General features: G+C 62.2%; 48 protein-coding genes, 3 tRNA genes and 3 pseudogenes (1 of these 54 cut by a window edge). 20 read left to right on the top strand and 34 right to left on the bottom strand.

From position 1 onward, the window contains the following. Positions 1-53: 53 nt before the first annotated feature. The 18 genes and pseudogenes from PFEN_RS31620 (at position 54) to PFEN_RS23505 (ending at position 11,842) form a co-directional block, all read left to right on the top strand. Positions 54-642, top strand: a pseudogene (locus PFEN_RS31620) (hypothetical protein). Then, positions 639-1,514 (top strand): annotated as a pseudogene (dmpG, locus tag PFEN_RS23575) (4-hydroxy-2-oxovalerate aldolase); the annotation flags it as partial. The pseudogenes PFEN_RS31620 and dmpG, both read left to right, overlap by 4 nt. A gap of 61 nt (positions 1,515-1,575) precedes the next feature. Next, complete coding sequence (locus PFEN_RS31615; RefSeq protein ID WP_412071472.1) at positions 1,576-1,635, top strand: hypothetical protein; 60 nt, start codon at positions 1,576-1,578, stop codon at positions 1,633-1,635. A 22-nt stretch (positions 1,636-1,657) separates the two neighbouring features. Beyond that, a pseudogene (locus tag PFEN_RS31135) lies at positions 1,658-2,023 on the top strand (AMP-binding protein); the annotation flags it as partial. Further along, on the top strand, positions 1,909-2,307 hold the full coding sequence (locus tag PFEN_RS31610) for an AMP-binding protein (protein WP_412071471.1): 399 nt from the start codon (positions 1,909-1,911) through the stop codon (positions 2,305-2,307). The pseudogene PFEN_RS31135 and the gene PFEN_RS31610, both read left to right, overlap by 115 nt. After that, the gene (locus PFEN_RS31130; RefSeq protein ID WP_191489059.1) at positions 2,262-2,585 is read left to right on the top strand and encodes an AMP-binding protein; all 324 of its coding nucleotides are present in this window, start codon (positions 2,262-2,264) and stop codon (positions 2,583-2,585) included. The genes PFEN_RS31610 and PFEN_RS31130 overlap by 46 nt, the downstream gene beginning before the upstream one ends. Further along, entirely contained in the window at positions 2,560-2,907 is a 348-nt protein-coding gene (locus PFEN_RS31125) for an AMP-binding protein (RefSeq protein WP_191489058.1), read from the top strand. The genes PFEN_RS31130 and PFEN_RS31125 overlap by 26 nt, the downstream gene beginning before the upstream one ends. A gap of 19 nt (positions 2,908-2,926) precedes the next feature. Next, positions 2,927-3,160, top strand: coding sequence for a hypothetical protein (locus PFEN_RS23555; protein WP_191489057.1), 234 nt, complete (start codon positions 2,927-2,929; stop codon positions 3,158-3,160). Positions 3,161-3,245: 85 nt separating this feature from the next. Continuing rightward, positions 3,246-3,458, top strand: a complete 213-nt coding sequence (locus PFEN_RS30845; RefSeq protein WP_224771054.1) for a hypothetical protein — start codon at positions 3,246-3,248, stop codon at positions 3,456-3,458. Next, on the top strand, positions 3,395-4,441 hold the full coding sequence (locus PFEN_RS23550; protein ID WP_224771057.1) for a chlorinating enzyme: 1,047 nt from the start codon (positions 3,395-3,397) through the stop codon (positions 4,439-4,441). Before PFEN_RS30845 ends, PFEN_RS23550 begins: the two co-directional genes overlap by 64 nt. 68 nt (positions 4,442-4,509) lie before the next feature. Then, a complete protein-coding gene (locus PFEN_RS23540; RefSeq protein ID WP_191489056.1) occupies positions 4,510-5,931 on the top strand; it encodes a class I tRNA ligase family protein in 1,422 nt (473 codons plus the stop codon). A 14-nt stretch (positions 5,932-5,945) separates the two neighbouring features. Further along, the gene (locus tag PFEN_RS23535; RefSeq protein ID WP_191489055.1) at positions 5,946-6,560 is read left to right on the top strand and encodes a LysE family translocator; all 615 of its coding nucleotides are present in this window, start codon (positions 5,946-5,948) and stop codon (positions 6,558-6,560) included. Between the two features lies 1 nt (position 6,561). After that, complete coding sequence (locus tag PFEN_RS23530; RefSeq protein WP_191488332.1) at positions 6,562-6,954, top strand: cupin domain-containing protein; 393 nt, start codon at positions 6,562-6,564, stop codon at positions 6,952-6,954. Beyond that, positions 6,947-7,690 (top strand): thioesterase II family protein, encoded by a 744-nt coding sequence (locus tag PFEN_RS23525; protein WP_191489054.1) that lies wholly within the window; start codon positions 6,947-6,949, stop codon positions 7,688-7,690. The genes PFEN_RS23530 and PFEN_RS23525 overlap by 8 nt, the downstream gene beginning before the upstream one ends. Positions 7,691-7,712: 22 nt before the next feature. Further along, positions 7,713-8,309, top strand: a complete 597-nt coding sequence (locus PFEN_RS23520) for a LysE family translocator (RefSeq protein ID WP_191489053.1) — start codon at positions 7,713-7,715, stop codon at positions 8,307-8,309. Positions 8,310-8,681: 372 nt separating this feature from the next. Beyond that, the gene (locus PFEN_RS23515) at positions 8,682-9,500 is read left to right on the top strand and encodes an AraC family transcriptional regulator (protein WP_191489052.1); all 819 of its coding nucleotides are present in this window, start codon (positions 8,682-8,684) and stop codon (positions 9,498-9,500) included. Positions 9,501-9,665: 165 nt separating this feature from the next. Continuing rightward, positions 9,666-10,805: a nitrilase-related carbon-nitrogen hydrolase gene (locus tag PFEN_RS23510; RefSeq protein ID WP_191489051.1), complete on the top strand. Its 1,140-nt coding sequence runs from the start codon at positions 9,666-9,668 to the stop codon at positions 10,803-10,805. Beyond that, positions 10,802-11,842: an AraC family transcriptional regulator gene (locus tag PFEN_RS23505; RefSeq protein ID WP_191489050.1), complete on the top strand. Its 1,041-nt coding sequence runs from the start codon at positions 10,802-10,804 to the stop codon at positions 11,840-11,842. Before PFEN_RS23510 ends, PFEN_RS23505 begins: the two co-directional genes overlap by 4 nt. A gap of 466 nt (positions 11,843-12,308) precedes the next feature. On the opposite strand, the gene PFEN_RS23500 is transcribed toward PFEN_RS23505, so the two are convergent. From PFEN_RS23500 to leuC, 34 genes are all read right to left on the bottom strand, one after another. Then, positions 12,309-13,166: a DUF2242 domain-containing protein gene (locus PFEN_RS23500; protein WP_191489049.1), complete on the bottom strand. Its 858-nt coding sequence runs from the start codon at positions 13,164-13,166 to the stop codon at positions 12,309-12,311. A 103-nt stretch (positions 13,167-13,269) separates the two neighbouring features. After that, positions 13,270-13,965, bottom strand: coding sequence for a response regulator transcription factor (locus tag PFEN_RS23495; RefSeq protein ID WP_191489048.1), 696 nt, complete (start codon positions 13,963-13,965; stop codon positions 13,270-13,272). Between the two features lie 318 nt (positions 13,966-14,283). Further along, positions 14,284-17,556 carry an ImcF-related family protein gene (locus PFEN_RS23490; RefSeq protein WP_191489047.1) on the bottom strand — a complete coding sequence of 1,091 codons (3,273 nt, stop codon included), beginning with the start codon at positions 17,554-17,556 and terminating at the stop codon, positions 14,284-14,286. Between the two features lie 38 nt (positions 17,557-17,594). Further along, positions 17,595-18,785, bottom strand: coding sequence for a type IVB secretion system protein IcmH/DotU (gene icmH, locus PFEN_RS23485; protein WP_191489046.1), 1,191 nt, complete (start codon positions 18,783-18,785; stop codon positions 17,595-17,597). Next, the gene (tssK, locus tag PFEN_RS23480) at positions 18,785-20,122 is read right to left on the bottom strand and encodes a type VI secretion system baseplate subunit TssK (RefSeq protein ID WP_191489045.1); all 1,338 of its coding nucleotides are present in this window, start codon (positions 20,120-20,122) and stop codon (positions 18,785-18,787) included. Before tssK ends, icmH begins: the two co-directional genes overlap by 1 nt. Further along, on the bottom strand, positions 20,115-20,630 hold the full coding sequence (gene tssJ, locus PFEN_RS23475) for a type VI secretion system lipoprotein TssJ (RefSeq protein ID WP_191489044.1): 516 nt from the start codon (positions 20,628-20,630) through the stop codon (positions 20,115-20,117). The genes tssK and tssJ overlap by 8 nt, the downstream gene beginning before the upstream one ends. After that, positions 20,617-22,545 (bottom strand): type VI secretion system Vgr family protein, encoded by a 1,929-nt coding sequence (locus PFEN_RS23470; RefSeq protein ID WP_191489043.1) that lies wholly within the window; start codon positions 22,543-22,545, stop codon positions 20,617-20,619. The genes tssJ and PFEN_RS23470 overlap by 14 nt, the downstream gene beginning before the upstream one ends. Before the next feature lie 16 nt (positions 22,546-22,561). Further along, complete coding sequence (locus PFEN_RS23465; protein WP_191489042.1) at positions 22,562-22,951, bottom strand: DUF4280 domain-containing protein; 390 nt, start codon at positions 22,949-22,951, stop codon at positions 22,562-22,564. 229 nt (positions 22,952-23,180) lie between these two features. Continuing rightward, positions 23,181-24,197, bottom strand: a complete 1,017-nt coding sequence (gene tssG / locus PFEN_RS23460; protein ID WP_191489041.1) for a type VI secretion system baseplate subunit TssG — start codon at positions 24,195-24,197, stop codon at positions 23,181-23,183. Beyond that, positions 24,182-26,065: a type VI secretion system baseplate subunit TssF gene (gene tssF / locus PFEN_RS23455; RefSeq protein ID WP_224771053.1), complete on the bottom strand. Its 1,884-nt coding sequence runs from the start codon at positions 26,063-26,065 to the stop codon at positions 24,182-24,184. The genes tssG and tssF overlap by 16 nt, the downstream gene beginning before the upstream one ends. Then, positions 26,040-26,534, bottom strand: a complete 495-nt coding sequence (locus tag PFEN_RS23450) for a type VI secretion system baseplate subunit TssE (protein WP_191489040.1) — start codon at positions 26,532-26,534, stop codon at positions 26,040-26,042. The genes tssF and PFEN_RS23450 overlap by 26 nt, the downstream gene beginning before the upstream one ends. A 69-nt stretch (positions 26,535-26,603) precedes the next feature. After that, on the bottom strand, positions 26,604-27,077 hold the full coding sequence (locus PFEN_RS23445; protein ID WP_191489039.1) for a type VI secretion system tube protein Hcp: 474 nt from the start codon (positions 27,075-27,077) through the stop codon (positions 26,604-26,606). A 75-nt stretch (positions 27,078-27,152) separates the two neighbouring features. Further along, positions 27,153-28,643, bottom strand: a complete 1,491-nt coding sequence (gene tssC, locus PFEN_RS23440) for a type VI secretion system contractile sheath large subunit (RefSeq protein ID WP_191489038.1) — start codon at positions 28,641-28,643, stop codon at positions 27,153-27,155. Positions 28,644-28,681: 38 nt separating this feature from the next. Next, positions 28,682-29,197 (bottom strand): type VI secretion system contractile sheath small subunit, encoded by a 516-nt coding sequence (tssB, locus tag PFEN_RS23435; protein WP_191489037.1) that lies wholly within the window; start codon positions 29,195-29,197, stop codon positions 28,682-28,684. 29 nt (positions 29,198-29,226) lie between these two features. After that, positions 29,227-30,237: a type VI secretion system protein TssA gene (tssA, locus tag PFEN_RS23430; protein ID WP_191489036.1), complete on the bottom strand. Its 1,011-nt coding sequence runs from the start codon at positions 30,235-30,237 to the stop codon at positions 29,227-29,229. Positions 30,238-30,655: 418 nt separating this feature from the next. Further along, positions 30,656-30,732 (bottom strand) — tRNA-Asp (locus PFEN_RS23425). 99 nt (positions 30,733-30,831) lie between these two features. Further along, positions 30,832-30,908, bottom strand: a tRNA-Asp gene (locus PFEN_RS23420). Between the two features lie 57 nt (positions 30,909-30,965). After that, positions 30,966-31,041, bottom strand: a tRNA-Val gene (locus PFEN_RS23415). Positions 31,042-31,268: 227 nt separating this feature from the next. Next, complete coding sequence (locus PFEN_RS23410) at positions 31,269-32,030, bottom strand: SDR family oxidoreductase (RefSeq protein WP_412071470.1); 762 nt, start codon at positions 32,028-32,030, stop codon at positions 31,269-31,271. Positions 32,031-32,041: 11 nt separating this feature from the next. Next, positions 32,042-33,253 carry an O-succinylhomoserine sulfhydrylase gene (locus PFEN_RS23405; RefSeq protein WP_191489034.1) on the bottom strand — a complete coding sequence of 404 codons (1,212 nt, stop codon included), beginning with the start codon at positions 33,251-33,253 and terminating at the stop codon, positions 32,042-32,044. Between the two features lie 240 nt (positions 33,254-33,493). After that, positions 33,494-34,999 (bottom strand): amidophosphoribosyltransferase, encoded by a 1,506-nt coding sequence (purF, locus tag PFEN_RS23400; protein ID WP_191489033.1) that lies wholly within the window; start codon positions 34,997-34,999, stop codon positions 33,494-33,496. 41 nt (positions 35,000-35,040) lie between these two features. Next, positions 35,041-35,598, bottom strand: coding sequence for a CvpA family protein (locus tag PFEN_RS23395; protein ID WP_191489032.1), 558 nt, complete (start codon positions 35,596-35,598; stop codon positions 35,041-35,043). A 96-nt stretch (positions 35,599-35,694) separates the two neighbouring features. After that, positions 35,695-36,348 (bottom strand): SPOR domain-containing protein, encoded by a 654-nt coding sequence (locus tag PFEN_RS23390; RefSeq protein ID WP_191489031.1) that lies wholly within the window; start codon positions 36,346-36,348, stop codon positions 35,695-35,697. Further along, on the bottom strand, positions 36,332-37,639 hold the full coding sequence (gene folC / locus PFEN_RS23385; protein ID WP_191489030.1) for a bifunctional tetrahydrofolate synthase/dihydrofolate synthase: 1,308 nt from the start codon (positions 37,637-37,639) through the stop codon (positions 36,332-36,334). Before folC ends, PFEN_RS23390 begins: the two co-directional genes overlap by 17 nt. Then, positions 37,636-38,556: an acetyl-CoA carboxylase, carboxyltransferase subunit beta gene (gene accD / locus PFEN_RS23380; protein ID WP_191489029.1), complete on the bottom strand. Its 921-nt coding sequence runs from the start codon at positions 38,554-38,556 to the stop codon at positions 37,636-37,638. Before accD ends, folC begins: the two co-directional genes overlap by 4 nt. Positions 38,557-38,650: 94 nt before the next feature. Continuing rightward, entirely contained in the window at positions 38,651-39,283 is a 633-nt protein-coding gene (locus PFEN_RS23375) for a phosphoribosylanthranilate isomerase (RefSeq protein WP_191489028.1), read from the bottom strand. A gap of 65 nt (positions 39,284-39,348) precedes the next feature. After that, the gene (gene truA / locus PFEN_RS23370) at positions 39,349-40,173 is read right to left on the bottom strand and encodes a tRNA pseudouridine(38-40) synthase TruA (RefSeq protein WP_191489068.1); all 825 of its coding nucleotides are present in this window, start codon (positions 40,171-40,173) and stop codon (positions 39,349-39,351) included. Between the two features lie 219 nt (positions 40,174-40,392). After that, positions 40,393-42,960 carry a FimV family protein gene (locus PFEN_RS23365; protein WP_191489027.1) on the bottom strand — a complete coding sequence of 856 codons (2,568 nt, stop codon included), beginning with the start codon at positions 42,958-42,960 and terminating at the stop codon, positions 40,393-40,395. A 208-nt stretch (positions 42,961-43,168) separates the two neighbouring features. Then, positions 43,169-44,167 carry an aspartate-semialdehyde dehydrogenase gene (locus tag PFEN_RS23360; RefSeq protein WP_191489026.1) on the bottom strand — a complete coding sequence of 333 codons (999 nt, stop codon included), beginning with the start codon at positions 44,165-44,167 and terminating at the stop codon, positions 43,169-43,171. A 296-nt stretch (positions 44,168-44,463) separates the two neighbouring features. Continuing rightward, entirely contained in the window at positions 44,464-45,576 is a 1,113-nt protein-coding gene (gene asd, locus PFEN_RS23355; RefSeq protein WP_191489025.1) for an aspartate-semialdehyde dehydrogenase, read from the bottom strand. Positions 45,577-45,644: 68 nt separating this feature from the next. After that, complete coding sequence (gene leuB / locus PFEN_RS23350; RefSeq protein WP_191489024.1) at positions 45,645-46,727, bottom strand: 3-isopropylmalate dehydrogenase; 1,083 nt, start codon at positions 46,725-46,727, stop codon at positions 45,645-45,647. Between the two features lie 56 nt (positions 46,728-46,783). After that, entirely contained in the window at positions 46,784-47,548 is a 765-nt protein-coding gene (locus PFEN_RS23345) for a class I SAM-dependent methyltransferase (RefSeq protein WP_191489023.1), read from the bottom strand. A 162-nt stretch (positions 47,549-47,710) separates the two neighbouring features. Then, positions 47,711-48,355 carry a 3-isopropylmalate dehydratase small subunit gene (gene leuD, locus PFEN_RS23340; protein WP_191489022.1) on the bottom strand — a complete coding sequence of 215 codons (645 nt, stop codon included), beginning with the start codon at positions 48,353-48,355 and terminating at the stop codon, positions 47,711-47,713. A 10-nt stretch (positions 48,356-48,365) separates the two neighbouring features. Beyond that, the gene (leuC, locus tag PFEN_RS23335) at positions 48,366-49,784 is read right to left on the bottom strand and encodes a 3-isopropylmalate dehydratase large subunit (protein ID WP_191489021.1); all 1,419 of its coding nucleotides are present in this window, start codon (positions 49,782-49,784) and stop codon (positions 48,366-48,368) included. A 153-nt stretch (positions 49,785-49,937) separates the two neighbouring features. Here leuC and PFEN_RS23330 point away from each other — a divergent pair, with 153 nt between their 5' ends. Both PFEN_RS23330 and PFEN_RS23325 read left to right on the top strand, forming a co-directional pair. Next, positions 49,938-50,828, top strand: coding sequence for a LysR family transcriptional regulator (locus tag PFEN_RS23330; RefSeq protein WP_191489020.1), 891 nt, complete (start codon positions 49,938-49,940; stop codon positions 50,826-50,828). Between the two features lie 69 nt (positions 50,829-50,897). Next, positions 50,898-53,014, top strand: the 5' portion of a protein-coding gene (locus PFEN_RS23325; RefSeq protein ID WP_191489019.1) for an EAL domain-containing protein. It continues 1,189 nt past the right edge of the window; 2,117 of the gene's 3,306 nt are visible here — the first part of the coding sequence; the start codon lies at positions 50,898-50,900; its stop codon lies beyond the right edge, outside the window.

Here is a 53,014-nt window from a genome sequence, read left to right as displayed (position 1 = left end):
CTCACCGGATCAACGACCAGGTGTTTCGCAAGGCCAACCTGTTTGCGATAGACATGACGCCCGCGAAGATCGGGGCGATCTGCGTACCGTCGATCAATCTGGACAGCATGGCCAACGAGCGCAACGTGAATCTGATCACTTGTGGCGGCCAGGCAAGCATCCCATTGGCCTATGCGATCGCTCAGTCTTTCCAGTCCCTGGAATATATCGAAGTCGCCTCGACCATCGCGTCAAACAGCGCCGGTCTGGACCCGAGAAAACATCAATCAGTACATTTTGACCACCGAACAAGCCTTGCGGCATTTCAGCGGCGCTGGCATGACCAAGGCGGTTCTGAATATCAACCCGGCCAAACCTGGCATCGACATGCAGACGACAGTGTTCGCCAAGGGCAACTATGAATGCATCGAGAAAGTTCGGGCGAGTGTCAGGCAGATGGTTGCTCGCGTTCAACAATATGTTCCCGGCTACCAGATGGTCCTGGAGCCCATCGAATCGAAGGGCCACCTGACCATGAGCGTGACTGTGCGAGGTAGCGGTGATTACCTGCCGGCCTACGCTGGCAACCTGGACATTATCAATTGTGCCGCCATTGCTGTCGCCGAACTCCATTCTGCTTGCTGGGAGCGGACCGCCGCATGATTACCATTACTGACTGCACTTTGCGCGATGGCAACCATGCCGTGCGACACCAGCTTTCAATAGACCAGATCCGTCAATATGCCGAGCAGGCGGATGCCGCCGGCATCGACATCATTGAAGTGGGCCATGGCAACGGACTCGGCGGCTCTTCGGCGCTGTTGGGGATCAGCAGCGTTAATGACCAGAAAATGCTCGAGACAGCCAGATCAGCGATCCGGCATGGGCGGCTGGGTGTTCATTTCATTCCCGGCTTGGGCAAATCGACAGACCTCGAGCTTGCCATCGATATGGGTGTCGATGTCTTCCGGATCGCCTCTCATTGCACCGAAGCCAACATCACCGCGCCTTATATCGAGTCCGTCAAAAACCAGGGCAAGACCGTTTATGGCGTCCTGATGATGAGCCACATGGCCGAACCGGAAGTGCTCGCCGAACAAGCCTCGCTCATGGCGAGCTACGGCGCCGATGCAATCATTCTCATGGATAGCGCAGGTTACCTTACCCCTGACGATGTGCGCTGGCGGATCCAGGCGATTCAGCAGTTGACCGATACGAAACTGGGTTTTCATGCCCACAATAATCTGGGCATGGCTGTGGCGAACTCAATCGCCGCGGTTGAGGAAGGCGCCGAACTGCTGGACGCCTGCATCAAAGGCTTTGGCGCGGGCGCCGGTAATACTCAACTCGAGACCCTGATTGCAGTGCTCAATCGCCTGGGGTATCGGACGCAGTGTTCATTTGAAGCGGCCGCCAGCCTGGCGCGCTCCTCGGAACACTATCTGGATTGCCTGACTCCGCACATTGGGGCTGCCAATATCGCCAGTGGCATTCATGGCCTGTTCTCCGGTTTTGCACCGCATATAAAACGCGCGGCGGAGCAATTCAAAGTGGAACGAATTTCAACTCTATCAACTACTGGGTCAACGCAAGTTAGTGGCTGGACAGGAAGACATCATCATCGAGACCGCGGCCAGACTCTCCACCACCAACTGACTCCACTTCAGGAAGTAAATCGATGTCTTTTATTGATAAGCAGGGCATTCGCGCGCCCATGATTCATGAAAAAGTGGCTTATTGGGCGGACACAACGCCTGATGCTGTCGCCGTACGCAACGTATATGAAACATTGACCTACTCCCAACTTGATCGTGAATCCTCCGCTCTGGCAGCTTATCTGAGAGCCCAAGGTATTCAGGCGGGAGACCTGGTCGGGATTTTTTTCCAGCCGTCTGTGTCGACCCTGGTCTGCATCATCGGGATTCTCAAATGCGGCGCGGCTTATGTACCGCTGGATATTGCCAATCCAGCCTCTCGACTGATGCTGATGATTCAACAACTGGCGAATCTCAAACTCATCTTCGCCACCGCGCAGACCGCCGAGATCCTCAAGGAAGTACCGCTCGCGGTCGCCGAGATCGAATCCTTGCGCCGGCAACTGCGCAAGCCCCCATGGCTGAAGCATTTGTCTCGCCGGCCCGGGAGAACGACCTTTGCTACACCGTATTCACTTCGGGTACTACTGGCATTCCCAAGGCTGTCGCCATTACTCATCGCAGCTGGGCGAATCTGATCAACTGGCATGTCAATGAATATGGCCCGACCAGGAAGCCAACGGCATTTTGGTATCGGCATTCGGCTTCGACATTTCCCAGCGCAGCCTGGTAACACCACTGTATTGCGGCGCGGCAATTTCACTCACCAGCAGTAGCGTGTTTGATGGCTACGAGATTGTCGATCTCATTGAACGTCACCGAATCCGCAGCATTCACCTGGCACCCAGCTCCCTCTATCTGATCATCCAGGCCGGCCAGGCCGGGGACCGCCTGGGGACGCTACGGCATCTGTTTATCGGCGGTGAGGCACTGGCAACCGCCCGGGTGATGGGATTGGGCCCGGAAAAAAGGCTCCGCATGCAATTTGATCCACCAGTACGGCGTTGCTGAATGCACGGACGTGGCGACGTCTTACACCATGTCTGACTACCAGACCTATCTGGCCGAAGGCATTCCCATGGGCAACCCTGTTGGTAATTGCCGCGTGGACATTCTTGATGACGAGGATCGTCCGGTTGCCGTGGGAGACATTGGTCAGATCGTGATCTCCGGCATGGGTGTCGGCAGAGGCTATCTGAACAACCCTTCTCTGCAGGCGGAACGTTTCAGGCACGTATCCATCGATGACGTCGTGCGTCTCGTCTACTTCACCGGGGATTACGCCTCGGCGCGTGTCGGACGACAAGTCGATCTGCCTGGGGCGACGAGATAACCAGATCAAGATCCGCGGCATGCTCGTGAATCTGTCCGAGATCGAGAATGGGGTTCGCAATGCCTTGCCGGCGATTGAGGATGCCATTGTCTTGAACACCCAGGCCCTCCCTGACCAGGAACCGGAGCTCACCGCCTTCGTGACCACGGCGGACGAACTGCCTGCGCTTCGCGACATCGGTCATCGGCTCGGAACGCTCCTGCCCCGCCATATGCACCCGCGGCGTTACGTGGCTGCAAGCAGTTCCCACTGACCCAGAACGGCAAAATCGATCGCAAGGCCCTGTTGGGCATGGCCTGAAGAACGCGTACCGCATCATCCCAAAAAGGAAGTATCCAATGACACAGATGGACCAAAAAATTTCTGCCACGACCGGATTACCTGCAAACGCAGTAATCACTGATGACATTCAGAAGGATATCGAGTTCTTCGAGAAGAATGGTTTCATCGGTCCGATCAAACTTTATGAACCGATGAAGCGGCAGAAATCCTGCGTGCATTACGCGCCGCCAACCATGACCGCTCGCACATTCTGTATGACAACAACATGAACTATGACCGACATTTCGATATTCCCGAATTGTCCCGGCACATCATGCACCCGACCATTCTGAAATACCTTCGCGGTATTCTCGGCGCCGATCTGCTTTGCTGGCGCTCGGAGTGGTTCGCCAAGTTTCCAGGCGGCCGGGGTACTGAATGGCACCAGGTGCGTGACTACAGTTACACCGACGGCAATCCACTGATCGTGCCGACGCAGACCGATTGGAACGCTTACATCGACTTGACGGTGTGGACCGCGTTCACACCCGCGACCAAGGAAACCGCCTGCATGCGCTTTCTGCCGGGTTCGCACAAGAAGTATTACTACGACGAAAAGAAAAGCGTCTCTACTGGCCGCAATGGCGACTACCAGCACACTCAAACCGATACGGGCTTCTTCGGCTACGACTTTTCCGAGTTCAAGGTTGATCCTTCCTGGGATCCGGAAAGTGCAAACCCGGTGGACATGGAACTGCAGGCAGGTGAGTGCGTGATTTTCACCGCATCCTGTGCTCACGCTTCTCACAACAACTCCACCGAGCGGCAGACCCGACTGGCCATTTCCGGCCGTTACGTCCCCACTCACGTGCGAGTTTATCCGGATCTCGAGAAGTACAACGCGCACGGCGAAACATTCGACCTGACTAACTATGCGACGGTGCTGGTGTCCGGTACGGACACTTACGATCACAACAAGATCCGCACGACCAACAACCGCGACCAACTGTTCTCGTTCTCGCAGGCAGAGGAGAAAAAAACCATGCTGAACGCCATCCACAAAATCTGCGCCGACGTGCTGAATTACCCGGAACTGAAAATGGACGAGGATTTCTTCGACGTCGGTGGGCACTCACTGATGATGGCGGAGATCCAGCGTCAACTGCATGATGATTTGAAAGTTCACATCAACATGGAGTCGCTGTTCCGCAACTCTTCGGTGATCAAACTCAGTAAGGCTATTCAACCGACTTTGACCGCACAAATGGGCTAACCCCGGGCCGGCCCACGTCAACTGCGTGGGCCGGCCAAACTGGAGACAAGATCATGAAAACTTTCGCGTTGCTGGAGCAGCCGCAAACCGGTGAGGCTGTCGACCTGACCTTCAAACGAGGCTCGCTGTTTGCGGCTTTCATGAGCCGCGCCACCCAATGCGCGGCGGTCAGTGCCGACAAGATCGAGGCGGCCTTGCACCTGAATCGGCTCCTGGAAAATGGCCAGGTGCACTTCAATGCCCTCGAGGATGGTACGGCGTTTGAAGCGTTCTACGGCCCCTCTTGCGATGCCACGGCGCAGATATCGACCCAGATTCCGTTTTGGTCGGAAAAGATCGTCTCTAAAATCCGAAAGACCGTGCGCCAGTCCCAGGGGGCAATCTGTTCGTTGAAGCTGTTCGATTCGCAAGAGTCCATCGACGTTTTCGTTACGGACTGGAGTTCCTGTACGGCAGCCTGTGCCATCGCGGTGCACAAATACCACTGGTTCACACGGCGTCTGGCCGATCGTCCCGCCACTGACAATTACTTCACCGGTGCTTATGTCCGCAATCCGCTGACAGGCGACTTGATGTCCGTCTGGGTTGCGGACTGGGTCAAGCCCGACTTCGGCACGGGTGCCGTGCTGGTGAATCCGGCCCACAACAAGACCGATCTTGATTTCGCCAGAAAAGTCGGCCTGCCGATTCGCTTCAGCCTCTCCCTCGACGCACAGGTGGATGAGCACTCGATGCCGATCCCGCCAGTGCTCAAGACTGGCTATGCCATCCGCACCGGTTGGCTCGATGGCAAACCGGCATCGCAAGTCCACAACGATACGATCAACGCCTTGCTGCGCAAAGGCAGTGCCCGTCTGCATGAAGACAAGCGCATTCCCGGTGAAGCGATTGCGCGAATAGAACAGACCTCGCCAGACCGCGCGCAGCTGTATTGGAGTCCGCAATACGGGACATTCCATCAGGAAGCCAGCCAGGGCCTGCCGGTACGTGTCGACTTCAGTCCAAGCTTCCAGGCGGCCGTGACGACTGTCACGCATCGCCCGAATCATCTACAGGTCGATGCATCGATCCAGAAAAAGAACATCGGTGTGCTTGCCGGACTCATCTTCGACATGGGTGGCATGGAGGCGTTTGTCCCACTGACACTGCTCGAATCCGTCGAATATGCCGGCAGCCGCGGTGAAGGCGATCCAGCGGTGGACCTTGCGCTGCTGGTCGGCGAAGAGCCTGAAAAGGTGCTGGTGATCCGGAAGGCCTTGATTGATCAGATCGACAGTTTCCTCAACGGCTGCCAGAAACTTTCTGCACGCCTGGGGGAAAACGGGACGCTGCCACCGGCGCAAGTGACCGCTGCATTGGTCCAAGGAGATCCCGTCTCCGCCTTCCGTACCTTTTACCAATGGCAGAAGCAGATGGTCGCCAACGACGAAGTAATTGATCAGTCTGCCTACACCTCGATTCTTTCGACGTTTGGCCTGCAGTCGGCCTGAACAGGAGTTACAACATGGAAATTTTCCTCTACGCCTTCAGCGTTATGTACAGCCCCGGCCCGGTCAATGTGATGGGGTTGAACGCCGGACTCACCGGGCAGTTTCGCCGCACGGTCGGTTTCTTCATCGGGGTCGGTTGCGCGATGTTCGCGCTGTTCCTGATTTTTGGTTATACCGGCGAGGCGTTGATTTCGCGTTCCGTGCTGCCTTACCTGGCGCTCATCGGTGGGTTGTATACCCTTTACCTGGCCTTCAAGGTCTTTACCTCCAAAGTTGTCCTGCCCGGCAAGGTCGAGGCAAGTCAGCCGACGGACAAACCTCTGACATTCTGGAATGGCTTCCTCATCCAGGCATTGAATCCAAAAGGGATGATGGTGGTACTGCCCATCACGACCGTGATGTTCCCCGCCGCTCACGTCACGGGCACGAACATCGCGCTGGTTTCCATCATGATCGCCCTGGGCGGCGCCGGTGCTCCGGGTATCTATTCATTTCTCGGCGCGGCGCTCGGCAAGCGAATCACCAAGGAGTCGTACTTCAACTTCTTCAATCGGTTGATGGGCATCGCGCTGGCGGTCTGCGCCGCCTTCATGCTCTACGACTTCTACATTCACACTCAAGGACTCTGAGATGCTCAAGCAACAACAGGCGATTAATTGGGATACAGTCCCGCGAGAGCAGTTGGGCGACTCAATAGTGCGGCAGATCATCAGCGGCGATGAATTGATGATGGTGAAGCTGACCATGAAAGCCGGTTCCGTGGTCAAACATCACAGCCATCCCAACGAACAGATGACCTATATCCTCAAGGGCAAGATCCGCTTTACTCACGGCCTGGAGATGGAACAGAGCACAACACTGTGCGCCGGGGACGTTCTCCACTTTCCAGCCAATGTCCCGCATGCCGCCGAATGCCTGGAGGATACCGTCGACCTTGATGTGTTTACGCCTCCGCGACGTGACTGGTTCGCAGCCAATGGCAATGCGTATTTCGAACAGCCAGCAGAGGCTTGCGATGAGTAACCCGCAATCGAGTAAATGGCTTCAGCGAAAAGTTCAACCGGCGGCGCGCAGTCGCCTGTTGTGCTTTCCGTTCGGTGGCGGCAGCGCCTCGTTCTATCGAGACTGGCAAGCGATGCTGGGCCCGCGGATCGAGGTTTGCGCCGTCCAGTTGCCGGGACGAGAATCGCGCTTTGATGAATCATTCATCACCGACATCAACGATCTCCTACCGCCCCTGGTGCATGCGGCCAGCGATTTGTTCGACCTGCCTCTGCACCTGTTCGGATACAGCCTGGGTGCCGGTATAGCGCAAAAATTTGCGACTTACTGCGACACGCTTTATCCCAACTTGCAGATCGTCTCACTCACTGCCTGTGCCAGCTCCGCCTCTCCCGCGCATCGCCTGAGCGCGTCAACCATGAGCGACGAGCAGTTCATGGACTACATCATGGGGTTGGGCGGACTTTCCAGCGAAATCGCAGCCAACCCGGGCCTGCGCGCCATTGCCTTGAGAACCTTGCGCAGCGACTTCGCCCTTTCCGAAAGCATCAATCTGGCTGATGCCGATCCGGTTGCAATACCGATTCTCGCCATTGGCGGCGATGGCGATCCTTCCGTACCGATCTCCGGATTGCAGGCATGGTCGGACAAGACCACTGGCAACTTTGTCCACCAGGTTTTCCCTGGGGACCACTTTTTCGTTCGTCAAAACTTGCCAAAAGTTTTGGATGCCCTGCGAGATTTCATCGCCTTGTAACTATGACTGGATCATCTTTGAAATGGATTTCATTAACGTATTTCTCAACATCGCCTCGGGCGCATCGTTGATTCTGCTGCTGCCAGGTCCCACCAATACCTTGCTGATGACGTCCGGTTATACCTGCGGCCCGGCTCGGACATTGCCATTGATCGCCACCGAAGCGCTCGGCTACAGCATCGCAATCAGTGCCTGGGGCTTCGTACTCATTGCATTGTCCGCACGCTACCCAGGCATAGGTACGGCAATGAAGTTGCTGTGCGCCGCCTACCTGACGTTCATTGCTTACCGCATTGCCTCGATGAAACAGTTGACGAGCGAATCCCAGCGCTCGGCCGTAAGCTCCAGGTCACTATTGACCGCAACGCTACTCAACCCCAAGGCGCTGTTATTCGCCTCCATGGTATTTCCTCGGGAAGTTTATGGTACGGCTGAACTCTACAGCTGGGCGCTGCTGTCCTTTATCCTGATCGTAGTACCGATCGGGGTCGCCTGGGCGTGGTTGGGGCAGGTAGTGCGCACTGCACCGAGCCACGCCATGCAACGCTGGGTACCCAAGTTGATCGGGCTTTCGCTGCTGTCCTTTTCCATTTACCTGACTTACTCGGCACTCAAATAAGCCATACCGAAGAGCCGGGAGTGTGCATCGGCTTCCCCCCGCGGGCGGGCTGCTGCAGGGGCTTACACCTATCGGTTGGTTCAACCAGATGAACCAGAGGATTTGCAGGTTCGTGTGGGAGCAGCGCTTGCGCAGGCGGCACAGGCCCACCTGCTGTTGGAAAGTCGTAACATCACTGGAACTATAGTGCTTGTGGCTTGAATGAAAGCTTCGTACTGGAGAGCTGAATTCTCTTCTAAAAAAGGAAGAGCAGTGTTAGCTTCCTAAATGTTGAGTAATTCTTATTACTCAACCTGCGTTACAATCGCGTAAGCTCACCAAGCTAAGGATCAGCACTATGTCAGGAACACTCAAAAGCCAGGTAGCCCGGCCATGATAGAGCTTCCGTCTCCAAAGGATTGGGTTCGACATTCCCCGCACTCCTCCAAAGTTGAGCGATTGGAGGCCTTTTTCAGCGCACATGGCTTCGACCCTCATCGGCACGATACTTATGCCATCGGTCGTACCCTTTCGGGTGTCCAGAGTTTTCGCTACCAGGGGGAAAATCGAAATAGCCTGCCAGGGGAAACCATGGTTCTGCATCCTGATGAAGAACATGACGGTCATGCCGGCAGTGACTCGGGTTTTCGCTATCGAATGCTCTATATCACTCCAGAATTGGCACAGGAGGTCTTGCACGGAAGACCGCTGCCTTTCTTGAAGGGTGGCATCTCCAATGATCCTCGGTTTGCGGCGGCGACAGATAACCTTCTCGCCGCACTGGATGACCCACTTGAACCGCTGGAGGAGGACGACGCCGTTTTCCAGCTATTCACTACGCTGCAGGCTATATGCGGTGAACGCGCCGCTACTGGAGCCAATTGCTTCAGTGCAGCCAACAGGGCGCGTGAGTACATGAACGACAATATTCAACAGCCCGTCAGCCTTGATGACCTGGCCGAGTGCACCGGACGGGACAAATGGAGCTTGTCCAAAGATTATCGAGTCTATTTCGGCACAAGCCCCCACCGCTACCTGACAATGCGGCGTCTGGATCGCGTCAAGGCGGCGGTCTTTGCTGGTAAATCTCTGGTCGAGGCTTCGGTAGAAGCAGGATTTTTCGATCAGAGCCACATGACCAAGCACTTCAAAAAAGCATTTGGGATGTCGCCTGCCCGTTGGTGCCGATCCAGGGATCGCGATCTGATCTAAAACTTTCAGCCAGCTCGATGACTCGAAAATTTCGACCTCTCGTTGTGAAAATACAATATCCAGCGATTTGAAATTTTCGTGCCAGATCATTGTTTTTTCGCACCCTGGAGACAAATTTAGGAGAACATACAAGCTCCGGCACACGGTCGTTCGTTATCCGCTCCCATGCGCAAATTTCTTCTCCTCTCCTTGCTGGCCCTGCTGCTCGCCGCCGTCACCGGCTACGGGGTATGGACCCAACAACGCAGCAGCGGTCACTACCTCTCGGACCTGCGTATCCGCCTGGCCGTGAACCAGGGTGTGGCGGGCGCTCACGGCAACCTGCTGGGCCTGCAACCGGAACTGTTCCCCAACGACTACCAGAGCCCGGCGCGACTGCGGCGCAAGTTGGCCGCCTATCTGCAACAAGCTCGTGGCCTGGGCCTGTTGAACGAAAAAACCATCGTGGTGCTGCCCGAACATATCGGTACCTGGCTGCTGCTGCGCGATGAAAAGGATGAGCTCTACCAGGCCCTCGACCAGCAGGAGGCGATGAACTGGCTGATGTTCGGCAACCCGCTGAAGCTGCTCGGCGCCCTGTTCAATGCCAAGGGTCGCAGCTTTCTCGAAGACGCCCGCCTGCGCATGAAGGCCAGGACCATGGCCGAGGATTACCAGGCGTTGTTCGGCGGCCTGGCGAAAGAGTTCGGCGTCACCCTGGTGGCCGGCTCCATCGTCCTGCCAGACCCCAGTGTCGAGCAAGGCACCCTGAAAATCGGCAAGGGCGCCCTGTACAACGTCAGCCTGGTCTTCGCCGCCGACGGACATCCCCTCGGCCAGCCGCAACGCAAGCTCTACCCGACCTTCGATGAACGCGGCTACATCAAGGGTGGCGGACGCCAGGAACTGACTGCCGTGCAGACCCCGGCCGGTAAGCTGGGGGTGCTGATCGGCACTGACAGCTGGTACCCGGACAACTACAGCAAGCTGGACGAACTCGGCGTATCGCTGATTGCCGTGGCCGCCTCCCTGCCCGGCCAGAACAGCTGGGACAAACCCTGGCGCGGCTTCAAGAACGCGGCCACCCCGGCGGAGATCAGCCTGCGTCCCGGCGAACTCGGCGAGGGCGAGGCCTGGCATCGCCTGACCCTGATCAGCCGCGCGCCAGCCAGCCAGTCCACGGCCGGCATCAGCGTGTTCCTGCACGGCCAGTTCTGGAACCAGCGCTATTCGGGCCAGAGTTTTATCAGCCAGGATGGCCGCTCGATCGCCGCGCGGGACGGCAGTGATCGCGGCGCCCGCCTATTGAACCTGTGGCTGCCATGAAGGCCGTGACGATGCGCCTGGGCGACCTGTCGGTGGCCTTCGTCCACAGCCTCGCCGATGCGGTGCGCAGCCATGGCCAGGACCCTGAGCGCCTGCTGGCGCAATACGGGCTGGACCCGGCACGCCTGGCCGAGCCGGGCGCGCGGCTGTCGATTCCGCGCTACATGCGCCTGGGACACGCGGCAATCCAACTGACCGGCGATCCGGCCCTGGGCCTGCGCATGGGCCGGCTCAGCCGCCTGAGCCAGGTCGGCCTGGCCGGTGTGACCGCCGCCCAGGCCCCGACGGTACGCGAAGCGGCGCGAACCCTGACCCGCTTCGAGGCTCTCTACGGCGCCAACTATCGCGGGCAGTCGAGCTTCCACGAAGACGCCGACGGCGCCTGGCTGCGCTTCTACTCCATCAGCCCATACAACGCCTACAACCGTTTCGTGGTGGACTCGATCATCGCCGGTTGGTTGCAGCAGTTGGCCAGCGTCGCTGGCGAACCGCTGCACGCCGAGCGCATCGACATCGAGTTCGCCGAGCCGGACTACGCCGCGGCCTACAAGGGCCTGGGCGACTGTCCGGTGCACTTCGGCGCCGAGCATAATCAGCTGCGCCTGAGCCAGGCCAGCCTGGGCCTGCGCAATCCGCAACATTGCCCGAGTACCTGGCGGCATCTGCTGCAACTGTGCGAACGGGAACTGGAACAACTGACGCGCACCCGCAGCCTGCGTGAACGTATCACTCAGTTGCTGGGACCTTTGCTCAATGGTGGCCGGGAACCCGACCTGGAAGAAGTGGCGGCACGCCTGAAGCTGCCGACCTGGACACTACGACGCAAACTGGCCGAGGAAGGCACGCAATTTCGCGCCATTCTCAATGACACTCGCCGTGACCTGGCAATGACCTATATTCGCGACACCGAACTGGCCTTTGGCGAAATCGCCTACCTGCTCGGTTTTGCCTCGGCCGAGGCCTTTCAGCGGGCTTTCAAACGCTGGAGCGGCCAGACACCCGGCGAGTTCCGCCGCAGTCAGCGGCATTCGGCCTGAGCCGAAAAACGACCGCCTACAGCTCGGTCGCATCTTCAGCAGGCTCAACGGGGTCCAGCTCGAAAGCCCGGAATTCCAACAGCTCTTCTTGATATTCATCCATCGTGAAACTCCTTTTTTCGTTCGAGGGTAAAAACCGCTGTCTTGCTGACCATTCCTGTAGGAGCAGCCGGTCGACGCTCGATTGCTCGCGATGGTAGCCAGGACAGCGCGGGGCATCAGGTTACCTGCGTTATCGTTGACGTCCGTCGCCCGCGTCTACAGATACAAGCGGGCCAAGGCCAGCATAGGGGCCCCATATGAAGGAAAAATGAAGCACCCGTCTGCCCAGGTTCCTTGAGCAAGAAACCTGCAATAAAAAATTAGCAGAACGGTCAGGATTTACCCACTTTTATTTTGCAGGCGGCAACGCCCGACACAAGATCAAGGGACCGAGGTCGACAAACCCGATCCCACTGAGCTGTGCTTACTGAGCTGGAGTTGCCGGCGCGCTGGTTGCTGGCACGGGCGTCGACTCAGCAGGCTTTTCCGGGGTGGCGGGGGTCTTCTCGAGCGGCATGACAGGCGCGGCTTCGCTCGGCGCGGCAACCGGTTCGGAAGTGGCGGGAGCACTGTGCGCAGGTTCCGCGGCCTTCGGCGCCGGCACTGGCGTCGGCGTCGGCGTCGGCTCCACCGGTTTGGGGGGCACTACCTTGGGCTCTGTCGGTTTATCCGCCTGGGCCTTGGCCGACATCGCCTCAGGCACCCCCAGCTCGGCCTTGGGCTTCTCGTCGGTATGCTTCTCTTTCTTCACTTCCGGCGGCAGGAACAGCTCCACCAGGGTAAAAAAACGATCGTAGAACGTCGCCGAGGATACCGTCTCGCTGGCCACCTTGACCATCGAGTCATCCGTCGAGCCAATCGGCATCGACACCGAACCCAGTACGCCCACGCCGAGGCTGGCGGAGTTGTTGACCTTCTTCAGGGCATAACGGTCCTGCAGCGCGTTGGCGAACATGGTCGAACGATGATTGGAGCCACCGTCCGCCGCACAGACCACGCTGAAGCTGATCTGCATGTGGGTATCGCCGGTCTGCTGGAAGCTCTTGTTGCCGCTGATCAGCTTCGGGTCGCTGCTGGTGATGATGTAACCCTGGCTGAGCAAGGCGCGTCGGGCCGCCTCACAGGACGCAGTGTCGCTCACGCCGTAGTTGCGCGAGAACGTACCGGCGTCATCGAAATTTTCTCGTTCGTAAACGGCGGTCTTGGTGGGCGACGAGCAGCCCGTGGCGCCCGCCAGCATCAGTGCCAATGCAACGGCACGCAAGTGGAATGATGTCGACATTGAAAATCCTGAGGAAAACGGTCCGGGGCATATTGTGCATCAGAACGGCATCGCTGCGCGCCCGCTGAACAGTTGTGACAGCGAATTTTCAGGAAAATGCACTTCAGCGCCCCTCCATCTGATAACGCACCTTGTACAACTCGTTATCGCCACGCAACCCCAGCTTGCGAAATGCCGCCTGTTTCTGGGTGCTGATGGTCTTGATGCTGCGCGAGAACTTGCGCGCAATGTGGGTCACCGACAAACCGTCCAGGCAACAGCGCAGCACCTCGTGCTCGCGCACCGTCAATTCAGAGGTCCTGGCCAGTTCGTCCAGGCTGGCGACCTCGGATTCCGAGGCGGGCATGGCGATATCAAGCCGCGACACCTCATGCACCCGCAACGCCTCGACCATGTCCGGGTGCAGGTAGACCTTGCCAGCCGCCACCTGACGAATGGCCAGGACAAACTCGCCGGAGTTCAATTCCTTGCCGATAAAGCCGCTGGCACCACAGCGCAGCGCCAGGGCGACCGTCGCGGGCACATACAAGGACGAGATGATCAGCAGCCGCAACTTCGGGAAGCGGATCCTCAAGGAGCGAATCAGGTTCAGGCCGTCGACCTCGCCCGAACGCAGGGAGTAGTCCATCACCACCAGGTCGACCTCCTGCTCGCGCAAGGCGGCCAGCAGCGCCGAACCACGGGTGAAGCTGCCCAGCAAGAGCAGATCGGCCTCGGCCTGGATCTTGATCTCCATGCCACACAGGACCAGGCTGTGGTCATCCAGAATCATAAGGCGGGTAGGCTTTTTCTCGAGCATGGACTCTCCTGCACAGCTGCCAATGAAAAACTGACTCGGCAGTGGTCAGGCCCGACCGACGCAAAATCGTTGTGCGGACCGCCACCCCTTCACAATGGCATCCTGCCCAACCGATAAATCCCCCTGATCCGCAGGTCCCCTCTTCCTGCGCCAGATAGCCGTACCTGGCAAACCGGGCCGCCGGGGCGACCATGGCCAAGCAGCGGGCTATGAGTGGCCATGCTAAACAGTCGTCGCCTCAACCGACATAGGACATTTCCCCTGGCCCGTTACGAAACCGACCTTCGCGTTGAGGGACAGACCAAGGGCCTACAGTCACTACGCCAACGGGCATCGGAAATCGCTCAATATCTTGCGGTCGAATGGATGGTCAAGGCTGGCGCTGCGCAATTGCAGCACCACCTCGAAGGTTTCGAAGTTCAGAGTCAACCAGTACCCTTCCCCACTCGGGGCCGGCCCCAACCGTCCCTGCTCCATCAAGCGGAACCAGGCCCAAGGCCCTTCGGCCGAGCGCACCAGGGTCCGACCGTCGATCAGTGTGACCAGCATTTTCAGTTGGCTGCCCAGGGCCCGGGTCGGCCAGGTGAACAGGCTGGGCCGGAGGGGGCCGTGGGCATAATTGAGCTGCAGCTCGTCCAGGGTCAGGCGCAGTTGGGCGATATTTTCATCCATGGTCACAGGGCTGAGTTCGAAATCGACCTTGGCGACGTCGGACGTGCCGGGAAAGAACGCCCGACGAATCTGCTCCGCACGCTGGAACTGCGCCGCCACCGAGCCCTCCAGCAGCGTGACGTCCGGATAACGCTGTTGAAAATCCCGCAGCAATCCGGAAGGCGCGAACAAGCGGTTGAAGTCGGCCAGCGTCAGTTGCTCCCTGGCCTGCCGGTCAAACGGATAGCGTTGGCTGAGCAGGCGCGTGCACTCGGGGCCCAATTGACGGTTCAGGCTGGCGCCAAGCGTTTCCGCCGTCTGCTGGCGCACGTGTTGCCGCCCCACGCTGACGATCTCGGCAAACAGCGGTTGCAGCAGCGGCGGCAGGTTGTCGATCTGCCGTTTCAGTTGTTCTAGGCCGTCCCCTGGCGGGCCCGGCACCCCCATCTGTTGAGCTTGCTCGCGAGCCCGCAGATAGACCGCGGCCTGGGCCAGGGCTTCGCGCAGTGCTTCCAGCGGGGCGGCAGCGCCTTCGCTGGCGCTGGTCAGCCGATGCAGCGCGGCAAAGTGCCGGTTGACCGCCAGTTCCTCGGCGGAAGTCGGAGCCGGGAGCGCCTGGACCAACTCAGCGGAAAGGTTGGAGGCCAGTGACGAAACCTGTTGTCGCGCCCTGTCGACCAGGCGCTGCGGGGCTTGAGGGATTTCCAGGCGGGTTTCACGCCCGGCGGCACGCAACACGGCGAACAGCGCCGAGTCAGCCCGCGCCAGACGTTCGAGCCTGGGCGCCAGGGATTCGGGCTGGTCGAGTCCGAGCAGCCGCAGGTCGGCGAAGAAGCGCTCCCAGTGCCGGATATAATCCTGCTCGTAGAGCGCGCTGACTTCGTTGTACAAGCTCAGCGCGTCCAGTCGCAGCCCTTCACCCATGACCCAGTCTTCATCCTTGAGCGCTTCGCCCACCAGCAATGGCAGACGGGCCCGCAGGCGCTCGTAGCCCTTGGGGCTGAAGCGTATCGGCACGCCTCGGTTCAAGGGCCCGCCGCTGCGCCGGGCAAGGCTCAGCAGGCCTTCGCTGGCGCTGACGGCGACGACACTGAAATCCTCGTCGTCGGCCGCGCCCAACATCGTGCCCAGTCGAGCATACAGGCGCTGCTGTTGCGGCTCGCGCCGCAGGTGTTGACGCACCTGCTCGACCCACTGTGGATCGACACTCAGCAGCGCCCCCCTCGCCAGAAGCGGTATCAGCGCCTGGACATGAATCTGCAACTGCTGGCGTTGCTCCACGGCCAGCGCTTGACCGAGATCGCCCAGCACTTGGGCCGACAGCCAGTCCGCGAAGGCGCCCGCATCGAAGCGGCCCTGGCCACCCAGCATCAGGTATAACCGCAAGCGTTCCTGGCGCTCGCTGTGCAGCCCATTCGGTGGAGCGCGCTGCAAGGTTTGCACCACGCTGGGCAGCAACTCATCGAGCAACGCCCGCTGGTAAAGGCTACGGGCCTGCTCCAGCAATCGCTGATACCCGCTTAACCAGAAAGCGGGCTGCGGCCAACCGTCAGTGGGGGGATGGGCCAGGTTCCGGAAACGCCCCAGGCGTTCGAGCACCAGCGCTGACACACTCGTCCCGGCGGCGCTGGCCGGCAACGCCGCGAGCAACGCCTGTTGCTCGGCCAGCCACTGCAACTGTCGGGTCTGCTGCCAGTAACTGTTGCCAAGCAGCATTGCCAGCAGAATGAGCAAAGTCCCCGCGCCGAATGCCAGCAACCAGCGGCCCCCTCTGGCATCCGGTTGCAGGTATTTCAGCCAGCGCGCGCGACGCCGACGCCGTTGCAGGCAGCGGACCAGGCGCTGACTGGCAGCCCGGGGGCCCGGTTCGACCCGCAAGTGGCCGCCGCAACACAGCGATTGCAGGTGGACCTGCGAGACCCGTGGCTGCTCGAAAAATGCCGTCTGCAGATAAGACTGCAAGACCTCGCCGAACTGTCGCCACAGTCGTGGAAAACCGTAGAGTTGAACCCGCTCCGAAGTCTGTACTTCCCTCTGCAAGCGCTCCGGGAGAGCCTCTTGCACTGCCGCGAAAGTGCCGGCCAGACGCTCGACCAGCCCCGCCAGGTTCTGTCGATTGCGCCCACGGACAAAGGCCAGCGCCAGGTCTCTTTCCTCGACCGGCAATGCCAGCAGCGAAGGTTCGAAGCCTGGCAGGCGATCACAGTGGGTGACGATCACCTGCACTGCCAGGCCCTGACCGAACTCGGCGGCCAGCTCTTCCAGGCGCGCCCGCAGGATCAGGGCCTGGGCATCGCGGGCAGCGGGCGCCAGGCGCAACAGATGCAGCGCATTGAGCACCAGCACCACTCCCGCAACCCCCAACCCGTGGCGACGCGAGTTTTTCAGTTCATCGAGCAGGCAACGCCACAGCCGTACACCGTCGGGGTCCACCTGGGTCAGCAGCGCCGTGCTCGCGGCCATGACAGAGAAGGCCCCGATACGCCCCAGGTGCAAGTCATCGGGCGGCGGATCGTCGACCCCACGTGCCCGGCGGCGCCTCTCCCCCATCAGGCTACGCTTGCCGGCGCCGGCCGTCCCCAGCAGCAGGAACACCGGGCCGCCGGCGCTGGCCTGGCTTTCCAGACGCCAGCGCTCCAGCCGCTCACGCAAGCGTCGCTCGCGCGCACAAGGCGGCTCCAGTCGCTGCAACGCCCGTTGCGCCGCCTCGGCCCGCAGCAACTCGCGGCGTTTGCGCCGACGCCGGGCCCAGCAGAAAAAAATCAGCCCAGACAAGTACAACGGCCCCAGCAACAACCACTGCTGCCAGTCGTGCGCCAGCGGCGAGTCGCCGTCGATGGACAACCGGGGGCCATGGCTGCGCACCAGCAGGGTCAACAGATAGAGCCCCGTCACCAGCGGCAGTGCCCGCAGCAGGTTTTTCAACAATCTCAGGAACATGGTGGCAGTCATCCGACAAGGGCAAGGAGGTGAAGGCGCTATGGCAGGGCGGCGCTCACGGACGGTTCGAGGACGATCTCCACCCGGCGATTGCGCGCCCGGTTGCCCGCGCTGTCATTCGGCACCAGCGGCTCACTGGCGCCACGCCCCAGGGCCTGGACACGGCCGCGGTCGACGGCCTCGCCAAACATCGCCAAGCGCACCGCGCGGGCACGGCGCAGCGAGAGCTGTTGGTTGGAGACCAGGCCCTTGCCAACCGGCGTATCGTCACTGTGGCCGATGATCCGGATCGCTCCCGGCCAATCCGCCAGCACCGCGGCGATCCGCCGCAAAATCGCCCTGTTCCGTGGCGCGATCAGACTGCCACCCGGAGCAAACACCTCCGTGGTTCCGAGCAGCAGGCGAACGCCAGCGGCCTCATCGTGCAACGTCAGACGCCCGGCCTGGATATCCTCGGCCAGACGCTCGGCCAACGAGGGCAATGTCGGGCGAGCAGCGGGGCGCGTGTCACTGCTCGACAACAGCCGCGCCGCGCTACGCAATTGCTCGGCGGAACGCACTTGCAAGTCATACGCGCCCACCACCGTGAGGATGGGCAGCAGCGCCAGCAGACCATACAGGCTCCAGCGCAGCGCGCGCCGCAAGCGTTGCGCCCGGTGCACCGCCTTCGGCACCGACCGCGGATAACGCGCGCGGTGCAGGCGCAGGGTTTCATGGAGCTGGGCACGCTTGAGGGCCAGGATCGAACGGCCTTCGCGCTGGATTCGATAGCGGCCCTCCAGGCCCAGCGCCAGGCACAGGTACATCAGCTCGAGCAGCGCCAGGTGCTCCAGCGGTCTGAGCTGTGCCTCATCCAGATAGACGAAGAAGCCTTCGCCGCCCTCGCTTTCCTGGTGAAAGGTCATCAGCAGGCTGTGCTGCGACCAGGCGCCCCGCGCCCATTCGCTGCTGGCGATGACTTCGTCGAGCAAGGTGCACAGGGCATAACGGGCGCGCAGCACGATGCGCTGCTCGATACCGTGGGCCAGGGCCTGCTGCTGGAAAGTCCGCACCCGGGCGATCAGCCGCAGGCGCAGCGTCGGGAGGTCGGGCCGACGGGTCAGGCGCTGGAACACCACCACTTCATGCAGCAGATCGTCAGCCAGCGGACAGAGGTTTTCATCGGCCGCCGCCGGTCCCCCCTCATGGGTGCTTTTGCGCGCTCTGGAAACCGCCCTGGCAAAGGCCATCACGACGCCCTGATGGCCCAGAACGCCAATTGCAGGCCCGGAAACGAACCGGCCACATGCAAACCAAAACCGCTGCTGTCCACCAGGTCGGCCCACAAGGAGTGGTCACTCGACACCTGGAAGTAGCTGAAGCCGGGATAGTAAGGCAACTCCCTGGGCGCCGCCGGCAACACCTCGATCGCCAACCCCGACAGTTGCAGATTGACCAGGTCGTGCAAGCGCTGGGCCGGGCCGATTTTCAAGCGGTTGGGAAAGCTTTTGCGCAATTCCTCGTCGGGCACTTGTGCCCGGACCGCGAGAATGAAACGGGCCGACTGGTAGAGGTTGATGTCCGGCACCTGGGCAAAACGAAAGCCGAAGGCACCACTCTTGAGGGTCAGGGCCACCACATCGGCACTGGTCACGGCGCTCAACGCCTGCAGCAGATCCTGGAGCAGCGGCACAAAGGTCTCACCCAGGCGGTCATGCCGGTACGGCGGGTACGCCCGGGGACGCTTGCGGTCCGGGCAGAAAATCGCCAGCTCGCCGGCCAGCCGCACCAGCTCACGGTACAACAGCTCGGGGTGCAGCGCTGGCTGGCTCGCCAGGTGCAGCAACAAGCTCTCGGCACGATTGACGCTCTGCAGCATCACGTACTGCTGGATCTCCGTCAGCCCACCGAGCCCGCCCTGGCCCAGCCCTTCAGCCAGGGCCACGCCGCGTTGCCGGGCCCGGGCGATCAACTCGTCGACCGAGCGCGCCAGCACCGACGAACAGCGCCAGGCCAGCAGCGGCGCCACCTGCTGCCGATCGAGCACCACCAGGCCGGTGGCTGTTCGCTCCACCACCCGGGCCACCCGCAAAAACACATGGGAGGCGGCCACCTGCTCTTCTCGCGCCAGCTTCAGGTGCAAGCGGCTCACCTGCAAGCAGGCCGGTTCGGCGCCCTCGGCATGGACGTCGGCGACCATGATTTCGCTGATCCGATAGCGCGCCAGGCTATCGGCGCCGGGGCTGGCTTCGGTGTCCGTCGCGCCTGGGCGCTTGACCGCCAGGGCCAGCACCAGTTGCACATCACGCTCGCTGTCGGCCACCGGATAACGCAGCCGGGCCAGCTCCTCGTCCGTCAGGGCGAAGGGGCTGCCATCGGGCATGATCCCTTCACAGGCACTCAAGGCCAGCGTACCCAGCGCCAACTGCGCCGCATCGATTTTCAACGCGGCAAAGCCCCAGCCATGGGGTTGCAAGGCGCGCAGCACCTGCGCCAGCCGGGCCCGATGATGGCGCTCCTGCTGCTGGAAGTGCTGCGGCAGCAGAAACATGCCTTCGGCCCACACGACGCGGTCATCACTACTCATGATCGGATTTCTCCTCCAGAGGCACTGACGTCAACGCCACGCGTTGGCGACCGATCAGGGCCGTCAGCCGCGAAGAGCGCGTCGGATCGATTTCGGCCCAGGCCCACCACTGGGCATGGTCGATATTGCGGTACTCGACCACCACCGCGATCAAGCGGGTACCGGACACCGGAATAAAACTCTGCTCCTGCTGCTGGCCAGGGCGTAGCAACAGCGACTCATGTCGAAGCAGCTCGCTCCCCAGCGCCTGCTCGGCCTCGGCTTCGGACTGGAACAGCTCGATCTGTTCCAGACGCTTGCCGTCCGCCAGTTGCAGGACCCTGACCACCACGGGCGACGGTCGCCCGTGCAGGTCGGGATTGCTGTCCAGTGCCGCCTCCAGGGACAACTTGATATGCGGTTCGGGCGCCGGGGGCGGATCGTCCCAGCCGAACCAGGTACATCCCGGGAGGACAAGCGCCAGCAGCAGGAGCATGACGCGGCGCGACAGGCGCTCAAGCGCGACCATCGTCAGCCTCCTTGGGTGGCTTGACCGCCGCCGGTTGCGCCGCCTTGGCCGAGGTCGCCGCAGCGGCGCCGCCGCCGTTGATGTCGACCGACGCCGAACCATCGAGGGTCACGCTCTTGCCATTGATGGCCACGCCCGCGGCACTGAGTACCAGGGTGCTGGCGCCGACCTTGAGGGTCAGGCTCTTGCCCGCCTCCAGCACGAGGTTGCCGTGGGCCTTGAGATCGATGTCGGCGGCCGTCGACTGCCATTGCCCGGCCACCTTGCAATGACTGTCGCCGCCGATATCCAGCGAGTGATCAGCGTCGATCCGACTGTTGCGCTTGCCGCCCACGGACTCATGGAGATCGGCCTTGACCTTGAGCAACTGATTGGCGCCGACCGTCAGGTGCCAATCGTTGCCGATGCTGGCGAACGCATCGTTGCGCACTGTCAGGTCCTGGTTGCGTCCGGCATGGATCAACAACTGCTCATGACCGGCCTTGTCTTCGAAGCGCAGCTCGTTGTACACCCCCTGCTCGCCCAGCGACTGCGATTTGAGACCACTGCGAGCCGCCTGGTCCGGCAGTGCCCAGGGCGGCCGGTGACCGCTGTTGTACAACCCGGCGGTGACCAGTGGCCGATCAGGATCGCCGCCGAGAAACGCCACCACCACTTCCTGCCCGACCCGGGGCACGAACAACGCTCCCCAGCGTTTGCCGGCCAGCGGCTGGGCGACCCGGACCCAGCAGGAACAATGCTCGTTCTGCCGCCCGCTGCCGTCCCAGTGAAACTGCACCTTGATCCGGCCGAACTCATCGACCCAGATCGGCTCGCCCGCCTTGCCGACCACAAAGGCCGTCTGTGGTCCGGCGATCAGCGGACGCGGCGTCTGGATCGGCGCGTGAAACACCTGACTGGTGGGGATCGCCTCGACCTCGCAGCGCAACTGCGCCGTATCATCCAGTTGCAAGGTCGCAGCCACGATCAGGTAATCGCTGTTCTGCTCGGCTCGCGAATGACCGACCAGGGTAAAACACTGTCCGGGCGCCAGATACGGCGACTGGCTGATGCCCCGGCGCCATTGTTGGTTGGCATGCGCGGCTTCGAGCTGGATCCGCGCCTGGGCTTCGCCAGAATCACGACTGCTGAAGCGCCCTGGAAAACCTTCCTGCCGATAGTTGCCATGGCGTGTTGTCGCCGCAGTCGCATGGCTGGCCGAGAGGACACTGGCCTCACGATTGCTGGCCTTGGTGAAATCGAAATCCACCAGGCTGATCACCCCGGGCCGCAATTCGCCGTGGGACTCCCAGACCAGCATGCTGCCCGGGACCTTGTCCTGATTGGGCCGGTAGTTCATTTCAGGCAAGTGCGGGACCGGCTTGTGGGCACTCATCGAGTCGGCAATCACCAGCAGATGGTCGTCGGCAGAATGCTCGAAGAAATAGTAGAGTCCCGCGTCCTCCAGCAAGCGGCTGAAAAAGGCGAAATCGCTCTCGCCGAATTGCACGCAATACTCCATCGACTCGGCACACTCGGCCTGCCAGTCGACACTGCTGGGATAGTCGCCGAAGAGCTCTTCGAGCACCTGCCTGAGGGTCAGGTTCTGGAAAATACGCTGGCGCCGGGACTGCGTCAGAAACCACAGCCAGGGCCTGAGGGAGAGCCGATAGCGCGCCTCGCGCCCGACCCGGCCAACAGCGCTGAAGGCCGTGATGTAGCCGTGGAGGGAACGCCCCCGTTCACCTTCGATCCCGAGGCTCAGCACCAACGGACGGCCCAGCAGGTCATCGACCTGCAAGCCGTCATCCAGGCTGGCAATGCTCAACTCGTATCCGCCAAGCTGGCTCAGCCCTTCCCGGCCACTCAGTTCGAGCAGCGACAGCTTGGCATCGACGCCAGGCACCTGGACGCGGAAGTAGGTGTTTTCGGACATGGTGACAAGGGCTCGCTCAGGCAATCGTGGTCTTGAGGGTGGCGCTGGCGTTGATGCGGATCTGCCCACCCCAGTTGCACTGGCAGGTACAGCGATGATCCAGGGCCGGCAGCTTGGCAACCCGCGTCCGCGCCGCGCCGGGCTGCCAGGGCGTGAGCGTGGCGGGCACGCAGGGCATCGGCGTCAACACGCCCATGGCGGCGGCCGTCGCCGCCGCGACCTGGGGGTTGGCCGGGCTGCGACAGAGGCCGAAGGCGGGAATATTGACCAGGGGTTGATGATCGAGAATGTTCGCCGCCGGCTGGCCTTCGGCGCTGACCCGCCCCAGCGGCAGTACATTCAGGCGCGCCGGGGCGGCGCCAAACGAACAGGAGAGCAAGGCACCCATTACAACTTGCTGATTCATGCGTGCTCCAGACAGACATCCATGGAAAGCCCATGCAGTGTCGATGAAGGACGCATCGGCAGGTATCGGATTACTCCTAAAAGCGGGCGAGGTGGGCAATCCCAATCAGTTAAAGAACCGATCCGAAGTCTGGCTGAAATGTGTGGCGAGCGGGCTTGCCCGCGCTGGGCTGCGCAGCGGCCCCAAAACCTGCGATCGCGGTGTGTCAGGCAAAGCGAGGTGGCAGGGTTTACGACTGCTTCGCAGCCGAACGCGGGCCAGCCCGCTCGCCACAAAACCGCGCGGGCTCGAAGCGCCATCCCACTGCCGCCTCGGGCTTGAGCCCCAGCCAGCAGGCCCGCCCCAGGCCCTGCCGCGCGCCGAGTCGCAGGCCTGGCCGTTGCGGCGGTTGCAGGCGCAGGTCGAGGTCCCATTGCAAGGTCGGGCCGACATAACACTCGACCAACTGGCACAGGGCTTCGAAGTCGCGCCCTTCGGGCAGCAACCGCTGGTAGTCCGACCAGGACAACGGCCCCAGATGCAGGCAGAAGCTATGCTGGATATTCCACAGGCGACGCCCCAGCAACGCAGCCCCGCCAAGCCGCGCCGACTCGCGACGGCCACCCAGTTGCAAGCGCTCATCGCCTCCCAGGACAGCTCGATGCCGGCCCAGGGTACTCAACCCCACCGGCAAGTGCAGCAGGTCCCGGAGCAAAGCCAGCAAACCGGCGGCACTGCGGCGTTGATCGATGAACTGCGGCGCGTGGAAGCGCGTGCCATTGGGCAACGCGCTCATCTGTCCCGGTGAAAACGCCGACACATAGTCGGCGAAACGGTCATCGTCCGGGCGGTCGGCCCAGACCACCGGACGCACCCGCGCCCAACTGCGATAGAACAAACTCAGCAGACGGTGGTGAAACACATCGAGAAAGTGCGCCAGGGTGCTGTCGCCATGGTTGATCTGGCGCGACAGCACATCTTCGCTGAAGTGCAGGGGCATCGGCCCGTTCGCCCCTGTCAGGCCGAAGAAGTTCACCGCCAGTAACGCCGCCCGGCCCTCGCGCAGGCGCAGTTGGGCAATCATCGCCGGCTCGAATGCCAGCGAAACGTGCTGTGCCAGACGCAGCGGATCGTCGCCCAGGCGCTGCGCCGTCCCCCAGCGCGGCGCCCCCGGGTAAGTACGCTCCAGCAAACGCATCGCGGCGAAAAAATCATAGCGCCAGGGTTGTGCGGCCAGGTCGGGCGGTGGCGCTACCAGATCATGCATTGACCCGCCCTCGCCCGCCAGGTCTTGATATGCCCTCGGCTCACACTGCGCAACTCGGTCTCCATGAAGGCATTGAGCGCGGCATACCGGACAAAGAAGCGCTCCAGCGCGGCGCCGAACAGATAGGTACCGGTGCCTTCGCAGGCGGCGTCGTCCAGTAGCAGGGTCAGGTTCAGGCCGCGACCGAAGGCCACCGGACCGGCACCGGGCAAGCGTCGGCTGACGACCTGCGCACGCAGGGAAACGATGCCTTGCAGCAACTTGTGCCCACTGTTGTCGTCCTCGGGCAAGTAATGCACCAACAACTCGCGCAAGGCCCGCGCCCCGGCGGTCCCGTCCCGATGCGCCAGGGGCAGGTAGTTACGCGACAGTTGCCGCACCACCTGCCATTGTCGGTCGCCCTGGGACGGCGCCGGCAATGGTCGCGAAGGCCCGGCCACGCAGCGGATCGCCAGTACCGGCGCACTCACGTCGAGGACAAAGTCGCTGTTGCCGGCCCCCAGTGGCAAGCGCAATGGCAGATCGCGGTTGGAACACAACACCTCCACCGACAGACGCTGCAAGTCGGCGTCCGCCTCCAGCGCCAGCACCAGACTGGCGTCACAACCGCGGTAACGCCGCTGCCCGTCGACAAAGCGCCGCGGCACCCGGCTGGGCGTGCGCTGCAGCTGGTAAAAGCCCGCCGGACGCCGCTCGCCGTCGTCCAGCCGTTGCGGGGCATACAGCGGCAGCACGACCTGGCGCTCCTTGGAGCCGGCGGCATGACCATGGACCGCCAGTACCTCCTGGATCTCGTAGGCGAGCGGTCGTGCCTTGTCGACCACCAGCGGCAACTCATGACGGCAAGGGTCGATGGCGATACGCTCGACACGCTTGTTGAACAGGTTGATCACCGGCACGCAGAACAACCCGAAGTGGCTGGCATTGAGCAGCGTCGACAGCGGTTGCGACAGGGGCGCGAACACCACCAGCAACTCCAGGCTGCGGGCCGGGCAAGCGCGCAGCGCCGGCCCCAGTCCACCCAGGCTGACAAAGCGCTCGCCCTCGGCAAACGCGAGAAAGGTCTTGAGCTGCGCGCACAGCGCGTCACTGTTCAACGACCGGGCATGCGGGTGGGGTCCGGGACGCGGCTCCGGCTGGCGGATGTGCCCGGGATCGATCCGCTCGCTCCACGCCCCTTCGCCCTCCGCGCAGCGGACAAACAGGCCCTCGGCGCGGCTCAGCAGGGCTTCGGCGATGGCCAGGGGCAACGAGCCATCACCACGCAGGAACAACGTCAGCTCCTGCAGCGCCAACTGATCGAAAGACACCCCGGCGGTGGTGCGCAAACGCAGGCGCAGGGCGCCGCCATCCTGTTTCACCGCGCCGATCGGCAAGCCTCTGAGCAGCCCCGCACTGGGCAGGTACTCGGCCGACTCCAAGGCCAGGGGCCAGAGCGTGAGCGGACGCAGGCTACGAAACTCGCAGCGCGGATCTTGCCCAGCGGCATCCCCCAACGAGCGCACCACGCTATTGGCCGGCAAAGTGAACCCCGAGGCCAGCGAACCCTCCTGCAGGTCCGGGGAAAACTGCAACACCGCCATGGCGGGAACCGGCAGCAACTGCTGCGGTTGCACCAGTTCCAGCAGACTCTCGGTGAAACGCGGGAATTCGGCCTCCATTTGCAGTTGCACACGGGCGGTGAGAAAGCTCAGCCCTTCCAGCAACCGCTCCACCGACGGGTCGGTCACCTCCTCGGGGCGCAGCCCCAGGGTGGCGGCTATCTTCGGGTAGTCCTCGGCAAACTCGGCACCGGCTTCGCGCAGGAAACTCAGTTCACGCTCGTAATGACGCAGCAGCCGCTCATCCATGAAGGGGCATGCGGCCATAGGGCTGGACCCGCACCTCACCACTCTCGGTGTTCCAGGCCGACTCCAGGCGGAACCCGTGCAACACATCGAGGCCACGAATCTCGCCTTCGATCAGAAAATTCAGGCTGGCACTGCCAGGCGCCGCCGGCAGCAGTTGCACCTCGACGCTGCAACGCAGAATACGCGGTTCGAAATCCAGGACGATTTCACGGATGCGGTACTCGAGCTTGCGCGTATCGATGCTCGAAAGCACCACGCCGGCCAGCTTGCCCAGGCCGTAGTTGAGCACCGAGCGGCTGACATGAGGCTGGCTGCCCAGCGGACAAATCGCCCCCAGCCCGGTGGCATTGAACAGCAGCGTGAGGTCCCGGCACAGGTGTTCCAGCTCTTGCTGCGAACCACCTCCCGAGCGGCGGCGGGCCATCCCCTCGCCAGGCCCGGCGGACCTCATCAACCGCTCGAGCAGCGGTGTCATGGACGAGCTCATGAAAATCCTCGCGGAAAACACAGGCGCCGCCAGGCCCCGCAGCAGCGTGCGGAACCCGGCGGGGTTCGATTACACGGTGGTATTGCTGAGCAGGTCGTAGCTCTTTTCAAGGGTCGCGACAGCCTTGCCGTCGGCGAAGTGTTTGTACTGATACTTGATGGCGGTAAAGCTGATCTGGAAATGCTCGGTCGGGCGATCACCGGTACCGCTGAGGCTGTAGCTGCTGATGATCGGCGCCGTCAGGGTAAGCTCGATGTAGGGTTCGTTCTTGCTCGTCGAACTGCCGCTGGTCTGGATCACCCGCAGGGTCGCCTCCTCCAGGGACTTGCCGCTGACCGACTCGATAAACAGGTTGACCGAGGCGATGTCGGTGGTCTTGTTCAAGCTGATTTCGGTGACATGCCCGACACTCGGCTCACGGTCATTGCCAATGGCAATCGAACGACCGCTGCTGAATCCCCAGGAGTCGATAACGATCCAGTCCTTGTGATCCTTCTCCTGGCAGTTCCCCTTAATCTCGGTTTTGAATTTCAATACAATCATGCGCAACTCCAGCATCTATTTATTTGAATGGTTAAGCACCGTCCCGGAACGCGGATCCGGTCCGGCGCGAACCCCTCAGCCTTTGACCGAGGGCAGTTGAGAGACCAGGCGCAGGGATACGCTCAGGCCTTCCAATTGGTAGTGCGGGCGCAGGAAGAACTTGGCCTGGTAAAACCCCGGGCTCCCCTCCACTTCCTGCACCACCACTTCGGCCCCCGCCAGCGGCTTGCGCGCCTTGTCGGTGTCACTGGCGGTCGCCGGGTTATGCTCGACGTACTTGACGATCCAGTTGTTGAGCCAGATTTCCATGTCCTCGCGGGCGCTGAACGAGCCGATCTTGTCGCGCACGATGCACTTGAGGTAATGCGCGAAGCGGCAGGTGGCGAACAGGTACGGCAGACGGGCCGCCAGTTGCGCATTGGCGGTTGCATCGGGGTCGTCGTATTCCTGGGGACAGTGCAATGACTGCGCGCCGATAAAGGCCGCCAACGAGGTGTTCTTGCAGTGCACCAGGGGCATGAAGCCGTTCTTGGCCAACTCCACCTCGCGCCGATCACTGATGGCGACCTCGGTCGGACAGGTCATGTCCACGCCGCCCTCCTCGGTTGGATAGGTGTGCACCGGCAGATCGCTGATGGCTCCACCGGACTCGATGCCGCGAATCCGCGAGCACCAGCCGTACTCCTTGAAGGAGCGGTTGATATTGAGGCCCATGGCATAGGCGGCGTTGGCCCACAGATAGTTTTGCGCCTGGCCTTCGGTGACCTCCTCGAAGGCGAATTCCTCCACCGGCGCGGTCCGCGCGCCGTAGGGGATACGCCCGAGGAAACGCGGCATGGTCAGGCCGATGTAGCGCGAATCCTCGGAGCGCCGCAGATTGCGCCAGGCGGCATGCTCGGGGGTGAGGAACAACTTGCTCAGGTCCCGGGGGTTGGCAACCTCGCGCCAGGAGTCCATCAGCATCACCGCCGGTGACGCCGCGCTGATCAGCGGCGCATGCGCCGCCGCGGCAATCTTGGCCAGGGATGCCAGCAGTTCCACATCCGGAGGGCTGTTATCGAAATAGAAATCGGCGATCAATACGCCGAACGGCTCACCACCCAACTGCCCGTACTCGTGCTCATAGATTTTCTTGAACAGCGGACTCTGGTCCCAGGCCGCGCCCTTGAACTTCTTCAGCTCGCGGGCAACTTCATCCTTGGCAACATTGAGGAAGCGGATCTTGAGCTTGTCGTCGGTCTCGGTATTGCTCACCAGATAGTCGAGGCCGCGCCAGGCCGACTCCACAGCCTGGAAATCCGGGTGATGGAGGATGTCATTGACCTGCGCGGACAACCTGGCGTCGATTTCGCCGATCAGTGCCTGAATGGTGCCGATGGTGTCGTGGGCGATCAGGTGGGTCGTGCGCAGCGCCTGTTGCGCCAGGGTCTGCACCGCATTTTCAATGGCTTCGCGCACCGGCTCGCCGCGCGGCTTGAACTCGCGTTGCAGCAGGTCGTTGAATTCACTGGGCGACAGCTCGACCGTCGGATCGATGCCGGACGGATTCTCAAGAGTGACGGACACGGATATTTACCTGTTTCAGGGAGCGATCATCGAAGGCATCAGCCTTCGGACTCGGTGGCCGCCGGCTTGGCCTGGGCCAGCAGCGACTGCATCAGGGCCGGGTTTTCCAGCAAGCGCGCCATCAGTTGCTCGGCGCCGCTCTTGCCGTCCATGTAGGTCAGCAGGTTGGCCAGTTGATTGCGTGCCTCCAGCAACTCACGCAGGGGCTCGACGTTGCGGGCCACGGCCCCGGGGGAGAAGTCGTCCATGCTCTTGAAGCCGAGTGAGACCGCCATCTGCCCTTCGCCCGTCAGTTGGTTGGGCACATTGATCCGCACCTGGGGATGGATGGCGGCCATGCGCTCATCAAAGTTGTCGATATCGATTTCCAGGAACTTGCGCTCGGCCAGCGCTGGCAGGTCGGCCCGGTTGCTGCCGGAGAGATCGGCGAAGACGCCGTTGACAAAGGGAATCTCAACGGTCTTTTCGGCGCCGTACAACTCGACGTCATATTCGATCTGGACCCGTGGCGCACGGTTGCGCCCGATGAATTTCTGGCTGTTGTTACTGGACATACAAATAAACCTGCGCGGGGAGAGAAGCGTTAGTCATTGGCGATACCGCCCAGGGCGCGCAGGTCGGCGAGACTGCCCGGCACCAGCTCGGCGATCGCTTCAAGAAAACTCATGCTGGCGAGCCGGCGCGTCCTGGCCGCGAGCAACGGCACCGGACTCGAAGGTTCGTGATGGGCGTAGTAGGTACAAATCGCATCCAATGCGCGGACGACGTCTTCGCGAGACTGGCAGACACCGCGCCAGGCAGCCGCGCCGGCTGTTGCCGGACTGCCCGGCAAGGTCCGCGGCAAATCGTCAGGTTGCGCCGGCAAGGCGGCGCCAAGGCGCTCTTCAGCAACCCGACACCATTTGTCCAGGGCGCGGCCAAGCCCACCCAGCGGGGAAATACCCGGCGCCGCGATTTTTTCCTCAAGGCCGGTGCCGATCCGCGTGATCAGCTCGACCAGGCCCCTGAGCGAGCGCAGGCCTTCGATCAGCGCCTCATGGGCCGGGGATTCGATCACGCTCGCCAACCGCGCCAGCCCTTGCGCCCGGGCGTCTTCTTCAGCGGACTCGGCGATGCACGCCAGATCGGCCAGGCGCAGCGACTCAAGGCCCATGGCGCTGGCCAGTGGCTGACGCTTGAGCACCAGGACCACACTGGTCGGCACCGCCAGTTCGGCCAGGGTATTGAGTCGCACCAGCGGATCGTGCCCATCCTCGGCCAGCAGTTGCGGATGGACATCCTCCCAACGCTCGCGCACCAAACCGTCGATCAGGCGCAACCCTTCGACAAAGCCGGACAGCCCCTGCAACTCCAGCAAGGCCCGCGCCAGGCAGACCGCCACCCGCAGGTCGAGGGAGTCCTCCAGCAGCGTCAGGCACAGCGAGCGCACCCGTTTCCAATCCACCGGCGGGGCGGGATACAAATGGTCGCCGTATTGAACTTCGTTGCCGCCCTCCATTTCCTGAAACAATTGAATAAAGTCGGCCCGGTATTCCAGGTTCGGACCACCGGGCCGCTCATGCAAGGCATCAATATAAGGAATCAGTTCTTTCATCGACATATTCCAGGCCCATGACAAATGCCCGGCGGGCACGTTCAACCACAATGAAAGCCGTTAAGCCTCGGCGCCTTGCAGACACGGCCGGCAGGGCGCTGTTGGGATTCAACTCTAGTCAAAGGGGGGGACCGAAAACATAGGAATAGTCCTAGATCGGATAACACCAAAGAGTACGAGCAAAGCAGATAAATAACGAAAGTTTGCAACTTCGGAAGAAACAGCAAAGAGCAAAGTTTTATTACACTATCTCAACGTCTGGAGGGCGCCAGGGACGTAATAAAGCAGCAGGAAGGGGCACTTCAAATCAGCGCGGGAAGCGCATGTCGGCGTTGACAAAAAACAGGCAAAAAAAAGCCCCGGCAAGCCGGGGCATTTTCTTTTGCTTCAAGGAGTTCAAGGGCCTTGAAGCGGTGTATGGCGCAGCGGACGGGACTCGAACCCGCGACCCCCGGCGTGACAGGCCGGTATTCTAACCGACTGAACTACCGCTGCGTATCGCTCGGACTTGCGTCCGTTGAAACCTTTGAACCCGTGATCGAGAAGCTTCGGTGCTTTCCGATCGCAGGCCGCGCGAGGCGACCTGTACAAATATGGCGCAGCGGACGGGACTCGAACCCGCGACCCCCGGCGTGACAGGCCGGTATTCTAACCGACTGAACTACCGCTGCGCGTCGGTTGGAAGCTCCTTGCGGAACATCCGATTCTCTTGCGAGAAACTCAACGAGTGGTGGGTGATGACGGGATCGAACCGCCGACCCTCTGCTTGTAAGGCAGATGCTCTCCCGGCTGAGCTAATCACCCTTTGCTTCGTTGAGGCCGCGAAATTTACGCAGGTAGCGGATCTAAGTCAATAGCCTGCTTGAAGTTTTTCAGAAAAAGACAGAATCGTGTCACAGGCAAGGCCATCAAGCCCCGCCCTCTGTAGGAGCAGCCGGTCGACGCTCGATTGCTCGCGATGGTAGCCAGAACACTGCGGGCTAGCAGACTTCCCGCGTTATCGTTGACGTCCATCGCGAGCAAGCTCGCGCCTACCGGTAGATCATCTTGCGGGTCATGCCACCGTCGACCACGAATTCCTGACCGGTGACGAACCCCGCGTTCCTCGACAGCAACCACGCCACCAGCGCCGCCACGTCCTCGACAGTCCCGACCCTGCCTGCCGGATGCTGGGCATGATCGGTATCGCTCAATGGCTCGGCCCGCCGCACCGACGGATCACGGGCATCGATCCAGCCCGGGCTGACCGCATTGACCCGGATCTCCGGGCCGAGGCTGATGGCCAGGGCATGGGTCAGGGCCAGCAGACCGCCCTTGCTCGCGGCATAGGCCTCGCTGTCGGGTTCCGACTGCATCGCCCGGGTAGACGCCAGGTTGACGATGGCCCCGCAGTGGGCACGCAGGTAAGGCGCACAATGCTTGGCCAGCAACATCGGCCCACTGAGATTGACCGCCAGCACACGATTCCAGTGCGCCAGATCGAGGCTTTCCAGGGTGCTGTTGTGCGGATCGGCGATCGCCGCGTTACACACCAGGGCATCGATCCGACCGAAACGGCCCAATACCTCGGCGATGCCCTGGGCCACCTGGGCCTCGTCGGAGACATCCATGGTGATGAAACAGGCATTCTCGCCCAGTACCCGGGCGACCTTGCCGCCACGGACATGATCGAGATCGGTGAGCACCACCTGCCAGCCTTCGCTGAGCAACCAGGCGGCAATCCCCAGGCCGATGCCACGCGCCGCGCCCGTTACCAGGGCGACGCGACCGTTGTTGGCAACGGCCGCGTCCAGGGACCACTCGATCACAAGGCCGCCAACCCGCGGGCCAGGTCAGCTTGCAGATCGGCGACGTCCTCAAGGCCGACGGCGACGCGGATCAGGCTGTCGCGAATCCCCGCGGCCTCACGCTCCTGTGGCGCGAGACGACCGTGGGAGGTGGTGCTCGGATGGGTGATGGTGGTCTTGCTGTCACCCAGGTTGGCGGTGATGGAGATCAGTCGGGTGGCATCGATAAAGCGCCAGGCGCCCTCTTTCCCGCCCTTGACCTCGAAACTCACCACCGCCCCGAAACCACGCTGCTGACGCTGGGCGAGTTCGTGCTGCGGGTGACTCTTGAGACCGGCGTAATGGACTTTCTCGATACCGTCCTGCTGCTCCAGCCACTCGGCGAGGGCCTGGGCATTGGCACAGTGGGCGCGCATGCGCAGGTTCAAGGTTTCCAGGCCCTTGAGGAAGATCCAGGCATTGAACGGGCTGAGGGTCGGCCCGGCGGTACGCAGGAAACCGACGACTTCCTTCATCTGCGCGCCACGCCCGGCCACCACGCCCCCCATGCAACGGCCCTGGCCGTCGATGAACTTGGTCGCCGAATGCACCACGACGTCCGCGCCCAGCTTCAGCGGCTGTTGCAGGGCCGGCGTGCAGAAGCAGTTGTCGACCACCAGCAGCGCACCCTTGGCGTGGGCGATTTCAGCCAACGCGGCGATGTCCACCAGCTCGGCCAGCGGATTGGACGGTGATTCGACGAACAACAGCTTGGTATTCGCTCGGATCGCCGCGTCCCAGCCGGACAGCTCGGCCAGGGGCACGTAGTCGACTTCGACGCCGAAACGCTTGAAGTACTTCTCGAACAGACTGATAGTCGAACCGAACACGCTGCGCGAGACCAGCACGTGATCGCCGGCACTGCACAGGCTCATGACCACGGCCATGATCGCAGCCATGCCGGTGGCGGTGGCCACCGCCTGCTCAGCCCCTTCCAGGGCCGCGATGCGCTCTTCGAACGAGCGCACGGTAGGGTTGGTGTAGCGCGAATAGACGTTGCCCGGCACTTCCCCGGCGAAACGCGCCGCCGCATCGGCGGCAGTGCGGAACACATAGCTGGAGGTGAAGAACATCGGGTCGCCGTGCTCGCCTTCCGGCGTGCGGTGCTGACCGGCACGGACGGCCAGGGTGTCGAAGGCCACGCCCTCGAGATCGCTGTCCAGCCGACCGGCATCCCATTCCTGACTCATGCTGCCACTCCTTGCTCGATTCTCTTGAAGATACAAAACCGCTCGCGGGGGTGGACACAAACCTTACAGGAGCAAGGTTTGTCTGGGAGCCGGGCTTATGTGGGAGCGGAGCTTGCCCGCGAAGCTTTTAGCGACCTCAAGGGCCCCTTCGCGGGCACGCTCCGCTCCCACACAAGCCCGGTTCCAACAGGACTCACGGTGTTTTCAGGACCGCGGCCACACCTCAAAGCCGGTTTTTACTCAGTTGTTGTACAGGTCGATGATCGCGCTGACCGCCTGGGTCTTGACCTTGGACGCATCGTTGCGCGCCTGTTCGATCTTGGCCAGGTAATGCTCGTCGATATCGCCGGTGACGTATTTGCCGTCGAACACCGCGCAATCGAAGTTTTCAATCTTGATCTTGCCACCGCCGACGGCCTCGATCAGGTCCGACAGGTCCTGGTAGATCAGCCAGTCAGCACCAATCAGATCGGCCACGTCCTGGGTCGTGCGGTTGTGCGCGATCAGTTCGTGGGCGCTCGGCATGTCGATGCCGTAGACGTTCGGATAACGCACCGCCGGCGCCGCCGAGCAGAAGTAGACGTTCTTCGCGCCGGCTTCGCGGGCCATCTGGATGATCTGCTTGCAGGTGGTGCCGCGCACGATGGAGTCGTCCACCAGCATGACGTTCTTGCCGCGGAATTCCAGCTCGATGGCGTTGAGCTTCTGGCGCACGGACTTCTTCCGTGCCGCCTGGCCCGGCATGATGAAGGTACGGCCGATATAACGGTTCTTCACAAAACCTTCGCGGAACTTCACGCCCAGGTGGTTCGCCAGCTCCAGGGCCGAGGTGCGGCTGGTGTCCGGGATCGGGATGACCACGTCGATGTCGTGCTGCGGACGTTCGCGCAGAATCTTCTCCGCCAGCTTCTCGCCCATGCGCAGGCGCGCCTTGTACACCGACACGCCATCGATGATCGAATCCGGACGCGCCAGGTAGACGTGTTCGAAGATGCACGGGGTCAGCGACGGGTTGGTCGCGCACTGACGGGTGTGCAGCTTGCCGTCTTCGGTGATGTACACCGCTTCGCCCGGCGCCAGGTCACGAATCAGGGTGAAACCGAGCACGTCCAGGGACACGCTCTCGGAGGCGATCATGTACTCGACGCCTTCGTCGGAGTGACGCTGGCCGAACACGATCGGACGGATGCCATGGGGATCGCGGAAACCGACGATACCGTAGCCGGTGACCATCGCCACCACCGCGTAACCACCAACGCAACGGTTGTGCACGTCGGTCACCGCGGCGAACACGTCCTCTTCGGTCGGTTGCAGCTTGCCGCGCTGGGCCAGCTCGTGGGCGAACACGTTGAGCAATACTTCCGAGTCGGAGTTGGTGTTGACGTGGCGCAGATCGGACTCGTAGATTTCCTTGGCCAACTGCTCGACGTTGGTCAGGTTGCCGTTGTGCGCCAGGGTGATGCCATACGGCGAGTTGACATAGAACGGCTGGGCTTCAGCCGAGGTCGAGCTGCCGGCGGTCGGGTAGCGCACATGGCCGATACCCATGTGTCCGACCAGGCGCTGCATATGCCGCTGATGGAATACATCGCGGACCAGCCCATTGTCCTTGCGCAGGAATAACCGGCCATCATGGCTGGTCACGATACCGGCAGCATCCTGGCCGCGGTGCTGGAGCACGGTTAGCGCGTCATACAGCGCCTGATTGACGTTCGACTTACCGACGATACCGACGATGCCACACATGCGACGCAACCCCTACTTAATGAATCTGAACTGAACAACACTTACTGCGGCGCTTTGCCCGGCAAGAGATGTTCCTTGAACGGAAGGTCAGCGGGTACGCTGATTCCGCTGGCGAGCCACTGACTGCTCCACCCCAGGATGAGGTTCTTGGACCAGTCGGCGACCAATAGAAATTTTGGCACGAGCTGAGAACCCTGCCACCACGAATCCTGCTGGACCGGTCCCAGGCTCAGCAGCCCGACGGCCACCACCACCAGCAGCGCGCCGCGCGCGGCGCCGAAGGCCATGCCCAGGAAGCGATCGGTCCCGGACAGGCCGGTGACGCGAATCAGTTCGCCGATAAGATAGTTGATCATGGCGCCCACCAGCAGGGTAGCGACGAACATGATTGCACAGCCCGCGATCACGCGTGCCGAAGGTGTCTGGACATAGTCGGTCAGGTACACCGACAACGAGCCACCAAACATCCAGGCGACCACGCCGGCAATGATCCAGGTGAGCAGGGACAGGGCTTCCTTGACGAAACCACGGCTCAAGCTGATCAACGCAGAAACGACGATTACCGCGATAATCGCCCAGTCAACCCAGGTAAATGGCACAGTGCAGCCTACAGACGGATAAGGCGGCGCATTTTAGCAGAGCGCCGCCCCACTGGTAAGGCGATTGTCAGAGCATTTCGATACAAAGCCGCGTGCTTAACCGCGTTCTGGCTGGAAACGCACGACAAAACCCTTCAGATTCTGCTGACGACCCAGCAGGTCACGCAGCCGATCGGCCTCGGCACGCTCGATCAGTGGGCCGACAAATACCCGGTTCTTGCCATCGGCGGTACGAATATAGGCGTTGTAACCCTGGCTGCGCAGGGTCTTTTGCAGACTTTCGGCGCTGTCGCGACTGGACAGGCTGGCCAGTTGCACCGACCAACTGATCGGCAAGCCGTTGGGATCCACGCGATTTTGCGTGGTATCGAGCTTGGACGGTACTACCGCGACCACCTGGGCCGGGGTTTGCGTCGGCGCGGCGGCAGGCTTGGCGGCCGGCGCGGGCTTGACCGCCGCAGCCGGCTTGGCCGCGGGTGCCGCCGCCGGTGCGACAGGCACCGGGGTATCAGTGATCTCGTCATCACTTGGAACCGGCTCCTGGGGCAGCGATTGCGGCTCGGGAACGGGCACCGCTTCGACCTTGACCTGCGGCAACGCCGCAGCCTGGGGCGGCGTCGGCGCATCGACACGCACCTGGCGCTGCTCATCCTGACGGGAAAACAGCATCGGCAGGAAAATCACCGCCAGCGCCACCAGCACCAGCGCACCGACCATCCGTTGCTTGTAGGTTTTATCCAGCATTGCCATTGGCAGCCTCCTCCGTGGCGCGCCGGGTCAGCCACTCCAGCGCCTCGGCAACACAAAAAAACGATCCGAACAGCAGAATCTCGTCATCCGCCGTGGCCTGGGCGCACTGCCCTTCCAACGCCGCGACGACACTGTCATACACATTCACCCGTGCTCCAAGCGCCGTCAAGGCAACCTGCAGATCGGCGGCGGGACGACTGCGCGGCGTCTGCAACGGAGTGACCGCCCAATGCTGAATATGTCGCTGGAGGGGCGCAACCACACCCTCGAGATCCTTGTCCGACAACAGCCCGAATACCGCCAGGCGCCGCCCCTTCAAGGGGCTGTGCGCCAAGCGTTCGGCCAGATAGTCGGCGGCATGGGGATTGTGCCCGACATCCAGCATCAGACTGAGCGACTTGCCTTGCCAGGTCAGTTTGCGCCGATCCAGTCGACCGACGATACGGGTAGCTTGCAACGCCTGGGCAATACGCTCCGGCTGCCATGGCAGGTCCATCAGCAGGTAGGCCTGTAGCGCCAGGGCGGCGTTTTCCATGGGCAGGTCAAGCAGCGGCAGATCGTGCAGTTCGACCACCCGGCCCTGACGGTCGACACCACGCCACTGCCAGTTCATCTCGGTGATGCCGAGATCAAAGTCCCGACCGCGCAGGAAGAACGGACACCCCAACGCGCGAGCCTTGTCCAGCAGCGGTTGTGGCGGGTTCAGGTCGCCACACAGGGCCGGTTTGCCCTGGCGGAAGATCCCGGCCTTTTCGAACGCAACCGACTCACGGGTATTACCCAGGTACTCGGCATGATCCACTCCGACACTGGTCACCAGGGCAAGGTCGGCATCCACCACATTGACCGTGTCCAGGCGACCGCCCAGACCGACTTCCAGCACCACGACATCCAGGCCCGCGCGCTCGAACAGCCAGAGCGCGGCCAGGGTGCCCATCTCGAAATAGGTCAGGGAAGTCTCGCCGCGCCCGGCATCGAGCGCGACGAAGGCTGCGCACAGCTGCGCGTCCGTCGCCTCGACACCATTGATCTGCACGCGCTCGTTGTAGCGCAGCAGGTGCGGCGAGCTATAGACGCCGACCTTGAGCCCCTGCGCTTGCAGCAACGCGGCAACAAAGGCACAGGTCGAGCCCTTGCCGTTGGTGCCGGTCACGGTCACTACCCGGGGCGCCGGCTTGCCCAGCCCCATGCGGTTCGCTACCTCTTGCGAGCGCTCCAGCCCCATGTCGATGGCCGATGGGTGCAATTGCTCCAGGTAGGCGAGCCACTCGCCCAGGGTACGTTCGGTCATAGGCTTGCAGGCACCGGCGGGACGATGATCGGTTCAACCGGGATGGCGAGGTATTCGGGTGTCGGCAGGCCCATCATCTGCGCCAGCAGGTTACCCAGGCGTGGCCGCAGCTCCTGGCGGGCGATGATCATGTCGATGGCGCCGTGTTCCAGCAGGAATTCGCTGCGCTGGAAGCCTTCAGGCAGTTTCTCGCGCACGGTCTGCTCGATCACCCGCGGGCCGGCAAAGCCGATCAGCGCCTTGGGTTCGCCGACGATCACATCGCCGAGCATCGCCAGGCTGGCGGAAACGCCACCGTAGACCGGGTCGGTCAGTACCGAGATGAACGGCAGGCCTTCTTCACGCAAACGCGCCAGCACCGCCGAGGTCTTGGCCATCTGCATCAGGGAAATCAGCGCTTCCTGCATCCGCGCGCCACCGGAAGCGGAGAAGCAGATCATCGGGCAACGGTTTTCCAGGGCGTAGTTGGCGGCACGCACGAAGCGCTCGCCGACGATGGCCCCCATGGAACCGCCCATGAACGAAAATTCGAACGCGGACACCACCACCGGCATGCCCAGCAGGGTACCGCTCATGGACACCAGCGCATCTTTTTCACCGGTCTGCTTCTGGGCCGCGGTCAGGCGGTCCTTGTACTTCTTGCCGTCGCGGAACTTCAGACGATCCACCGGCTCCAGGTCGGCGCCCAGCTCGACGCGGCCTTCGGCATCCAGGAAGATATCGATACGGGCACGGGCACCAATGCGCATGTGATGGTTGCACTTGGGGCAGACGTCCAGGGTCTTTTCCAGCTCCGGACGATAGAGCACCGCATCGCACGATGGGCACTTGTGCCACAGACCTTCAGGCACCGAGCTTTTCTTCACCTCGGAACGCATGATCGAAGGGATCAGTTTGTCTACCAACCAGTTGCTCATGCTTTCTTTCTCCAATTCGTTTTCGGCCCGTCGGACAACCGGGCCCGCCTGTTTTCTGCGGCGGTATGCATGGACGGCGGCAGGCTGCCAGCCGTCACATTGGCGCTCGGCAGCCGCGTACGGCCCGCATGAACGCCTCGATCTTTGTACGATCCTTGATGCCCTTGGCCTGCTCCACCCCGCCACTGACATCCACGGCATAGGGCTTGACCCGGGCAATGGCCTCGGCCACGTTGTCGGCGGTCAGGCCGCCGGCCAGGATGATCGGCTTGCTCAGGCCCCGCGGTACCAGAGACCAGTCAAACATGGCGCCGGTTCCCCCGGGGACACCTTCCACATAGGTATCGAGGAGGATGCCACTGGCACTCGGGTAAGCCTTGCAGGCCGCGGCGATATCGTCACCGGCCTTGACCCGCAACGCCTTGATGTATGGACGGTGGTACCCCTCGCATTGCTCGCGGGTTTCATCGCCATGGAACTGCAACAGGTCCAGCGGCACCGCATCGAGAATTTCCCCCAGCTCGCAGCGACTGGCATTGACGAACAGGCCAACGGTGGTCACGAACGGCGGCAAGGCGGCGATAATCGTCCGCGCCTGCTGGAACGTCACCGCCCGCGGGCTTTTGGCATAGAACACAAAGCCAATGGCATCGGCCCCGGCTTCGACGGCGGCCAACGCATCTTCAATGCGGGTAATCCCGCAAATTTTGCTGCGAACGGCAGACATGTCGTAAAAAACCCCAAGTGTTTTTCCGAGAAAGTCCCGGATGGTAGCAAATGCTTTTCCGGGCGTCAGCCGTCAAGTTCCGAGAAACCCGTGAGAAAATGCGGCCCGATGTAGCGTTCCGGCAGCGCGAACTCGTCGCGGTACTCCACCTGCACCAGATACAGGCCGAACGGATGCGCGGTGACGCCGCCGGTACGGCGGATCCGACTCTCCAGGACTTCCCTGGCCCACTCCACCGGTCGTTCGCCGGCACCGATGGTCATCAGCACCCCGGCGATATTGCGCACCATGTGATGCAGGAAGGCCCCGGCACGGATATCGATGACGATCATCTTGCCGTGGCGGCTGACCCGCAGGTGATGCACTTGCTTGATCGGCGACTTGGCCTGGCACTGGCCGGCACGGAAAGCGCTGAAGTCATGGGTGCCGATCAGATGACCGGCGGCCTCGGCCATGCGCTCCACGTCCAGCGGGCGATGGTTCCAGGTGATTTCTTCGTTGAGGTGGGCCGGGCGGATCTGGTCGTTGTAGATCACGTAGCGGTAACGCCGGGCGATGGCCTTGAAGCGCGCATGGAAATGCGCCGGCATCACCTGCGCCCAACTGACGCTGACGTCATGGGGCAGGTTGATATTGGCGCCCATGACCCAGGCCTTCAGCGAGCGCTCGGCGCGGGTATCGAAGTGCACCACCTGGCCACAGGCATGCACGCCGGCATCGGTGCGTCCAGCGCACATCAGGGAAACCGGCGAATCCGCCACTTTCGACAGTGCCTCTTCCAGGGTCTGTTGCACCGTCGGCACACCGGATGCCTGACGCTGCCAGCCGCGATAGCGGGAACCCTTGTACTCAACGCCGAGGGCGATCCGGAAAAAGCCGTCGGCCGCCATTTCGGCGGCCGGGTTATCTATATTTGCCAAGAACTCACAGCCTGCTGGTTTGCGCAAAGGCGGGCATTATAAGGCCAGCCGCCACAGACGCCATGCGCGCGGGACTTTTAGTTCGCCCACGGACGGATATTGTGTGGTTTGCCGTGCCAATGCATGAATACGCGAGCCCCATGAACGACAACGGCAGCCCTCGGGCTGCCGTTGTCGTTGAAACATCGATCAGGCCAGACGCTTGAGCATTTCCCGCGCTTCGTTCTTCTGCGCCTCGCTGCCTTCGTTCAGCACCTCGGCGAGAATATCCCGCGCCCCATCGCTATCGTCCATGTCCATATAGGCCTGAGCCAGGTCAAGCTTGGTGGCCGCCTCATCGGTCCCCGACAGGAAGTCGAACGACTCGTCTTCGGGCAACGCGTCGGCCGCCAGGCTCGGCGTCGCGAGCGGCGGTTGCTCCAGGCTTTGGGACAGACGATCCAGCTCGGCGTTGACATCATCCAGCTCGTCGGTGAACGCATTGGGCCCGGTAGGCGCCGCCAGATCGTCCGCCAGGGACAGGTCGAAATCCGCCGGCAGATCCAGGTCATCCAGATCATCCAGGCCGCCAGCCGCCAGGGTCGGCACCTCGGCGTCGGAATCCTTCAGGTCTTCGGTCAGGCTCAGCAGGAAGTCCTCGTCCGCCGAAGTGGACAGCGGCGCCTCCCCACCCAGGTCCAGGTCGAAATCCGCCAGGTCGTCCAGGGCCGGTTTCGCCGGTTTTTGCTGCTCCAGGACCGACTCGAAACTCAGGTCGTCATCCAGCTGCAAGTCATCCAGATCCACCGCGGCCGGCGCAACCAGCGTCGGCGAGGCCGCCTCGAGATCATCCAGGCTCAGATCGAAATCGTTATCGAAGAGATCATCCGCCGCCGCGGGCGCCTGCGGCGCAACCGGGGCAGGCGCTGGAGCTGGAGCCGGCGGTTCGTCGGCCAACAACTCCTTGACGTAATCCTCACTCAGTTCGGCCGCCACGGCCGCCGCCCCCAGTCCCGCCACCGCGGCAACGGCGATCATCGACGGAAAGCGGCTTTTGAGCTGCTCGACCTCGGCCTGATGCTGGCCGGCCGGCAATTGCAGCTCCTGGGCGATGAACGCATCGCGATCGCCCTGCTGGCCGTAGACCTCCATCAGCTTCAGGCGCAGGTCGGTACGCTGCGGCTCGAACTTCACCGCCTCTTCCAGCACACCGGCCGCCTGGTTCAGGTGACCACGCTGGATATGCAGGTTAGCCTGGTCCAGAACATCGACAGGACGCTCAGCGGCCGGGACCGGGGCCGGAGCGGGTGCCAGCTTTACGCTGGGCGGAGGGACCTCCAGGCCCTCGAAACTGCTTTCAGGCAGATCAAGCTCTTCCGAAAAGCCGCTTTCCTCCGACAACGCCCGAGCCATGCGCTGGTGCTTTTCCGCTTCCTGCTTGGCCTTGCGGCGACGCGCCAGGAGCAGCAGGAGCAGGAGGAACACCAGCACCACGGAACCGGCCAGCAAGCCCATCAGAATCGGGCTGGACAGCAGGTCGTCGAGCTTGCGCTCCTGCGGCACGCTGGTATCCGGCTGGATCGGTGTTTCAACCGCCGCCGGTTTGACCACCTCCGCCACCGGAGCAACAGGGGCTGGCGCGACTTCCGGTTTCGCCGCCAACTGCGCGGACATGGCATTGGCCGGCTGCCCGGCCGCCGGCGTGGCGTTCGAGCCTTCGGCCTGCAACTTGGCCAACTGGTCGTTCTTCAACTGAATCAGGCGCTGCAACTTGTCCAACTGGCTTTGCAGGTCTTCCATCCGGCTTTTCAGCTCGGCATTGTCACGCCGGGTGGTGTCCAGGCTTTCCTGGGTCACTGCCAGCTTGTTGTTCAACGCCTTGCTGTCACCGACGGCGCCCTTGCCGCGTTTCTTGCCGGATTCGGCGGACACCAGGCTCAGGTTGTCCTTGCCGGCGACCGTGGCCGGCGCGCCTTCGGTCCCCTTGTGCCGAGTGGCATCGATCTGTTGCTTGCCGCCATGCACCGAGCGCCGCCCCGAACGCCAGGCGGCATTCTGCGCCGCCACTTCGGCGATGGCCTTGGGCTGCGCCAATGCGCGGCTTTCCACGCGGTCGGGCAAACGCAACACCTGGCCGGTCTTCAGGCGGTTGATGTTGCCATCAAGGAACGCCCCCGGGTTCAATGCCTGGATCGCCAGCATGGTCTGCTGTACGGAAGCGCCATTACGCTCCTTCAAGGCGATGTCCCACAGGGTATCGTTGGGGCTGGTGGTGTATTGCTTGGCCTTGGTCGGCGCGGTCAGCGCCGCGACAGGCGCGGCGGGAGCAGTCGCGGCAGCGGCGGCAGGCTTGGCGGCGGCAGCGGCCGCCGGGGTGTATTTCGAGGGATCGAGCAGCACGCTGTAGTCGCGCATCAGTCGGCCGTTCGGCCACTGCACCTGTACCAGGAAGCGCACATAAGCTTCGGACAACGGCTTGCTCGAGGTGACACGCACCACGCTGCGCCCGCTGGGGTTGATCACCGGCGTGAAGGTCAGGTCGCTGAGGAAATCCTGGCGACTGACCCCGGCGTCAGCGAAGGCCTGGGGTGAAGCCAGGCTCGGGACGATGTCCGAGGCGCTCAGGCCGCTGACATCCTGCAATTCGATTTCCGCCAGCAACGGCTGGTTCAGAGTTGACTTGAGGGTCACTTCCCCCAGCCCAAGCGCGTGTGCCATACCGGAAGACAGCGCCGAAGCGGCCGCTATTGCTAACACCAGTTTGCGAACTTGAACCATAGCCTCTTCCTTTGTTTGTGCATTCCTCGGCTAGCGAGAAGGTGGTGTCGCCTGCCTTGCGGCAGTGTGCGCGCCCTTGAAAACATCGCCGCAGCGCGCGGTTTCAGCCGACGCCCTTGCAAATGCCCGAGGACAGGTTCACCTCCAGCAACCAGCCTGAGCATAGCGTCAGGCTAGAATCATTCTGCAAATTGCCGCCAAGTATCTTTTACAGCAGGTCTTTTATCAACAGCTCTGCCAGTTGCACAGCGTTCAATGCCGCCCCCTTGCGTACATTATCGACTGTCAGCCACAGATTCAGTTCGCACGGATCGTCCACACCACCGCGTACCCGTCCGACATAAACCACATCCTGACCCACGGCGTCACCCACCGCCGTCGGGTAGTCGCCGGCTTCCACCAGCTCGACTCCCGGCGCTGTTTCCAGCGTAGCGTTGACGGCGGCCAGATCAACCGCGGCAGCAGTTTGCAAAGAGACACTATAGCTATCGCCGAAAAACACCGGGGCTTGAATGCAAGTCACTGAAATTTTTAACAAAGGTGCCGCAAGCAGCTCGCGAAGCTCACTGACCAGGCGTTTTTCCAGTGAAACATGCCCTTGAGCGTCCGCCTTACCGACCTGGGCCAGCAGATTGAAGGCCATCTGCCGATCGAAAAAACGCGGTTCCAGCGGACGGACATTCAATAACTCCGCCGTTTGTCGGGCCAATTCAGTCACCGCCTCGCGGCCCTGGCTCGATACCGCCAGGCAAGCGGTCAGATTGACCCGCTGGATATCCAGGCCCCTGAGCGGCGCCAGAACCACCGCCAACGCCGTGGCGGCGGCGCTCGGACTGCTGACCTGCGCTGGTTTGCCCAGGGTTGCCAACACCTGGGGATTGGCCTCCGGCACGACCTGGGGCGCGGGCAAGGCGCCAGACAAGTCGATCACCGTGCAACCCGCCGCCGTGGCCCGAGGGGCAAAGCTGACGGTCACCGCAGGGCCAGCGGCAAAGAACACCAGCTGGACTTTGCCGAAGTCGAATTCGTCGACTTCGCGCACCCGCACGTTCTTGCCCCGGAACGGCACCGAGTGCCCGGCCGACTCGCTGCTGGCCAGCAGGTGCAGGTTGGCTACCGGGAAATCACGCTCTTCGAGGATCTGCACCAGGGTCTCGCCGACGGTGCCGGTGGCGCCGATCACGGCAATATCAAAGGACTGGCTCATGGGATGACCTCAGTAGAAACGGGGGGAGCGGCACTTTACCCGTGACTGAACGGTCAGGCAATTGAATGCCCGCAGGTCACCCCTTGTGGCGAGTGGGCTTGCCCGCGCTGGGGCGCGAAGCAACCCTAAAACCTGTGATTGCGTTCCGCCTGACACAATGAAGTTGCTGATTTCAGGGGCGCTTCGCGCCCCAGCGCGGGCAAGCCCACTCGCCACAAGGGGTTGCGCCAACCGAGACCCGCCAATAAAAAACCCGCGATTCTGACGAGACGCGGGTTTTTCAACGCATCAGCGGATCAACGCTCGAGCAGGATACGCAGCATGCGCCGCAGCGGCTCGGCCGCGCCCCAGAGCAACTGGTCGCCCACGGTGAAGGCGCCCAGGAACTGCGACCCCATGTTCAGCTTGCGCAGACGGCCCACCGGGACATTCAGCGTGCCGGTGACCTTGGTCGGACTCAGTTCCTGCATACTGATCTCACGTTGATTCGGCACCAGCTTGACCCAGGGGTTGTGCTGGCTGATCAGCCCTTCGATATCGGCGATCGGCACGTCCTTGTTCAGCTTGATGGTCAGCGCCTGGCTGTGGCAACGCATGGCGCCGATGCGCACGCAGATACCGTCCACCGGGATCGGGCTCTTGAAGCGACCGAGAATCTTGTTGGTCTCGGCCTGGGCCTTCCACTCTTCGCGGCTCTGGCCGTTCGGCAGTTCCTTGTCGATCCATGGGATCAGGCTGCCGGCCAGCGGCACCCCGAAGTTCTCGGTCGGGTAGGCATCGCTGCGCATGGCCTCGGCCACCTTGCGGTCGATGTCGAGGATGGCGCTGGCCGGGTTGGCCAGCTCATCGGCGACCGCGGCGTGGGTCGCCCCCATCTGCTTGATCAGTTCACGCATGTTCTGCGCGCCGGCGCCAGACGCCGCCTGGTAGGTCATGGCGCTCATCCATTCCACCAGGCCGGCCTCGAACAGGCCGCCCAGGCCCATCAGCATCAGGCTGACGGTGCAGTTGCCGCCGATGTAGTTCTTGGTGCCGGCGTCCAGTTGCTGGTCGATGACCTTGCGGTTCACCGGATCGAGGACAATCACCGCATCGTCCTGCATGCGCAGGCTCGACGCCGCGTCGATCCAGTAACCCTGCCAGCCGGCTTCGCGCAGCTTGGGAAAAACCTCGCTGGTGTAGTCGCCGCCCTGGCAGGTCAGGATCACGTCGAGGGTCTTGAGCTCTTCAATGCTGTAGGCATCCTTCAGCGGAGCAATATCCTTGCCCACGGACGGACCTTGGCCACCGACATTGGAGGTGGTGAAGAACACCGGCTCAATCAGGTCGAAGTCCTGCTCTTCCAGCATCCGCTGCATGAGCACGGAACCGACCATACCGCGCCAACCGATCAGACCTACACGTTTCATCGCAACTACACCTTTTACAAAAGTGGGTCACCGCTTCCGGGGATGAAGGAGGCGGTGGGCCCGAGAGATTACAGATTCCGCAGCGCGGCGACTACTGCGTCGCCCATTTCCTGCGTACCGACTTTAGTGCAACCGGCCGACCAGATGTCGCCGGTGCGCAAGCCCTGGTCCAGCACGCGGCTGACCGCGGTCTCGATCGCCTGCGCCGCTTCGTGCAGGTTGAAGCTGTAGCGCAGCATCATCGACACCGACAGGATGGTCGCCAGCGGGTTGGCGATGCCCTGCCCGGCGATGTCCGGCGCGGAGCCGTGGCATGGCTCGTACATGCCCTTGTTGTGGGCATCCAGGGACGCCGACGGCAACATGCCGATGGAGCCGGTGAGCATCGACGCTTCGTCGGACAGAATATCGCCGAACATGTTGTCGGTGACAATCACGTCGAATTGCTTGGGCGCGCGTACCAGTTGCATGGCGGCGTTGTCGACGTACATGTGGCTCAGTTCGATGTCCGGGTAATCCAGGGCAACCTGTTCCACCACTTCGCGCCACAGTTGGCTGGAGGCCAGGACGTTGGCCTTGTCCACCGAGCAAAGCTTCTTGCCGCGTACCCGCGCCATGTCGAAGCCGACCCGGGCAATGCGGCGGATCTCGCTTTCGCTGTACGGCAGGGTGTCGTAGGACTGGCGCTCGCCGTTATCCAGCTCGCGGGTGCCGCGTGGCGCGCCGAAGTAGATACCGCCGGTCAGTTCGCGGACGATCAGGATATCCAGACCCGAGACGATTTCCGGCTTCAGGCTGGAAGCGTCGGCCAGTTGCGGGTAGAGAATCGCCGGACGCAGGTTGCCGAACAGGCCCAGTTGCGCGCGAATCTTCAGCAGGCCGCGCTCAGGGCGGATATCCCGCTCGATCTTGTCCCACTTCGGCCCGCCGACGGCGCCCAGCAACACGGCATCGGCGGCGCGGGCGCGGTCCAGGGTCTCGTCGGCCAGGGGCACGCCGTGCTTGTCGATGGCGGCGCCACCGATCACGTCGTGGCTCAGCTCGAAACCGAGGCCGTACCTGGCGTTGGCCAGTTCCAGCACCTTGACCGCTTCGGCCATGATTTCCGGACCGATACCGTCACCTGGGAGAATCAGAATCTGCTTGCTCATGCTTTCCTCATGTCATCTGTCGGCGTGCCGGTGGTCGCGGGCATGCCGGAAAAAGTCTATCGCTCGGCCCACAGCACCAGTACATCGGTACTGAACGAACCATCGGCCTCAATCTCGAAATATTCTCGCACTTCCGCGCCCATCGCCTGCTGCAAATCGCGAATGGCCACCCGCAGCGGCTGCGGGGTACGCATGCGCTCGACCCAGGAGCCGAACTCCAGGCGCAGGCGCTGACGCTGGGTACTGCGCACATGCAGCCCGGCCTCGCTGACCTGGCGCAGCCACTCGCCCGCCGAATAGTCACGGACATGGCTGGTATCGCGCAGCACTTCGACACTTTGCAGGTAGGTGTCGAACAGCGGACTGCCGGGGGACATGACGTCGATGAACGCCGCCACGCCACCGGGCTTGAGTACCCGCCGCACTTCCCGCAAGGCCTGGCCCAGATCGCTCCAATGATGCGCCGAGTAGCGGCTGAAGACGAAATCGAACTCGGCATCGGCGAACGGCAGGTTCTCGGCCGCGCCGCACACCGTGGTGATATTGTTCAGGCCGCGCTCGGTAGCGGCGGCGGCGACCACGTCGAGCATCTGCTGCGAGAGGTCGTAGGCGGCCACTTTCCTGACCAGCGGGGCAACATTGAAGCTGACGTGACCGGCACCACAACCCAGGTCCAGGACCCGGGCATCGGAGCGTCCGGCCAGTTCGGCCTGGAGCACGGCGAATTCGGCGCCCTGGGCGTGCACGGCGCTGCTCAGGTAAGCGCTGGCTTGTTCGCCGAATTGTTTTTGAACAACTGCGGTGTGGGCGTTGCCGGTCATGGGGTTTTCCTTTTACCGAGAGTTCTGTATCGCCGATTCGGTCGTCTTCGCGGGCAAGCTCCGCTGCCACAGGTTTTGTGTCGTAACGACTCGAGCACTGTGGGAGCGGAGCTTGTCGGGGCGCCGCATCGCCGTGAAGAGGCCAGCCCTGCCTACCTCAAATCAAGCGTCGCGAAACAACCACGGCTGGCTGGCCCGGTGCTTGGCTTCGAACGCCGCAATCGCCTCGCCATCCTGCAAGGTCAGGCCGATATCGTCCAGGCCGTTGAGCAGGCAGTGCTTGCGGAACGCATCGACCTCGAAGTGGTAGACCTTGCCATCGGGACGGGTCACGGTCTGGGCTTGCAGATCGACCGTCAACTGGTAACCCGGCGTCGCCTCGACCTGCTGGAACAGCTCATCGACTTCGCTGTCGCTGAGGATGATCGGCAACAGGCCGTTCTTGAAGCTGTTGTTGAAGAAGATATCGGCGTAGCTCGGCGCGATAATGCTGCGGAAACCGTACTCCTCCAGGGCCCACGGCGCGTGCTCGCGACTCGAGCCGCAACCGAAGTTCTCCCGGGCGAGCAACACGCTGGCCCCCTGGTAGCGCTCGGCGTTCAACACGAAATCCTTGTTCAACGGCCGCTTGGAGTTGTCCTGGTAGGCATAGCCGACATCCAGGTAGCGCCACTCGTCGAACAGGTTGGGACCGAAGCCGGTGCGCTTGATCGACTTCAGGAACTGCTTGGGAATGATCTGGTCGGTGTCGACGTTGGCACGATCCAGAGGCGCGACAAGACCGGTGTGCTGGGTAAAGGCTTTCATGCTGCGCTCCTCAGATCAATTCACGAACGTCGACAAAACGACCGCTCACGGCGGCGGCGGCGGCCATGGCCGGGCTCACCAGGTGCGTACGACCACCGGCACCCTGGCGTCCTTCGAAGTTACGGTTGGACGTCGAGGCGCAGTGCTCGCCGCTCTCCAGGCGATCCGGGTTCATCGCCAGGCACATCGAGCAACCCGGCTCGCGCCATTCGAAACCGGCTTCGAGGAAGATTTTATCCAGGCCCTCGGCTTCGGCCTGGGCCTTCACCAGGCCCGAACCCGGCACGACAATCGCCTGCTTGATGGTCGAGGCGACCTTGCGCCCCTTGGCGATCACCGCCGCAGCGCGCAGATCCTCGATCCGCGAGTTGGTGCAGGAACCGATAAAGACGCGGTCCAACTGGATGTCGGTGATCGCCTGGTTGGCGGTCAGGCCCATGTACTTCAAGGCGCGCTCGATGGAGCCACGCTTGACCAGGTCGGTCTCGCGGGCCGGGTCCGGCACGTTCTGGTCAACCGCCAGGACCATTTCCGGCGAAGTGCCCCAGCTGACCTGCGGCTTGATCTGCGCGGCATCCAGCTCGACCACGGTGTCGAACACCGCGTCGGCATCGGACACCAGGTCTTTCCAGGCTTCGACGGCCAGGTCCCACTCCGCGCCTTTCGGCGCGAAAGGACGGCCCTTGACATAGGCCACGGTCTTTTCATCGGCTGCCACCAGGCCCACGCGGGCACCGGCTTCGATCGACATGTTGCAGATGGTCATGCGGCCTTCGACCGACAGGTCGCGAATCGCGCTACCGGCGAACTCGATGGCATGGCCGTTGCCGCCAGCGGTACCGATCTTGCCGATCACGGCCAGGACGATGTCCTTGGCGGTCACGCCAAACGGCAATTGGCCCTCGACCCGTACCAGCATGTTCTTCATCTTCTTGGCCACCAGGCATTGGGTGGCGAACACGTGCTCGACCTCGGAGGTACCGATACCGTGGGCCAGGGCACCGAAGGCGCCATGGGTCGAGGTATGGGAGTCGCCGCAGACCACGGTCATGCCCGGCAAGGTCGCGCCCTGCTCCGGGCCGATCACATGGACGATACCTTGACGCACATCATTCATCTTGAATTCGGTAATGCCATATTCATCGCAGTAATCGTCGAGGGTCTGCACCTGCAAACGCGACACCTGGTCGACAATCGCCTCGATCCCGCCCTTGCGCTCCGGGGTGGTCGGTACGTTGTGATCCGGGGTGGCGATGATCGAATCGACACGCCAGGGTTTGCGCCCGGCCAGGCGCAGGCCTTCGAAAGCCTGGGGCGAAGTCACTTCATGGATGATATGACGGTCGATATAAATCAGCGACGAACCGTCGTCGCGCCGTTTCACTTCATGAGAATCCCAGAGCTTGTCGTAAAGCGTTTTGCCGGCCATCAGACGTTTCCTCATCAACTTGTTTCTATGCCCCGGTTTATTGACGACTGTTCTCAATAACCCTTTGGCTTGTGAGGTCGATGCTATGGGGTTAGAGTGAATAACTCAAATTCATATTTTTTATGCTTTGGATAACCATCTGGAATACAGAACATGGACCTGGCCAACCTCAATGCCTTTATCGCCATCGCCGAGACCGGTAGTTTTTCCGGCGCCGGGGAGCGCCTGCACCTGACACAGCCGGCGATCAGCAAACGCATCGCCGGTCTTGAGCAGCAACTCAATGTCCGCCTGTTCGATCGCCTGGGCCGCGAAATCGGCCTGACCGAGGCCGGTCGGGCCCTGCTGCCGCGCGCCTACCAGATTCTCAACGTGCTGGACGACACCCGCCGGGCGCTGACCAACCTCACCGGCGAAGTGAGTGGCCGACTGACCCTGGCCACCAGCCATCACATCGGCCTGCATCGCCTGCCGCCGCTGTTGCGCGCCTTTACCCGGCGCTATCCGCAGGTGGCGCTGGATATCCAGTTCCTCGATTCGGAAGTCGCCTACGAGGAAATCCTCCACGGGCGCGCCGAGCTGGCGGTGATCACCCTGGCACCGGAGCCCCATGGACTGGTGCGCGCCGTGCCGGTCTGGGACGACCCGCTGGATTTCGTCGTCGCCCCTGAACATCCGCTGGTCAACCACGGTCCGGTCAGCCTCAAGGACATCGCCCATCACCCGGCGGTGTTCCCCGGCGGCAATACCTTTACCCACCATATCGTCCAGCGCCTGTTCGAAGCCCAGGGCCTGGCACCGAACATCGCCATGAGCACCAACTACCTGGAAACCATCAAGATGATGGTCTCCATTGGCCTGGCCTGGAGCGTCCTGCCACGCACGATGCTCGATGACCAAGTGGCGCGCATTCCTTTGCCGGGCATACAACTGACTCGCCAGCTAGGCTATATCCTACATACCGAACGGACACTGTCGAATGCCGCGCGGGCTTTCATGGCTTTACTGGATGCACAGAGCGATACAGCGAGATTGACGGCATAAACCAAGCCTGCTTTATTCCAACCAGCTTTTTGCGGCAAAACGATCCTTTCATCCCAAGGACTGCTGTAAATGCCCAAGCACGCCAGTCGTATTCCACCCCTGCCACGCATTCACGCACTCGACCCCCACGAGTCGGAACAGAGCTGGGAAAGCGCCTCGCAACTGCTTGCCGCCCTCAATGGCGCGCGCCTCGGGGCCTGGTGCTGGGATATTGAAAGTGGCCAGGTCAGCTGGTCCCGTGGCACCCAGGCGCTGTTCGGCTTCGATCCCCACCAGCCACTGCCCAAGGACATCGATTACCTGGACCTGCTGCCGATTGAAGACCGCGCGCGCACCTTGCGGGCCTTTCACGCGGTACTGAACGGCGAACCCGTCGAACAGGCCATGCATCACCGCATCCGCTGGCCCGACGGCAGCCTGCACTGGCTGAAAATCAATGGCAGCCTGTTGCCAGACAAAAATGGCAAGCCACGGATGATCGGCGTCATCCGTGAAATCACCCACCAGCGCCAGCGCGAACACGCCCTCAGCAGTTCGGAAAAACGCTTCGCCACCCTGTTTCACCTGTCCCCCAACATGGTCCTGCTGACCCGCGAGGAGGATGGCCTGATCAGCGAGGCCAACCAGTGCTTCGAAAGTCTGTTCGGTTGGCCGGTCCTCCAGGCCATCGGGCGCACCACCCTGGAACTGGACCTCTGGGTAGAGCCAGAGGAGCGCAGGCGCCTGATCGACGCGCTGGGACCCAGGGGGGAGTCGGTCACCCAGGAGGTGCGGCTGCGAGCCAGCAACGGACAGATCCACGCTGGCATCCTCAGCGCCCAGCGGGTCGAGCTGGAAGGCCAGGCCTATCTGCTGAGCACCTTTCTCGACACCACCGAGCGCAAAAATGCCGAGTTGGCCCTCAAGGACAGCCAGGAGCGTCTTGACCTGGCCCTGGACTCGGCGCAACTGGGTACCTGGGACTGGCACATCCCCAGCGGCATGCTCTACGGTTCGGCACGGGCCGCGCAGTTGCATGGCCTGGAGCCGCAGCCATTCCATGAGTCCTTCGATGCTTTTTTCGACGGTGTCCCGCCTTCCGAGCGCGAAAACATGCGCCACGCCTACCGCAGCCTGCGCGAAGGCCCGGAAGGCAACTATCAGTTGACCTACCGGGTCCAGCTGGAAAACGGCACCTCGCGCTACCTGGAAAGCCGCGCCCGCCTCTACCGCGACGAGCAAGGCAATCCCTTGCGCATGGCCGGCACCCTGCTGGACATCAGCGATCAGGTGGAACGCGAACAGCGCCTGATCGCCTCGGAAGAGAAATTCGCCAGCCTGTTCCAGGCCAGTCCCGATCCCATCTGCGTGACACGCCAAGAAACCGGGCAGCTCATTGAAATCAACCCGGCCTTCACCCAGGTGTTCGGCTGGAGCATCGACGAAGTGCGCAATCGCAGCGCCGAGCAGATCGGCCTGTGGGACGATTCGACCAAACGCTTGCAACGGATTCAACAGGTCATCCGTGACCAGGCCCTGAACAATGTGGCGGTGATCGTGCACCACAAGCGCGGCCATGCCCTGACCTGCGTGATCAACAGCCGGCAGATCGTGGTCGAGGAGCAGCCCTGCATCGTCACCACCTTGCGCGACATCACCCAGCAACAGCGCGCCGAGGCAGCGCTCAAGGCCAGCGAGGAGAAATTCGCCAAGGCGTTCCACTCCAGTCCCGACGCCATTACCATCACCGAGCTCGAAAGCGGCCGCTATCTGGAGGTCAATGACGGTTTCTGCCGGTTGACCGGCTACACCAGCGGCGAAGTCATCGGTCGCACGATCTTTGAAATCGGCGTCTGGGCCGACCACACACAGCGCAACGCACTGCTGGCGGAATTGAAGGAAAAGGGCCGCGTCCCGCACCGCGACATGCTTGGGCGCAACAAACGCGGCGATGTGCTCACCGTCGAAGTGTCGGTCGAGCCGATCATTCTCAATGAAACCGCCTGCCTGCTGCTCACCGCCCGGGACATCAGCCTGCTGAAGAACGCCCAGGCGCAGATCCGTCACCTGGCCTATCACGACCCGCTGACCAACCTGCCCAACCGCGCCCTGCTGATGGACCGTCTGAGCCAGCAAATCGCCCTGCTCAAGCGCCACAACTTGCGCGGCGCCTTGCTGTTCCTCGACCTGGACCACTTCAAGCACAT

The organism is Pseudomonas sp. FEN (assembly GCF_904067045.1).
Lineage (GTDB): Bacteria > Pseudomonadota > Gammaproteobacteria > Pseudomonadales > Pseudomonadaceae > Aquipseudomonas.
Note: the sequence above shows the minus strand (reverse complement) of the source record. Positions and strands in the feature narration are given on the sequence as shown.

Bases quoted from the DNA above. Each gene is read 5' to 3' on its own strand.
- PFEN_RS31610 (WP_412071471.1), top strand. From the start codon at position 1,909: ATGCGGCGCGGCTTATGTACCGCTGGATATTGCCAATCCAGCCTCTCG.
- PFEN_RS23555 (WP_191489057.1), top strand. From the start codon at position 2,927: ATGCTCGTGAATCTGTCCGAGATCGAGAATGGGGTTCGCAATGCCTTG.
- PFEN_RS30845 (WP_224771054.1), top strand. From the start codon at position 3,246: ATGACACAGATGGACCAAAAAATTTCTGCCACGACCGGATTACCTGCA.
- PFEN_RS23535 (WP_191489055.1), top strand. From the start codon at position 5,946: ATGGAAATTTTCCTCTACGCCTTCAGCGTTATGTACAGCCCCGGCCCG.
- PFEN_RS23530 (WP_191488332.1), top strand. From the start codon at position 6,562: ATGCTCAAGCAACAACAGGCGATTAATTGGGATACAGTCCCGCGAGAG.
- PFEN_RS23525 (WP_191489054.1), top strand. From the start codon at position 6,947: ATGAGTAACCCGCAATCGAGTAAATGGCTTCAGCGAAAAGTTCAACCG.
- PFEN_RS23520 (WP_191489053.1), top strand. From the start codon at position 7,713: ATGGATTTCATTAACGTATTTCTCAACATCGCCTCGGGCGCATCGTTG.
- PFEN_RS23515 (WP_191489052.1), top strand. From the start codon at position 8,682: ATGATAGAGCTTCCGTCTCCAAAGGATTGGGTTCGACATTCCCCGCAC.
- PFEN_RS23510 (WP_191489051.1), top strand. From the start codon at position 9,666: ATGCGCAAATTTCTTCTCCTCTCCTTGCTGGCCCTGCTGCTCGCCGCC.
- PFEN_RS23505 (WP_191489050.1), top strand. From the start codon at position 10,802: ATGAAGGCCGTGACGATGCGCCTGGGCGACCTGTCGGTGGCCTTCGTC.
- PFEN_RS23500 (WP_191489049.1), bottom strand. From the start codon at position 13,166: ATGTCGACATCATTCCACTTGCGTGCCGTTGCATTGGCACTGATGCTG.
- PFEN_RS23495 (WP_191489048.1), bottom strand. From the start codon at position 13,965: ATGCTCGAGAAAAAGCCTACCCGCCTTATGATTCTGGATGACCACAGC.
- PFEN_RS23490 (WP_191489047.1), bottom strand. From the start codon at position 17,556: ATGTTCCTGAGATTGTTGAAAAACCTGCTGCGGGCACTGCCGCTGGTG.
- icmH (WP_191489046.1), bottom strand. From the start codon at position 18,785: ATGGCCTTTGCCAGGGCGGTTTCCAGAGCGCGCAAAAGCACCCATGAG.
- tssK (WP_191489045.1), bottom strand. From the start codon at position 20,122: ATGAGTAGTGATGACCGCGTCGTGTGGGCCGAAGGCATGTTTCTGCTG.
- tssJ (WP_191489044.1), bottom strand. From the start codon at position 20,630: ATGGTCGCGCTTGAGCGCCTGTCGCGCCGCGTCATGCTCCTGCTGCTG.
- PFEN_RS23470 (WP_191489043.1), bottom strand. From the start codon at position 22,545: ATGTCCGAAAACACCTACTTCCGCGTCCAGGTGCCTGGCGTCGATGCC.
- PFEN_RS23465 (WP_191489042.1), bottom strand. From the start codon at position 22,951: ATGAATCAGCAAGTTGTAATGGGTGCCTTGCTCTCCTGTTCGTTTGGC.
- tssG (WP_191489041.1), bottom strand. From the start codon at position 24,197: ATGCATGATCTGGTAGCGCCACCGCCCGACCTGGCCGCACAACCCTGG.
- tssF (WP_224771053.1), bottom strand. From the start codon at position 26,065: ATGGCCGCATGCCCCTTCATGGATGAGCGGCTGCTGCGTCATTACGAG.
- PFEN_RS23450 (WP_191489040.1), bottom strand. From the start codon at position 26,534: ATGAGCTCGTCCATGACACCGCTGCTCGAGCGGTTGATGAGGTCCGCC.
- PFEN_RS23445 (WP_191489039.1), bottom strand. From the start codon at position 27,077: ATGATTGTATTGAAATTCAAAACCGAGATTAAGGGGAACTGCCAGGAG.
- tssB (WP_191489037.1), bottom strand. From the start codon at position 29,197: ATGTCCAGTAACAACAGCCAGAAATTCATCGGGCGCAACCGTGCGCCA.
- tssA (WP_191489036.1), bottom strand. From the start codon at position 30,237: ATGAAAGAACTGATTCCTTATATTGATGCCTTGCATGAGCGGCCCGGT.
- PFEN_RS23405 (WP_191489034.1), bottom strand. From the start codon at position 33,253: ATGAGTCAGGAATGGGATGCCGGTCGGCTGGACAGCGATCTCGAGGGC.
- purF (WP_191489033.1), bottom strand. From the start codon at position 34,999: ATGTGTGGCATCGTCGGTATCGTCGGTAAGTCGAACGTCAATCAGGCG.
- PFEN_RS23390 (WP_191489031.1), bottom strand. From the start codon at position 36,348: ATGGCAATGCTGGATAAAACCTACAAGCAACGGATGGTCGGTGCGCTG.
- folC (WP_191489030.1), bottom strand. From the start codon at position 37,639: ATGACCGAACGTACCCTGGGCGAGTGGCTCGCCTACCTGGAGCAATTG.
- accD (WP_191489029.1), bottom strand. From the start codon at position 38,556: ATGAGCAACTGGTTGGTAGACAAACTGATCCCTTCGATCATGCGTTCC.
- PFEN_RS23375 (WP_191489028.1), bottom strand. From the start codon at position 39,283: ATGTCTGCCGTTCGCAGCAAAATTTGCGGGATTACCCGCATTGAAGAT.
- truA (WP_191489068.1), bottom strand. From the start codon at position 40,173: ATGGCGGCCGACGGCTTTTTCCGGATCGCCCTCGGCGTTGAGTACAAG.
- PFEN_RS23365 (WP_191489027.1), bottom strand. From the start codon at position 42,960: ATGGTTCAAGTTCGCAAACTGGTGTTAGCAATAGCGGCCGCTTCGGCG.
- PFEN_RS23360 (WP_191489026.1), bottom strand. From the start codon at position 44,167: ATGAGCCAGTCCTTTGATATTGCCGTGATCGGCGCCACCGGCACCGTC.
- asd (WP_191489025.1), bottom strand. From the start codon at position 45,576: ATGAAACGTGTAGGTCTGATCGGTTGGCGCGGTATGGTCGGTTCCGTG.
- leuB (WP_191489024.1), bottom strand. From the start codon at position 46,727: ATGAGCAAGCAGATTCTGATTCTCCCAGGTGACGGTATCGGTCCGGAA.
- PFEN_RS23345 (WP_191489023.1), bottom strand. From the start codon at position 47,548: ATGACCGGCAACGCCCACACCGCAGTTGTTCAAAAACAATTCGGCGAA.
- leuD (WP_191489022.1), bottom strand. From the start codon at position 48,355: ATGAAAGCCTTTACCCAGCACACCGGTCTTGTCGCGCCTCTGGATCGT.
- leuC (WP_191489021.1), bottom strand. From the start codon at position 49,784: ATGGCCGGCAAAACGCTTTACGACAAGCTCTGGGATTCTCATGAAGTG.
- PFEN_RS23330 (WP_191489020.1), top strand. From the start codon at position 49,938: ATGGACCTGGCCAACCTCAATGCCTTTATCGCCATCGCCGAGACCGGT.